Consider the following 57,671-nt stretch of genomic DNA (forward strand, 5'->3'; position numbering starts at 1 on the left):
CTTGTATTCTTTAGATTTTACCAACTTTGCCGGTCAGTAATAATCTAAATTTACTTGAGGTATTTTCTTTGGTCAACTCCCTTTACAATTTAAATTATACAGGAAGCTCCTGTAACCTCTTGAGCTGCTGTTTTCGATATTCTAAATCTCCCTTTTCCTCCGGACTGAGAACATTGTCATCTCCCGTAGCTGTCATATCCACGATTTTCATTCGTGTTTCTACTCTGGCTTTAAGATTAATATATTCATCCAATGTAATATTGGGCCAGAAGTTTACCAGCTGGATACATTCATTCTTACTTCCGATTCGGTCTATTCGTCCAAATCTCTGGATAATACGAACCGGATTCCAATGTATATCATAATTAATCAGATAATCACAGTCCTGTAAATTCTGACCTTCCGATATACAATCCGTTGCTATCAATATATCTATTTCTGCTTTTTCGTTCGGTAATAAGAGACTTTTTCCCTTAGACATTGGAGAGAAACATGTTAATACTGTATTTAAGTCTGTTTTTAATCCTTTGATCGTAGTCTTTCCATCTACTGAACCTGTAATAATAGCAGTGTCTAATCCATATTTTTTCTTCACATACACACTTACTGTGTCATACAGATAATTCGCTGTATCTGCAAAAGCAGTAAATATAATAATTTTCTTATTACCTGTATTGATAGGATGTTCCTGCTTTTCATCTATCACATCAAATAAGGTCTGCAATTTGCTATCATGAGCAGGTGTTATATCTGCAATCATCGCAAGGAGCAAATCCAGTATTTCCTTATCTCTTTCCAGCTCGCGTCTCCATGACTTATAATCCATATCTGCAATATCTATTCTTACTTTCTTTCCAATTGCAAACACATCATCATTCTGATCATCCCCATCTAAATCCATATTGGTAATGTCATTTAAATTCAATGTGGATTTATTATAGCCATGTTCAAAATCTGCAATGCTCTTTATGGTATCAGTAATAAGATCATTGATACGTTTTAATGTCAGCCTGAAGGAATATACTGAACTTTCCATTCGCTTCATAAGGTTTATTGACATCAATCTTCTGATTCCCTGCTCTCGACCAGACTGTGTAAGACCTCCCTTTACATGGTTTGAATCATACACATCTTTATACTTTGCTAATTTACTTGGCAGGATATAATCAGTTGGTGTATATATGCATAATCTAAGCAGATTCAGCTCTTCAAATATCTCATTATAATTGATTGCCTTGCTTAAATCTGTCAAGCCCGGTCTTTTTGATATAGGTGTATTTCTCTTTGGAAATGTTCCTATATCGGATGTATCATAATATTTCTGAATATGCTTTCTTGAACGTGCAATCGTTACACTATCAAGCAGTTCAAAGAAGTCGAAATCAAGCATTCTTAAAAGTTTGCTTGTAGTTCTATCCTCCGGTTCCCACTTACTCCATGTATTAAAGGCAGTCTGTGCCTGCTTGAAAATATCATCAATACTCTTATGTGTATTCAACTTTTCATCCAGTAGCTGACTTTCACCCTCATAAGCAAGAGCAATCTGATTCTTCAAATCTACAAATCGATTATTTACCGGTGTGGCAGACAACATAAGCACCTTTGTCTTAACACCCTTTCGTATAACCTTATTAAGAAGCTTCAGATATCTGTTTTCTTTCTCATTCTCACCGGATATTTTCCCACCATTACGGAAATTATGCGATTCATCAATGACCACCAGATCATAATTTCCCCAGTTTACCATATCCAGATCCATACCATTGGAATTTCCTGACTCTCTGCTTAAATCTGTATGAAACAGTACATCGTAGCGCATACGATCAGCTGCAATCGGATTGTTGATGTAATTATACTTATATGTATTCCAGTTATTTGCCAGCTTCTTAGGACACAACACAAGCACAGATTTATTCCTATTCTCGTAATACTTTATTACAGACAATGCGGTAAATGTTTTACCTAGACCTACCGAATCAGCTAAAATACAGCCATTATACTTCTCCAGCTTATTGATAATAGCTAACGCTGCATCTCTCTGAAAATTATAGAGCATCCCCCATATTTTGCTTTCTTTAAAGCCTGTTGCCTCGTTTGGCAGTACATCATCTGATACATCTTCAAGAAATTCATTGAAAATATTGTATAATGTTACAAAATACAGATAATCCGGAGAATTTTCATTATAAACAGTTGTGATATTCTCTATCACTTCATCTGTCACTTCCTGCAGTTTTGATGAATCATTCCATATCTGTTCAAATAGCTGCAAGTATGCTGTACTCATTGGTGCTTCTGATTTCTGAACCATATAATAAGCATTATTTCCACGTTCACAGCCTAAATCTACTGTTGTAAATCCGCTTAATGGCATATAATTCTTATCATCTACATTAATAAATCCCATCATATTTTCATTTGTCACATTTGATTTGAATACTGCCTTTTTACGAATCCACTCCGAACATTCTTTTGCAATTGCCTTCTGTGTCATCTCATTACGAAGCTTAACTTCAAACTCTGAACCAAACAGATTTCTCTCACGTTCCTGTCTTGGTATATAAAACTCCCTCTTTTCACGCTTTGCTTTTTCCTTAATGAATGTTGGTGATGTGAAAATAAAACGCAATTCATCCACATTTTTAAGTTCTTTCTTTAACTCGGCAAATGCATAAATAGAAAAGCAGGCTGCAGCAATAGATACTTTACTGTCCTTATGTATTTCAGTTGTCAAATCTTCTTTTAGTGTCTTATTGACATTATCTATTATTTCCAATTTCATTTGCCTCCTTCGTTTGTTCTATGCATTATGCTTATTTTTCTTGTACCTTGCATCTGCTGGCTTCTGTGCAGTATCAGGAATCAACCACATTTTTCCTTTTTTAATCGCACCGTCAATTCTTCCCTCTGTACATAAAACTCCTATTCTTCTAGTAGAAATATTCCATACCTTTGAAAGTTCTGTTGCTGTTAAATACTCCATAATCGAAACCTCCATAATAAGAATATTATATTCTACTATCGGAATAATAGCAATCTTATTTCTTGCTTCTTTCTTATGATGGCTCTAGCTTATCACATTACGAGTCCCAAAGTCTGCCCTCGCAACTCGAAACTTTGTTTTTTTACAGATTTGTAGTATAATACCTACCATGAAATTACAAAAATTATACAGCAAGGTCCGTCAGGCCCTTGACGACTACAATATGATAACTGAAAATGACAAAATCGCTATCGGTGTCTCAGGCGGAAAGGATTCTCTCACACTACTCTATGCTCTTTCCGGCATCAGAAGCTTTTATCCTGTACCCTTTGAGCTTGTAGCGATTGCGGTTGATCTGGGATATGAGGATTTTGATTTGGAGCCGGTGAAGGCGCTGTGTGATGAGCTCTCGGTGGAGTTTTATGTGGTGAAAACTGATATTGGACGAATATCTCTTGAAAAATCTAAGAATCAGGCTAGTCCCTGCTCATGGTGCGCAAAGCTTAGAAAGGGAGCTTTGAATGATTTTGCGCTGTCTGTCGGCTGCAACAAAATCGCATATGCACACCATATGGATGATATTATAGAGACTATGTTTCTTTCCCTGCTATATGAGGGACAGTTTTATTCGTTCGCGCCTGTTACACAGCTGGACGGCAGTGGGCTTACCATCATCCGTCCGCTTATGTATGTCGGCGAGTCAGATGTGAAGGGCTTTAAGAATAAATATAATCTGCCGGTGTGCAAGAATCCATGCCCTTACGATGGCCACACGCGGCGCGAATATGTAAAACAGCTTGTCAGACATCTCAATCTGGAAAATCCGGGTGTCAAAAAGAGGCTGTTCTCTGCTATTCAAAACGGTAATATTGATGATTGGGTGAAATGCACCGGAAAGTCTGAGTTGTAAATTATTAAAAACATCTGCCAACAGGCAGATGTTTCAGACTATAGACATTAAAAGGCTGTATTAGATTATTATACAAATCATTCCACCATTTGAGTCATTAACGATTTTCTGCATTGTCTCCTGCAGCTTCATCTGACATTCATCATCCATCTGGAGGATTTTATTGCGTATTCCGTCCTCCATCAGGTCTCCGATTGATTTTCCGAATATGTTTGTGCCCCATACTCCTTCGCCACTCTTTTCTCCATCCTTTATGTAGTTTATAAGGTCTTCTGCCTGCTCCCGGCTTCCGACTATCGGTGCAATTTCTGTCTCAATATTAGCCCTGATCATATGAATTGATGGGGAAATTGCCTTCATTTTCACTCCATATTTACTGCCGTGTGCTATGAGCACAGGGTCCTCCATTGTGATATCAGAAAGCTCCGGCATTACCACACCGTAGCCTTTTTGCTGGACACTGGTGAAGGCATCTTTAATTTTTTCATATGCATTCCGCTCGCGTGTCAGCTCAATAATCATGGAAATCAGCTCCTTTTCGTCCTTTATCTCTACATTGCAAAGAGCTGAAATGTTTTCATAATAGTATTTTTCATCAATCTCCAGCTTTAGCTTTACGGTTCCGTCGTCAAGCCTGAGCTTCACCAGTGTAACATTTTTGAGAATGTCATCCTCCGGCTTTGGCATTATGTTGTTCATATCTGCAACGTCTTTAATTTTGGTTATGCGAAGCAGAAAATTCTTTGCATATGTAATAACAGATTGCTTAACACTGTTGTCGGATGGCAGCATTTGAACCCATTTTGGAATCTCATAGTCCACTCTTGTCACGGCAAATTCATACAGGAGCTTTTCCATAATTGCGGATATCTGTTCATTTTGAAGCTGTTCACAGTTTATTGCGAGAACCGATGTATTATATTCCCTGCTTAGTTTTGCCTGAAGAATTTTTGTTTCTTTGCTATATGGCTTTGTTGTATTTATTATAATGACAAAAGGCTTTCCTGATGCTGTAAGGTATGAAACAGTATCTCTTTCGGCATTTTCATAGCTTTCTCTTTTTATATCACCTATACTGCCGTCCGTTGTCACAAGTACTGCCACCGTCGAATGCTCCTCGATTACTTTTTTGGTTCCTACAACGGCAGCCTCCTCAAAAGGTATATCCTCGTCAAACCATGGTGTTTTTACCATCCTGTCGTTTTCGCCCTCGTAATAGCCAACCGCGTCACCAACTGTAAAGCCTACGCAGTCCACCAGACGCACCTTTACCTTTGAACCGTCGTCAAGAGCTATCGTAACTGCATCCTGAGGTATAAACTTAGGTTCGGTTGTCATAATTGTTTTTCCCTGTCCTGATTGCGGCAGTTCATCAACCGCACGTTTTTTTGAGTATTCATTGTCCATGTTTGGAATGACACAAAGCTCCATAAAGTGCTTTATGAACGTGGATTTTCCTGTTCTGACCGGTCCGACCACACCTATGTATATTTCACCGTTTGTACGGCACTTTATATCTTTATATAAATCAAAATCCATGCTGCCCATAAATTGACCCCTTTCTGTACTATGCTATAGTATATTGTTTTGTCAGGGGATTTATGCAAAAAAAGAACGCCGGTTGGCGTTCTTTTTAATTAATTGTTATTAATTGTTTTTATTTAGCGCTTGTTTTTTTAGCGCACGTCTTTTTTGAAGCTGTCTTCTTGTCTTCTGTTTCAGCATCGATTTCCTCAGCTTTCGGCTCCTCACGCAGACGAGCATACATTTCCATACATCTGTGAAGCTTCTTTGCCAGCTTATTGTCTATCTGCTCAGGTGTTGCTCTCCACTGCCAGTTTCCACCTGTAGTAGAAGGAATATTGATACGAGCCTTTGAATCAAGTCCCAGAAGATCCTGCATAGGGACAATTGCCATATCCGCTACTGATGACCATGCTGCACGCATCATACCCCAATTGTAGCCCTCCTCCTTTGTGAGATTCAGATAATCCTTTGCAAATTTGACACTCTCCTTTGGAGCTGTCTTCATCCAACCCATAACTGTGTCATTATCATGGGTTCCGGTATATACAACACAGTGAGTCGGATAATTGTGAGGCAGATAATCGCTGTCCTCGCGTGAGTCAAAAGCAAATTGGATAACCTTCATTCCCGGGAAGCCTGAATCCTTCAGAAGCTTCTTAACTGAAGGTGTGAGGAAACCAAGATCCTCTACAATGATAGGAAGCTTTCCGAGCTTCTTCTCAAGCTCATTGAAAAGATCCATGCCAGGACCCTCTTTCCAGACACCATTCTTTGCAGTGTCATCCTTTGCAGGGATAGCATAAAATGAATCAAAGCCTCTGAAATGATCAATTCGTACAATATCATAGAGCTTTGCCATGGCACTGATACGCTTTGTCCACCAGCTATATTTATCCTTTTTCATGACATCCCATCTGAAAAGAGGATTGCCCCAGAGCTGTCCGTCAGCAGAGAAAGCATCCGGAGGACATCCAGCAACCTCGATTGGATTGAGCTCCTCGTCAAGATAGAACTGTGTTGGATTTGCCCATACATCGGCTGAATCCATTGCAACATAGATAGGAACATCTCCTATAATTCTGATTCCCTTGTCATTTGCATATGCCTTGAGTGCTGTCCACTGCTTGAAAAACAGATACTGAAGCATCTTGTAGAAATTGATATCGTCATTATATTTTTCCCTTGCAGCCTCGATAGCCTCAGGTTTTCTGAACTTGAGGTCTTCGTCCCACTCAGACCATGCTACTCCACCGTTAGCATCCTTCAATGCCATAAAAAGTGTATACTCATCAAGCCATTCAGCTTCATTTTTGCAGAAATCATCATAATCAGCTGGAACATTCTTTTTAAAACGATCGTATGCCTTTTTGAGCAAATCGTATCTGTTCACGTACATGATACCGTAATCGATATACTGTGGTTTTTTACCCCACTTGTAAGACTCACACTCTATTTTGGTAAGAAGCTTGTCTTTGCAAAGTAACTCTAAATCGATAAAATACGGGTTTCCTGCAAAGCTTGAAAATGACTGATATGGTGAATCACCATAGCTGGTTGGACAGATTGGAAGTATCTGCCAGTATGTCTGACCGCCTTTCTCAAGAAAATCGACAAATCTCCTTGCTTCTTTACCCATTGTTCCTATACCGTATGGCGATGGAAGTGATGATATAGGCATTAATATACCACTTGTTCTCATGATAATAATCCTCCCTTTGTTAGATATGTAACTATGTGGACTTTGATTAGTTACATTATTAAATTATAATTATATATTTATATATTTATTTATATTAATCATATGCAATCACATATGATATTTACAAATTCACAGGTTAATGTATAAAGAACATCAACCACATCTTTTATTATCATACCATCATAAATAACAGCTTGTAAATTTATTTACATAATGTTACTATCATTTTAACAAAAGAAAAATGTTAAAAGAGGTGTAATAATGAATCAAATAACCAAGGAATTAATAAAGCACAAGGCTGAACATAATTTCAACCGTTTAATTGTATCAATCAAATGGGTTATTTTCTCTATTGTTGTTGGCATAGTTGCCGGTTTATGCGGTACAGCCTTTTATTTTTGTTTATCTGTTGCGACAGATTTCAGAATGAAATATCCATGGCTTTTATATTTTCTGCCGTTAGGCGGTGTGGCTATCGTTTTCCTTTACCATATTTTTAAGGATGATAACGATACCGGAACAAACCTTGTAATATCAGCTATTCACTCAGATGATAAGCTTCCGTTTCAAATGGCACCACTCATATTTATATCTACACTCATCACTCATCTGTTTGGCGGCTCCGCCGGTCGAGAAGGTGCAGCTCTTCAAATGGGAGGCAGCATCGGAAACTCAATTGGCCATGTATTCCGTTTTGATGAAAAGGACAAGCACGTAATGATTATGTGTGGTATGTCTGCCGCATTCAGTGCACTTTTCGGTACGCCTATGGCTGCCGCTATATTCTCAATGGAAATGATTAGTGTAGGTGTAATGTATTATATTGCTCTTGTTCCATGTGTCATCAGCTCACTGATTGCACACGGAATAGCAGTATATTTTAATGCAACAAACAAATTTTTCATAATTGATGACATACCGGATTTTACGATTTTCAATTCGATAAAAATATCAATACTCGCTATTTTCTGTGCCTTGGTGAGTATACTTTTATGTGTTGCCCTGCATTCATCAGAGTGGGCATACAAAAAGTATTTTAAAAACAGATATATACGAGCCTTTGTCGGCGGCTGTCTTGTCATTGTGGCAACACTTTTGGTGGGCAACCAGACATATAACGGAACCGGAATCAATATTATTCAAAGTTCTATTGACGGCTCTGTCAGACCTGAGGCTTTTATACTGAAAATTATATTTACAGCACTGACACTCGGTGCCGGCTACAAGGGCGGTGAAATTGTTCCATCGTTCTTTGTAGGAGCAACCTTTGGCTGCCTGTTCGGAAACATAATAGGTTTTTCACCATCTCTTTGTGCAGCAGTGGGAATGACTTCACTCTTCTGCGGTGTCACAAACTGCCCAATCACCTCGCTGCTTATCAGCTTCGAGCTGTTTGGCTACGATGGAATGCCTTACTTTTTACTGGCAATTCCTTTCAGCTACATGCTTTCAGGATACTTTGGTCTCTATCGCAGCCAGAGAATTGTATATTCAAAATACAAGACAAATTATATCAACAAGTCAACTCACTGATTAATTTAACAACTGTTAAATATCAGTTATTTACTTACCGCAATCAGGCATGATACCTCAGGTATTGATGCCTGATTTTTTATTGTATAAAGAACTGTGCTGCCAGCATGTTTGTCATCTGCAAGCACGTTCCAGCCATTTCCCGACGCATTATCAGGTAATTTAATGCTGATTTTATTTTTACATGAATTGTATGCTACAAACATATTTTCGTCAGGAGTCTCAATGGTATATGCCACCACTCCCTCCGGCACATCATCTATAAAATGTACCGATTTATGAATCTGCTCAATTGTATCAAGCCTGAAAGCCTTGTGATGCTTTCTGAGTGATATAAGACCCTTATAATAATCTCTCAAATCACTGTATTTTTCAGCTCTGTCATAAGATATGACATTTATTGAAAGAGGACTGCAATAGCTGTTTTCAACAGGTGCTTCCCCCTCTTTAGCTGTCTTGGTTCTGGCAAACTCTTCTCCGTTTAAGAAAAACGGTATTCCCTGTGCAGTAAATAATATTCCTGCAGCCAGCCTGTTCATGCGAAGCCTCTGCTCTGTGGTTTCATTCGAATTTGATACAATAAATCTGTCCCACAGAGTGTAATTATCATGACACGACAGATAGTTGATTACCTGATTCGGTGTATTTGCCCATGCAGGACATATTATAGCTTTTTTGAGCTCTTCTTCTTTTCCCTTACCACCATTTACAAAGCCAAGCTCATCCATATAAAACACATGACCCTTGACAACGTCCCTTATATCATCGGAAAACATTCCGATTCCGGGCAGCTTTTTATCGTTTAATTTTAAAGCACGGGACGACTCCGGTATCGCTCCCGGTCCGCCTGTCCAGCCCTCACCATACATAATTATATCAGGATTTATTTTCAACAATGCTTCCCTTGCCAAATTCATTGTCTCAATATCAATGACTCCCATCAGATCAAATCTGAATCCGTCGATATGATACTCACTTGCCCAATAGCAAAGCGAATCTATGATATATTTTCTGACCATAGTTTTTTCTGTGGCTATCTCATTACCACATGCGGATGCATCAGAATACTTTGTCTCATCCTCAGGATCCATGCGATAAAAGTAATTGCCCGAGGTCTTATAGAAACAACTGTCAAACACGTTGTAGGTGTGATTGTAAACCACATCCATAATCACGCCAATTCCGGCCTCATGGATTGCCTGAACCATCTCTTTATACTCTTTTATTCTGACAGCTCCATTAAACGGATCCGTGGAATAAGAGCCCTCAGGAATATTATAGTTATAAGGGTCATATCCCCAGTTGTACTGTTCAAGGTCAGGTCTGCTTTCATCTATACTTCCAAAATCATATGACGGCAGAATCTGCAGATGTGTGACTCCAAGCTCCTTGAAATAACCAAGTATCTGTGGCTCTGTAAAGGCTTTATATTTACCGGGATATTTTGAATGTGCCGACGCATCTGACGACACATCAGCTATAGACACCTCTGTGATAACCATGTTCATCGGATCATCACATTTTGGAATCTTCTCTTCTGTAAACCCTTCGGGATTGGTGGTTGACAAATCAACAACCATAGACCTATGACCGTTTACTCCGCATGCCTTCGCGTATGGGTCATGAGATTCAAAAACTCCGTCTGCGGTTTTAACTTCATATGTATAGTATTTTCCATTCAAATCACCATCAATTACAACAGTAAAAATGTCAGGATGACAGGTGTTTGAATTATCATTGTCAGATTTAGACATTGGCACCTTTTTAATTGCGTCTCCCTCTATGCCGTTGTCATACAATATTACTGATATTTCTTCAGCAATAGGTGAAAAAACACTAAATACAGTTTTTTCTTTTGAATATATTGCTCCAAGCTCCATATTTGCACATTCCTTTTCGATTATTTTCGTGAATATTATATTTCAAATTTTCAAAACTGTAAATATGTTAATTTCACCAATTTTTAAATTTATTTTAGTCATTATGCCCGAGAAAGAAATTTTTTCTTCTGCTGATGTGAAACCAATGAAATATATAAGCTTTGAGGAATGAGCCTTCCGCAGGCTGTTACAACTTTCATCTGCAGTGTCGGAATTATTACCGTCTTTTTCTTCTTCATCATGTCTATGGCATAGTTTGCACAGTATTCAGCCGAAATTCCCTTAAGAGCAAATTTGACATTGGCAACATCATTAAACTCTGTATCCACCGGTCCCGGACACAGACACCCCACATAGACACCGCTATTATACTGTCGAAGCTCTTTTGCCACTGCACGTGAAAGACTAGCCACATATGCTTTTGTTGCATAATACGTAGCCATGTAAGGACCGGCTGGAATCAGTCCTGCAGAGCTTGCAACATTAAGGATATAGCCACTGTCCTTTTGTCTCATCTGAATAAGCGTCTTTTTGGTCAGGAAATGCATGGCACGGACATTTAAATCAATCATATCCAGCTCTTTTGCAATATCTGTATCCTCAAATTTTCCGCAATCACCAAAACCGGCATTATTGATAAACACTTCTACATCCATTTTTTCAATGTAATCCGTAAGTCTCTGACATTCATCGAGATTCAACAGGTCGGCTGTAAAAATCACACAATTAATATTTTTATACCTGGCTGTTATTTTTTTCTCAAGCTGCTTTAACCTGTCTTCTCTTCTGGCAACAAGAATCAGATCATATCCATCTCTTGCCAGCCGTTTTGCAAACTGCGCACCGATTCCGGAGCTTGCACCTGTTATTACTGCATACATACTCATTCCTCCTTGATTTTTATGGTTCAATGTAATTCTCATTCATTTTAACCTCAGTTATCCGGTACATCATTCTAAAATAACTGTACCTTTACTTATTTATTTGCGATACCGTTAATCATAATATCCACTACAGAATCAAGCGCTTCATTGTAAGAAATATTGTTTTTTACGAGAACGTCCCTTTTGAAAAATTGCTCAAGCGTAACCTCAAACATAGTTTTAAATATCTGAAGGTTAACAGGTCTCACAACACCCTCGTTTATCCCCTGCTTCAAAAGAGCTATAGTGTTTTCCCAACCGCTTTCAAGTCTATTTTCAACCCTTTCATATATCAAAGGGTAATCTTTTTTCAAAACATACAGTTTATCAAAATCTATTGATCTGTAACTGTCATGCAGAGAACTGAGTACTGCAGTGATTTTATCAAGCGTTGACAACTTATCATCAATAAGCACCTTGTTTTTTTCGTTATCGATTTTATCAAAGCAGTAATCGACCATGCACAGGAACATTGTCTCTTTTTTATCAAAAACCTTGTATATTGTTTTTTTGCTGATAGAAAGCTCCTTTGCAATATCATCCATCGTAAATCTGAGTCCTTTAAGTTTAAATACATTGATGGTTGCCTCAAGAATTTCTTCTTTTTTTTCTGATATCATATAATTTGTCCTTTCAAAAAAGCGGAAACTAATTTCGTGCATATAGTTTCTATAGGTATATATTACCATAAATATAAAATATTTCAAGAAACTATATACACAAATTGAGTTTCCGCTTTTTGTACAAATTACCACTCACACCTCTGTGTGACCGGCAGCCTGTCAATTCTTATATAGATTATATGTTTGTTATTCCTCGATAGTCAGTTTTCTTGGGCTTATATCAAGTAATACACTTGTCTTATCCTTCTTATACATATCAAGCAGTAATACCCAGAGTGTATGAATCTCATATGTCAATACATTGGAAGCCTTGACTGAATACGGTAACAATATATCAATGTCAAAATACCGGATTCCGAGAGGTGGTAAAAACACAAGGTTTGTGGTCTGTCTTTTGGTTCCTGTGCTGTGAATCATCTCGTAGGTAATCATCACAAAATCCTTATCCTTGTATTGGCATTCATATGATACAAAGCACTCATCTACCGTCCATTCCACACCTTCCTCTGTGACCTTAGGTTTTTGTGATTCATCATTGTATTCGGTAGTCTGCGCTGTTACCTTCCATTTCAAAGCTCCCTTTTGTGTATCCTTAATCATTTCAGTGAGATCTCTCAGCAATTCATCTTCTTTTTTCATTTTGTATGCTCCATTTGTTAATTATACTTTTAATTTTGCGTTTTGTATAAGACTTGCGCTCTTTAATGTTCATCTACACGTACTCCATGAACAACAAACCGGTATGTTTCTCCACTTGTAGAACATGTAGACAGCGTAACTATCTTATCATCCTTAGTCGGTTTGATACCTGTATCTTTTTGTGATGAATTGGTCATCCTGTCCACAAATTTGCCAAATGTCTCGTCCGGCTCAAAACCAACCGTATATTCTTCACTTGAGTCATCTACGGTCTCATATGAAAAAATCTGATAACGGTATTTCTTTCCGTCTACAAGAATCTGAAAATACTGATGCTCATCATAGTAGCTTTCATCTCTGTTGTAGTATTTGAGTTTTCCAAACATTGACAGATTTTTCATATTGTGACCATAAATTATGGTGTGACAATCATTAAAATCTGTATTATTATTGCCCTCCAAAAAGATGGAGCCGGCAGTGGCATGCTGCCTGTCAAAGGTTTTTCTCAGGTAATAATCATCATCTCCCGAGTACATCACCGGATAGCTGATATCTTCATTTTCAAAATATATCCAGCCTACCACATCCGGATTTTGCTGCTTTAAGCTTGCAAAATCAACTGAAATATCATCATACCACTGTTTTTCCTGTGTATTGTTTTCTGTGTTCTTCCTTTCTGCAATATACTCATGCTCAAGCTTATCATATAAATCATCGGAGCTTTTATAATCTGAAAATATTTTATACAAATTGATTCCTGAGTAGACAACAAGTACCAGACCAACTATCAGTAAAATCCATCTTACAACTTTTTTAACCATATGTTTACCTCTCGTTTATATATAAAGGTTGTCCACAAAAATTAATTTATGATTTACTTTTTATATCACAGATTAGCATAAGAGCTGTAACTATGATAATAATCATAATATAAATCACCTTGCCCCCGGTCGAGTTAAGAAGTCCTGCCAGATAGCCAACCATAGGAATATCAAATACCGGTTTTCCAAGAATATCAGATTTCTTCACGCTTTGAGGGTCTGTAACCTGCACTGCATCTCCCTTTGTGGTATATGTGTGATCTGTTTTGTTGATTTCTGCCACACGGTGGGTAACCAGCTCACCATTTCTGTAGAAGGTAATCGCATCACCAACCTCAATATCAGCTGTGTCCTCTTTTACGTATAAGAGACTGCCTATCTTGTATGTCGGCTCCATGCTGCCGCTGACAACAACCATTGGCTGTATTCCAAATAGCTTAGGTACAAACAATATTCCGATTATTAAAATTAGAATTAACAAAATTATCGATGTAATTATACTAAATACTTTTCTCACAATTATACACCTCTGTTATTGTCAACTATGCTCTTGTCGTTAACCATGCTGTTCTCAGCCGAAACCGGTTCGATGTCGTATTTGATATTAATTTCCTCTGATACACTAAATATCTTTTTGAACTTTCTGACTATTCTGTCAGCCACCAGAGGCGCAACGTCATAATCACACTTGGACAACAGCACAATATACTGCGTATCACTGTATTTCGCCGCCACGTCACCAACTCTGAGACACATTTTCAGCACGTGCTCGAGAGATTTCATTGCATTTGGTATACGAAGTTTAAATACGTTATGATTTTGCTGCTTTTCAGAGAAAAATGTAAAGAGGACAAGGTTCTGAGGAACAGGTGTTCTCTCGCTTTTGCGAACCTCCAGATGATATATCTCCTTAAATACAGGATATCCGCAGAAAAACACACCATTCATGTTTTCCTCGTTCATATCCTCCTTAACCTGGTCTATATCATAGCTGTCCTTTCCCTTTGTGACAGCAAGCAACTCATCATATACTTTATTCAGCATCGTGGTTTTTCTGACGCCAAGCTCTTTATCCATTATGGTTTTTGCTTTCTCGTATGATTCGAACGCAAGCTGGACCTTCTTCATGCGCATGCGTGCCTCTATCAGATAGCAGTAAATCTGCTCATCTCCATACTCAAAGGTTAGTGCCTTGTTACATAATTTTTCCAGCTCATTATAGCGTTCCTCCTCAGCATAGATATTTGCCAGTGACTTGACTATTGTGATGAACTGTGAATGATAATATGTATTAAGTGTTGCAATCCAGTGTATATCTGTCCATTGCAACAAGAAATCTCCGTTATATAAATCGACAGCCTGTTCATATTGCTTTATAGTCTGCTCTGTATGTGTACATTTATCGACACTTGCTGATTTCAGATATTTTTCAAAATCCTCCACATCCATTTTAACTGCCACATCAGTATTCCATTTATATGACCCTCTGCCGCTTAAAATGTATTCCCTGTCACCAAAAGCGTCCTTCAGGCCTTTTCTAAGTCTGTATACAAGATTTTTTAATGCTCCACCGGGATTATCTGTCGGATCATCATTCTGCCACAAATGTTCTGTAAGCTCATCCACCCCAATAGAACGCTCCCTGTTCATGACAAGATATACAAAAAGCTGGCCAACCTTCGCAGATCTCCACAGTTTTTCATCCATCACGGTATTTTTTTCAGAGGCCTGAAAACGTCCAAACGTAGTCAGTATTATCATAATAAATTCCCCTCCATTTTTTAATTAAAACTTTCTAAGATCATCACTGCCATCATCGACAGTATTTTCTATTTTCATAATTTTCACAAAATAAGAATAGCTATCATTCACCTTTACTTCACAGCGGTCTCCTACCTTGTGCCCAAAAATTGCGGCTCCAAGAGGAGACTCCTTACTTATAAGATTTTTTAATGAATTTCCCCTCACTGTAGTGACAATCTTATATGTCTCTGTCTCATCATCATCCTCGAAATAAACATCTACAGTATTAAACATGCCAACTTCGTCATCATTAGATTCATCTGAGATTACAACAGCAGTCTTTATCATTTTCTCAAGATACCTTATACGGCTTTCATTTTGATTTTTGAACTGTTTTGCAGCCTTATATTCAAAATTCTCACTCAAATCGCCCTGAGCTCTTGCAACCTTTACATCATCCAGAGCTTTTTTTCTGACAACAAGCTTGCGATACTCTATCTCTTCTTCCATTTTTTTAATATCATTTGCTGTCAATTCATCATGCATATCTTTATCACCCTTTCAAATTTGCACGAGATATCTTAATTTATACGTTATTTGCGGCTATTCAAAACCTTTATTTACTATAAAAGTCCGGCAACTCCGCATAGAAGAACTACCACTCCCAGAACTATTCGATACCAGCCAAATACTATAAAATTGTGTTTTTTTATGTATCCCATCAAAAATTTAATAACAAACATTGAAACAACAAATGCTACAATCATTCCGATTATGAGTATTGCTGCCTCCTCTCCTGTAAAATGGAAACCAAATTTGACCAGCTTAAGAAGACTTGCACCAAACATAACAGGTATTGCAAGGAAAAACGTATACTCTGCAGCAATAGTTCTTGAAACTCCTATAAGCAGTGCGCCGACAATTGTTGCGCCTGAACGTGAGGTTCCGGGGAACACTGCAGCTATAAGCTGAAACAATCCAATCAAAAGTGCTGTTGTATAGCTTATGTCAACGAGAGAATTGATTCTTGCAGACCTTCCGCTGTGTTTTGTTTCAACAACAATAAATGCAATACCAAAAATAATAAGCATGATAGCTACTGTCTGAAAATTATAAAATAACTCTTCAAATAAATCATCAAATAATATTCCGACAATTGCAGCAGGCACTGTGGATACTAATATATGAAACCATAATACAAAAATGTCTGTCTTAATCCATGAGCCGACACCTGTTTTAGCCAAAGGTGCTTTGTTGTTTTTCTTTCCGAATGGCCATATCTGGCTCCAGAACAATACTACAACAGCCATGATAGCTCCAAGCTGGATTACTACCTCAAACATGCTGTAAAAATCATCCGGATTCTTACCGATTCTAAGAGGTAATACTTCATTCAGCAGTATCATATGTCCTGTACTGCTGATAGGAAGCCACTCTGTGATTCCTTCCACAATTCCAAATATAATAGACTTAATAATGTCAAAAATTTCCATAATAATTCCTTCCTTTATTTTATTTAACCTATATATTATATTATTTTTTGCCAAACAAGTCTACGCAATTTACGAAAATTTTGAATTAAATATTTTCATAACACCAAAAAACGTGTAAAATATTTCAAATCAAAAAAAGAATCAGGCTCACATGATTACAAACTGACATATGACAACGTGGCAATTCCGGAAGTGCATATCAGAAAGAGGGAGAAATAACAGGCCTATATTCTATAAAACTTCCACAAGTTCGATTCTGAAATTCAGTTCTTTACCTGCCATTTCGTGATTAGCGTCAAATGTAATATCTGTATCAGTTAATGCAGCAACCCTTGCCGGGAATGACTGTCCATACATATTCTGAAGATATATCTTATCATCAACCTTAAGCTCCTCTGCCCCAGGGAGCTCACTTATAGGCAGTGTTATGAAAGCGTTTGGATCAGATTCGCCATATGCCTCCTGAGGCATAAGATGGACATCAATAACATCTCCTACATTCATTGTGGCAACAGCCTTGTCAAAGCCCTGAATCATCATTCCGGCTCCACATGTGAATTCAAGCGGTTCCCCTCTGTCGTAGGAAGAATCAAACTGTGTTCCATCATCAAATGTTCCTTTATAATGAACCTTTACTTTCTTTCCTACATTTGGTCCTTCAAATGATGGTGTAAATGTGCCACAGCCTCCACCACAACCGCCACAGCCACTTCCACAGTTTAATTCGTCTTCATGCTCATGACTTCCACAATGTCCACAGCCATGACCTTCTTCGTGCTCGTGATGGTGGTCACAGTTTACTCCGGCTGACTTTAAATCTCCGTTAAGATATGCTTCAACAGCCGCATCTGCCTCTCCATCGGCTCCTGAATATACTTCAATTCCGGCTTCTGAAAGTGCCGCAACCGCACCATTACCGATTCCACCACATATAAGTACATTGATGCCGTTATCATTAAGAAGAGCTGCCAATGCGCTGTGACCGGCTCCATCAGTTCCGATTACCTTAGCACTGACAATATTCTTTCCTTCTGTCTCATATATTTTAAAATTCTCAGAATGACCGAAATGCTGAAAAATCTGACCATTCTCATATGTTACTGCTATTTTCATTAATAATCCTCCTGTTTTTCAAAAATAAAATACAAGGGAAAGTATTATATACTTTCCCTTGCAAAATTTATATATAGACTTTTAAATTAAAATCTTTGTCTATTTTGCCTGCTCAGCGATAGCAGCCTGTGCTGCAGCAAGACGAGCGATTGGTACACGGAATGGTGAACATGAAACATAGTCAAGTCCAATCTTGTGGCAGAACTCAACTGATGAAGGATCTCCACCGTGCTCTCCACAGATACCAACGTGAAGGTTAGGATTAACAGGTTTTCCAAGCTTAATAGCTGTCTCCATTAATTTACCAACACCTGTCTGGTCAAGCTTAGCAAATGGATCGTTCTCGAAAATCTTGTTGTCATAGTAAGCGTTAAGGAACTTACCTGCATCATCACGAGAGAATCCGAATGTCATCTGTGTAAGGTCGTTTGTACCGAAGCAGAAGAAATCAGCCTCTGTAGCGATCTCATCAGCTGTAAGAGCAGCTCTTGGGATCTCAATCATTGTACCTACATGGTACTTGATGTCAGCGTTTGCAGCAGCGATCTCAGCATCAGCTGTCTCAACTACAATCTTCTTAACGAACTTAAGCTCTTTGATCTCACATACTAATGGGATCATGATCTCAGGCTCGATATCCCAGTCTGGATGAGCTTTCTTTACATTGATAGCTGCACGGATAACAGCCTTTGTCTGCATCTTAGCAATCTCAGGATATGTAACTGCAAGACGGCATCCTCTGTGACCCATCATTGGGTTGAACTCATGGAGTGACTCACAGATAGCCTTGATTTCCTCTACTGACTTATTCTTAGCCTTTGCAAGCTTCTCGATGTCAGCCTCCTCTGTAGGAACGAACTCATGAAGAGGTGGATCAAGGAAACGAATTGTTACTGGGCATCCCTCAAGAGCCTCGTATAATTTCTCGAAATCTCCCTGCTGATATGGAAGAATCTTGTTAAGAGCTGTCTCTCTCTCCTCTACTGTATCAGAGCAGATCATCTCACGGAATGCAGCAATTCTCTCTGGATCGAAGAACATATGCTCTGTACGGCAAAGTCCGATTCCCTCTGCACCAAGCTCACGAGCTTTCTTAGCATCTGCAGGAGTATCTGCATTTGTACGAACCTTAAGTCTTCTGAACTCATCAGCCCATGCCATAACACGTCCGAACTCACCAGCGATTGAAGCATCAACTGTTGGGATGATTCCAGCGTAGATGTTTCCTGTTGTACCATCGATAGAAATCTCAGAACCCTCTGTGAATGTCTGTCCTGCAAGTGTGAACTTCTTGTTCTCCTCGTCCATATTGATATCACCACAACCAGATACACAGCATGTTCCCATACCACGTGCAACTACGGCTGCGTGAGATGTCATACCACCACGAACTGTAAGGATACCCTGAGCAGCCTTCATTCCTGTGATGTCCTCTGGAGATGTCTCAAGACGTACAAGTACGACTTTCTCTCCTCTTTCAGCCCATGCCTCAGCATCATCAGCTGTGAATACAACCTTACCACAAGCAGCTCCTGGAGATGCTCCAAGACCCTTTCCAATTGGAGTTGCAGCCTTAAGTGCAGCAGCATCGAACTGTGGATGTAATAATGTATCAAGGTTACGAGGGTCAATCATTGCAACAGCCTCAGCTGGTGTCTTATGTCCCTCATCTACTAAATCGCAAGCGATCTTAAGAGCAGCAGGAGCTGTTCTCTTACCATTACGGCACTGAAGCATATAGAGCTTCTTGTTCTCAACTGTGAACTCCATATCCTGCATATCATGGTAGTGATTCTCAAGAGTCTCACAAACCTTAAGGAACTCAGCGTATGCCTCCGGGAACTCCTGCTCCATCTGAGCGATTGGCATTGGAGTACGAACACCGGCAACAACGTCCTCACCCTGTGCATTGATAAGGAACTCACCCATAAGCTTGTTCTCACCAGTTGCAGGATCACGTGTGAATGCAACACCTGTACCTGACTCGTTATTTAAGTTACCGAATACCATAGGCATTACGTTAACAGCTGTTCCCCATGAATAAGGGATATCGTTATCTCTTCTATAAACATTTGCACGTGGGTTGTCCCATGAACGGAATACAGCCTCGATAGCAAGCTTTAACTGCTCTACAGGATCTGAAGGGAAATCTGTTCCTAACTGATTCTTGTACTCAGCCTTGAACTGCTCTGCTAACTCTTTGAGGTCAGCTGCTGTAAGGTCTACGTCAAATTTAACACCTCTGTCCTCTTTCATCTTGTCGATGAGCTGCTCAAAGTACTTCTTTCCTACTTCCATAACAACGTCTGAGAACATTTGAATGAAACGTCTGTATGAATCATATACGAAACGCTCGAATGCTGGATCTGGGTTACCAGCGATCATAGCTGCAACAACATCATCATTAAGACCAAGGTTAAGGATTGTATCCATCATACCTGGCATTGAAGCTCTGGCACCTGAACGAACAGATACGAGAAGAGGATTCTTAAGGTCACCGAATTTCTTTCCGTTAACCTCTTCCATCCATTTTACACCTTCCATAGTCTGAGCCATAATCTCATCATTGATCTTACGTCCATCCTCGTAGTACTGTGTACAAGCCTCTGTAGTGATTGTGAAACCCTGTGGTACAGGAAGTCCAATCTCTGTCATCTCAGCGAGGTTAGCACCCTTACCACCGAGAAGATTACGCATGGTCATGTTACCCTCTTTGAAGGTATATACCCACTTGTTTGCCATTTTGCAATTCCTCCTAAACTTTATTTCTGGTATGGTAAAAAAACCATCCATATACTTGATTAATGTGTGCCCTTATACAAGCGCACACATTAATAATACCATAATTTCAGCAAATATCAACTAATTTTTGTTATCTGTTTTCTTTATCTGAAGATTTATTTTGTACATTATTATTTTTTACTTTATTTGCCCTTAAATTCTTACCAATTATAAAGAACATAAGTGCAAGAATTGCAACTACACCAAGAGCTCCAACCGTGATCGGAACTACCATTCCACTCTCACTTATGAGCTTACCAAGCGGTACCTTATCAGGCTCAATCTGATGTGTATTATCACTGTTAGCTGCCTGAGGAGTCTGCTGATCTTCAATAGTTGTATTTGGCTGTGCCTCTGGGGCTGCCTCGCCATCCTGAGGATTATTCTGACCATCAGGAACTACAACATTGGCAGCACCGTTTGCTCCACCTGCGGCACCATTTGCTCCTGCTCCATTAGCTCCGCCTGCAGCTCCATTTGCTCCTGCTCCATCGGCTCCGCCTGCAGCCCCGTTTACACCTGCAGCATTGGCTCCACCTGTTCCACCTGCAGCTCCGTTTGCTCCTGCTCCATTGTCACCACCATTTCCATTATTGGCCATATTAGTGGCGGCACGATTATAAACAAAATTAAATATATTTTTTGACGCATCTGAAACCAGCTTACCTGATTGGTTGTAGCTGCTTGGGATATATCCATCAATATAAAGATATGCAATTACAGGTTCATCACCTACATTACCATAATATGTTTTACTCTCTGCAAGTTTATTTCCGTTTGCATCAACATAATTAACGGTATATTCTGCTAACTCTCCCGGTATACCGTAAGCAACCACATAATCCTGATCGCCCGATACAAGGAAAGCAGACTGTGCAACTGTATTATTATCACGACCGCTTAGTCTTATGCCCTTAACATAGTATTTACTGTTTTCATTTAAAGAAACATTTCCCTGGGCATCACAACTGATAACATCACCATATTCCAGTCCATTGACAACTACCTTATCACCTTTTGATTCGATTGAAACCGATGAACTGTTACCGGATGCTTTTCTAACCTGTATACCGCCATTTATGCTGCCCTGTCCACCTGCTGAAAACGAAACAGTGTAGGTATACGAAAATGCTTTGGCATTAGTCGACTGTGAAAAAATACTGACTACCATAATCAAAGCAACAGCGAAATATTTAAGCGACTTTTTCATTTTTCCCAGCCCCCTTCCTGTTACTCACAAATGAAGCTATAAATAGGGCAATACCTATAACAAAAACAACTATAGAAGCGGTAGACCATACGTCTCCTGTCTTTACTCTGGATGTCTTAGTTGTAAATGTTGGGTGAGTAGGAGCATTTGGTGTTGAATTATCTTCAACAGCAAAGTTCATCATGAGCTTCGCAAGTGTATCCTGATACACATTCCCCTGACTCTCACCATCCAGACCAACTAAAAGCTTAACACTTCCGCCCTCACCCGGCTCTAAGGTTTTAAGATAAAAAAAGTTGTCAAGTGAGTTTGTTGCCTCTTTAAGACCCTCACCGGCCGTTGTCGGTTTTTCACCACCAACACTGGTACTGCTATATATTGTGTCCTCTTTTCCATCAGGACCAACAAATGTAAGAATATATGAATATCCTCCATTAGCAGCTACAGACTGTGCATCCTCAAGACTGCTAAGCACATCATTTGACATGTACCATTTTGTTGAAATGTCGCTATCATTTTTGATATTTACAGAAAATGTAACCTCATCTCCGGGCTGCATTTCTGAAACAGAGACTGCCAGTTTATTTGAATCAAAAGAGCTGACCATCTCTTTGCCGGTAAAACTACATGAACCGGCGGCTGTTGAATTTTCATCTGCATATACAGTGCTTATCGAACCAAGGATAAACAATATGCATGCAAATAATGCAATTTTCTTTTTCATATTATCCTCCCTTTATTGTAAAGATAAAGCACCATTATCAGAAATACCAACATCTACACCCCATGCACTCTTTATTGCTGACTGTGCATTATGAGTCTGGACAGCATCAACCGAAGCTTCAAGCACGAACTGCGCACCATCGTATTCATATGTTGTGGTAATTGTAGTATAGCCATCATCATCAGTTGTTGAGGTACTTCCAACAATCGTTGCAATGTCACTGTTAATGCTGATTTTATCAGCAAAATCAGGTGAAGTCTGTCCTTTCTTCAAAATGTTTGAATAATAAAAGACATTTCTTTCTGTAGTTTTAGCACTTGTGTCCTCAATCCAGCCATCGTTTGTAAAATTAATCTCAATCTTTGACGGATCCAAATCACCACGTTTTTCTCCGGTTTCTTTGTCAACCCAATAATGTCTCACTGTTACTCTGACATATTCATCAATTGAACCACTGTTTTTTACAGCAAGCTCTTCATTATATTTTTTGTCAAGAATAAGTTTCTCATCACCGGCATCCTTTAGCATGCTTCCAAGTAAAGTACCTGTTGCCTCACTCCAGGCATCATCCTTATGTTTATAATCACGCCAGCTGACATCTTTTCCGTTCTCGGTAAGTGTTACACCGATAGACTTTATATCAATCTGTGCAAGATAATTGTCACTCATATACGTCAGAGTTGCTTTAGTAGATCCAATAGTTGATGCTGCAAGCATAATAACTGAGGAAGCTACAAGTATAAGTGGATATTTCTTCTTCATTACTTACCGCCCTCCTCATCATCATATTGAGCCTCGGCATCCCATTTCGCATCCGGAGCTACACAAGGATTTCCATTTTCATCATATGTAACAGGGGTACATTCCTGAACCACCACAACATTAAAATTGGTCTTTACTTTTTCACTAACCTTAATATAAGCGGTAATAGGCTCTGTCATTTCACCAACCGGTACAACTTTACTATAATACCAATATCCATCATCGGAAAGACTCCAATTATTACCGGATGCCGTGATTGTAAACTGACTTGCAGCTATTACTTTACATCTGACAAAACAATCAACTTTACCGGTATTCTCAATCTGAATAGTCTTTTTCCAATCCTTAAATTTTTCCTTAACACGTGTCGTTGGTCCAATATCAATTGATACTCCACCCTTAGCAGAAGCATAAGTTGTAAAATATGCAAGTGTCGGTTTAACAGAAATACATCCAACAATTATTACCGACGCAAGGACTACACTCGCCAGAACACGATGCTTTTTATTAATTTTTTTACAAGACTCAAATATTTTTTTCATTAATTCTGCACCCATTCCCATCCGGTTCCGTCGTATTCAAAATGATTTACGACACCCGTACTATAAATAAGTTTGTTGTTATAATCGTTTGTAAAATCTGCATTTACTGTATCGCCGGCAACAATTGTTGTCTCAATATTATCTGATGATGTAACCTTGTAGCTTCCGGCGGCATAAACCTCCTTAACTACAACTCTAGAGCCAGCCGGGATGTTGTCAATCACTACACTCTTAAATCCAACACCATCGAATCTAATGGAAGCAATATCCGAAAATACCACATTTCCATCCTTATCATATGCTTCTATATCAAAAGCAAAAATTGGTTCACCCAGCTCTGTATTATAGGTTTTTAAAACCTTGTTTATCTGCAGACTTCCTGTCAGTTCCTTCTGCTCCGGCTTGAGCTCTATAGTAATATTATCGTATATCCATGAATCAGAACCTGATCCGGTCATTGCAAACTCATTATTTGGCGCCGAAACAAGATATGGTACAAATGAATATCCATATTGTGCTGAATTGACAGGCTTGGTATATACCAGATACAATCCTGTCTTTACTCCGGACACAGACCCCTTTCCGTTTTTCACTTCAATAGTTTTGTCGGCAGATAAACCTTCCTTATCGACAATCTCCGATGCACTCTTAGCCATTTTTTCATAATCATCAGCCGTTGTCTTACTATCTATAGACTCAACCATGCCTGACAGTTCTTTATAATCATCTGTCACAGCATAGGTACCGTTTTTGTCTACCTCTGCCACCCTGTAAAGATCAACGGGAAAATCCACAGTATCCAAATCATTCCAGGTATCAGGAATATCAACTGTTATAGAACAATCTTTATCTGTTTCAATATGTGTCCTTGCAAATATACTGCCACAAGGCAATGAAACAAATACCATTGCTGCTATCATTATGCTGGCAATCCTCTTAATGTTATTGTGCATTTTTCCTCCTTCCTGATTCTATCTGAATCTATACAATATTGTCTTGTTAAGAATTTTACATATTATTATATACAAAACCAAAAACACAACACCAAGTATAATTGCCTCGTGTAATGGCTGTATTTGCTTTGCATCCTCTACAACAAGCCCCTGCGCATCATTAGCAATCCTGTGACCTCTGATAAGCAGCCTGTGTGAATTGACACCATACGGTGTACATGTGATAAGTGTACAATAATCCTGACCTTCTTCAATCTTTAAATCATTAAGCTCATCAGGAAGAACTATTCTAATCTGATCAACTTCATAGGTCATTGTTTCACCAAGTATATATAATTTGAATATATCTCCCTCTGCCATCTGATCAATATCAGTAAACAGCTTTGAGGAGGTGAGTCCACGATGACCTGAAATGGCACAATGTGTACTTGGTCCTCCCACCGGGAGAGATGATCCCTCAATGTGTCCTACTCCAATCTGGAGTATCGTATTGTCTGTACCATGATAAATAGGCAATGAAACCTTTATAGATGGAATCTCTACATATCCCATCACTCCGGTACCAGATACATCAAGAAGACTTTCATACTCTGCTTTATCCTGATCTGACATTTCATAACGATCCTGCTTACTTAAAAGCTTCTCATTATATGCCTGTGCCGCTTTTCGCATCTCATCAAGCTTTTGCTCATCCGTGTTGTCTACAGCATCAACGTAGCTGGCAATGGCTCTGGACTGATGAAATGAATTCCAATAATCACTTACTGTCGGATATAGCAGTAAGGACAACCCTGCGATAAACACTACGCCAAAAAGAATAGTAGATAAACGTCTTTTCATAGTGCTCTCCTTACTGTTACATAAACTCTAAATAAAATCTATTATAGCTGCCACAGATTTATAACCTGTGGCAGCATAATATTTAAAACTAAATAGTGCCGGTCAGATATTAATTATCTAACACGCTTCTTTGTTACAAGAACAATTCCACCACCGAGAACTAAGATAGCACCAATTACGTAGATTGCTACACGTCCGGCACCACCAGTTGAAGGAAGGACTGAGCCCTTTAAGTTCTGTACAGGTGTGCTTAAGCTGCCCTCAGTTTTATTAGGTGTAAGTATAATATTACCGGTCACCTTATCTCCGCTTAATGAATTAAGCTCAGGAGCATCAGACTCAATTGAGTGGTCTGCCTTGATTGTGAATTTAATATCGTTTGCAGTGTTGTAGCCATCAGGAGTCTTTGTCTCCTTAAGTACATAATCACCGTCATCAAGTCCGCTGAATGTGAAGATGTCATTCTTATCACCGGAAATTACCGCTTTGATTTCTTTGTCCTCTAAATTGCCGTTTTTGTCTTTAATCTTTTTATAAAGAGTGAACTCTGCACCATCGAGTGCTTCGTTTTTCTCATCTACCTTGTTGATTACAACCTTGTATGTAAATACGATTACTGTATCTTCCGGAGTCTCACCTTTGTCTCCCTCTCCACCCTTGTTAGGGTTGTTAGAGAACTCAAGCTTAACCTTATTTGGGTTTCCTTCTGAACCGATAACAGCATGCTCATTGAGAGTTGCTTTGTACTCAACTACAATCTTTTCACCGTTTTTAGCTTCAAATCCCTCTTTTAAAATATTGTCACATGTAAAAGTAAGCTTTTTGCTAGCAGCATCATAATTTATTTTAAAGAATTCTTTAACATCCTTGTCACCTAATTTGACAGTAACAGTTTTCTCTTTGAAATCAAGTCCCTGTGAAAGAGTATCATCAAATTTGAGGTAATATGACTTATATGACTCAACATTTGCAGGTAATGTAGCTGTAAGCTGGAATGGAACATCATCTCCGATATCATAATCGGCTGAATCCTGCCATTCTGTTGTATCACCTGTTGTGTCGTTTGTGTCTTTTACTTTCTTCTCAACAGAAGGTACATCTGTCTTTGGTGTGATTGTTGTATCAGCAACGATATTAAGGATATACTCTGTGTAAGCCTCGTCACCTGTTAAAGAGCCATCCTTATCCTTGATAAGATAGTAACCAGGCTCAAGTCCTGTAATCTCAGCTTCTGCATTGTCCTGTGTTACTGAAACAGAACCTGCTACTGTAGCGCTTAAAGCTGATGCAATTTTCTGTGCCTCTGCCTTAAGATCTGAAGAATTTGACTGCATTCCTGAAAGCTTCTCTGCATAAGCTTTTGCATCCTTATTAGGCTCAAGATCTGTCTGTTTGTCTTTCTGGATACCGGTACCCCAGTCAACGTTTGAAAGTGTTGTCTGTGACTTTGAAAGGTCACCCTTTAAAATTTGGTAAGCCTCATAAGTGTGGCCTGCCTTTGCCTCATTAACCTTGATGGTAAATGTGTTTTTTGCGCCTTCGCCCTCAGCAAATACTGTAACGCTCATTGCAAGTGTAAGTATCATTGCAAGAACAAAAGCAATGCTTCTTTTGATTGTTTTCATTTTGCATTCTCCTTTTTTATAATGTTTTTTGTTTTTTATAGAAAAGTGTTATTGTAGCTATTGCTATAAGTACAACTCCACTTAACATATACAACCATCTGTTACCGCTTCCACCTGTTTCAGGAAGCTCATACTCATTGAGCTTATTTGTAATCTCAATAGTACCTGAATCAACAGCCATATCCTTTCCCGGTGCCACATTGACATCAGTCCTCTTAATCTCAGTTCCGTTTGTATCCTTAAATACATAAGAAACATCATAACCCGATACGCTGTTATTTTGGTCTATTCCAACCTCTGTAACATAATACTTATAGGTTTCGTTGGTTATATGACCTATATCATCTGTCTTTGTCTTAGGAAGATCTTTAAATTTATAAGACCAGTTTCCATCTTTGTCTGGTGTCACTTCAACAGCGTCACCATACTTAACATCGTTTCCTGACGAATCCACCTGATGTAACTGTATATAAATACTTCCATCCGTCTTATTTATAGGTCTGTTCTTGGAATCAACCCACTTTTTATCAACAGAAATTTCTGTTGTTGGAATAGTCTCATCACCGATATATACTATATCATAATTGTTTGCCAGACAGGTTCCCGTTAAGCTGTTATTTGGAGCTGTCACAGGATATTTAGCTGTATCCGGCGAACTAAAGTAGAAATAAGTCTTTGCCGGTTCTTCCGGAAGGACATAGCCACCAGGTGCCTTTGTCTCAACAACATAATACTGTGTGTTATATGTCATTGATTTATCAAAATTAATCTCTATCTTGCCGGTTTTATCGGTAACATATTTATTAACATGGACATATCCATCTGATGTTTTCGTAGAATCTGTACTGTTTGGATCATATTTGTAAACATCAAACTCTGCGTTTGGCAATAACTTTCCGTTATTTCCCTCTTCTGTCTTATAAAGAATAAACGAATCATTCTTATATACATAAAACGAAGAATAAGATTTATTGTACTTTAATTCAGTGTGAATCTCTGTTTTACTATTATCAACGCCTTCCAGTGAAGCGGCATTAGATACATCAAATTTAGGTTTTGAATCACCCCACTCCTGTATCAAATCAGCCTTTACACTATAAGTGTATGTCAACATTATAGCTTTTCCATCAGGAACAATAGCATTTATTGTTTTGCTTGAATACTGATAATCATATAATGCTTCTTGTGAATCATATGTCCATTTGCAATCAGATATCACCTCCCCAGGTTTGTATGTTCCATCATCCTGTTTGATAGCCTCTCTGAACTTAACTGTACCAGGCATCAAATCTACCTGCCACCTTGCCGAAGAACCATCATAGGTTACTTTTTGGTACGACAAGACATCTTTTAAATTTAATGTCTTATCAGCACCCAGATATGTCTTGCCCTGCGGGTTTATAAGAACAGTATAATTCAACTTATGTTGATCATTATCCCAGCTTCCGTTTTTGCTTATAACTTTATCTCCTGAATCCGGAATATTTTCACCATCCTGCTTTGGTTTGGATATTATCTGTGTCTGGCTTGATTCACCAATCTTATCATTACTGTCCGATTTAGCTGATGCTGTGTTCCTGTACGCAAGCTCCTTTCCTGCCTCCAGGGTTTCAGCGCTATCAGCCTTACATTTGTAAACAAGGAAAATTGTAGAACCCTCATTCCAGCCATGCACATTTACATCTTTTGGCTTTTCTACAGTTGTAGTTATTATCTCACGACCATTGCTTGTTTCTTTTTTACATGAAGTATTTATTCCTGCAGTAAAGTAAGTTTTGTTGTTTGAATTATCTACCGTGTAGCTCTTGCCATCCAATGTAGGGTATGTAAAACCCTGGTCTGGATTATTATATTGTAACTGTACAGTAACATTTTGTACGCTGATGCCCTCAGGCATATTATCAGTGATTGTATATTTGGTTGCTTTTTTATCCATTGTAACCTTTACAATCCATGTAAGTGTTCCATCATATCCGACATCAGTGGTCTTTACATATGTATCTGCTGTATTATTGTTTCCATCAGTCTTAACAATTGATGATTTAATATCTTTTTTTGTTTTGAAAGATGCATATGCACTAACATCCCAGAAGTTTGCGTTGTTCTTAAATTCAATCTCTCCACCTGCCGAGTAGTCTGCATACGACTTATAATTCAAAGCTACCTTAAATCCATCTTTACTATCATTTGAAGGAACATACTTGTCTTTAAACTCAAACGAAAATCCGGTAAACTTAGTATCCGTTTTGCTATCAAGAGAATTAAAATCATACTCCTGATCGCCGGATTTTACTTTAAATTTATATATCTTATCACCAAAAATGTTTTTTGCCTGATCAAATACATCTTTAACCTGCTGATAGGTCATATAATGAGCCATATTGTCTGAAGTAGTGTTTGTCAGTTCATCAACAAACTTTGCACCTGCATCCGCTCCGGTTGAAGGAATGGTAAATGTTGATTCCCAACTAAGCTCATACCTGTTTTTCTCAGGTTCTTCTTTATTAGCAGTCACTTCCTTTGTAACTTTTATCTCTCCATGAGTTCCCGGAACATGTACTCCAGCCCATTTGTTAAACGATATCTCTTTGTTCTTAAAAACAACCTGATTGCTAACATTCTGGTCATAGCTTTGTGGTGTGACAGGTGTTTCATATGTAATAACATATGTACTGTCATTTTTATTATTATTTATAGCCACAAAACTAATACTGCTAATCCTTTTTTCTTCGTCACGTTGGATTTTAGCGCCTTTCCATTCGGTGTCCTGTTCAGAGGTCATTCTAAAATTCATTGCATCCTTAAGGCAATTATCTGTCAGTACAGCTCCAACAATATCATTTCTTTCTTTATTAACAGTAATTGTCCACTTGACAGTCTGACTGTTTGGGTCGTATGTACCTGTTTTATCAAGATCATCTCTCTTGTATTTAATAATACTGCTTGATGTATCAATAACCTTTTCATTAGATTTCTTATTTATTGATTCACCAGTAACCTTGTTAGATGCTTGTGATTCGTTTCCGCTATCACAAAGAGATGTATCATAATAATACTTGTATTTTATCTGGCAACTTTCACCGGCATTAAGCTTAGGCAATGTTGCTGTAAGATTATAATTATGATTATTATTGTCATTATTCTGGGAAGCCGTAACATTAGCAGTATATTCACCGCCAACCTGCTGTCCGTTCTTAGTTATTGTGTAAGTAAACTTTGATGTATCGACAGACATTTTGCCGGCCTGCAACACATCATTTAAAGTAATAACATCCGGTGTACCTTTTTCAGATGAAACATCAACAACATACTCAGCATATTTGCCATTGTCATCTTTCTTAAGCGTATTATCTGTTGTATTTGACTTTTTAACGGTAATATCATAATTAGCGCTGTGGTTCTTATCCCAATGGATATATTCCTTGCTTATATCTAATGTAGCATCTCCGCCTATCTTAACAACAACATCACCATTGTCCTTAACTTCACTATAGCCGCTTGCGCCAAATGTCGCACCACCTTTAATTTCAGTAGTGTTGCTCTGTATATAATCATCAGCAAATTTAATCAATGCAGAAAATGTGCCATCATTATTTTTTACAAAGCGATAATTACAAAGCTTATTTCCACTTTCGTCTGTATATGTATGCCAGCCATCACAAACCGCATCAGGAATAGATATATCCTGTCCATAAGTCATATAATAATTCTTAATTATATTTCCGCTTTCATCCTTGAACTCACCCTCGCCTATGGCGAAAGACATATCAACCTGATAATTAAATGTCTTTCCATCCCATTCCACTTCAGGCTGATTACCTTCAAGCTTCACCACCGGAGGATTTTTAAGTTTCCCCAGGTTGGTATATGTTTCCTTCTGTCCATCCACCTCGAACTCGTACTTGTTCTGATCTTCTGCAGATGCAGGTTGTATAAGTCTGTACATAGTAATGCTCAGCACGATGACCGCCATAGAAACAACGAATGTAGCAAGCTGTCTACGTCTTTTTACTCTTTTCAGTCGCTCTTTGCCGAGACGTTCCATATCCTTATCCATTCTGCATCCTCCTTTCCTCAAATAATTATATTTGTTTTATTATGTGCTTTTCTCTTTCTTTTGATGACAGTATATCATTTTTCGGTCACACAACGGTCACACGGAAGCACTTTCTCTTTTTTTACCAATAGACACATTCTGTATTCGCGTATATTTTAGTAAATTTTACCAATTTTTGTCAGTGGCCAAAGCCCCAAAGTCACTTTTCCAACCACCTGTTCCTCTGAAATACAGCCTATTGCCGTATTTCTCGAGTCAAGAGACACACTTCTGTTATCTCCCATTACGAAAATTTTCGACTCCGGAACCTGATAAGGCAAATCAATGTTGCAGTCACCCAGTGACTTTTCTTTCAAATACGGTTCGTCTAGAGCAATATCATTTACATACACGGTTCCGTCATCGGAGATATTTACCCAGTCACCCGGCATTGCAATCACTCTCTTAACCAGAATTTTATTATTCAGGTAAAACGCTATGACATCGCCTGTTTTAAAAGCGTTTCCCTTTGATGCCATAAGTATCTGTCCCTCTTCAAGAGTGGGTGACATCGAGGTTCCCGTTACCTGAAGAATCGGAAGCCACAAATTTGCAACAAGAACCGCTATTGCAGCGACAACTAAAAGAGTTCCTACTGTATTAAACAGAGTTCCCGCAAATTTGCTGTTATACTTCACCCTGCGAAGCTCCTGCCTTAATGCTTTGATTCCGAGTTCTTCGCTATATCTGTCATAGTCATCTGTCATTATGCTTCGATAACTGTATTTTTCATTTTCATCATTGTGTTTTTTATCATTATATATTTTATCATCAGATTCTGAATCCGTTTTATCGTCCACATTATCATTTTTCAGTATTTCAAAATCTGCTTTTGCATTCTTTTCACTCTCAAAAGATTCTGCTTTTTCAACAATTTTTGTTTCTAAATCAGTATATTCATCATTGTTAATATTATGTAGTTTATCAGAAACTTCTGTTGACTCATCAAATTTTAAAACATCTTCCTGTTCATATGTATCTGCATATTCATTCGCAGGTTTCTGTCCGGCTGCTTCTATCGAATCAACTGTTTCCGTTGGATCAACTACATCAACAGAATCAATCTCTTCCGCTGGATTAGCCATATCAACAGAATCAGCCATTTCCGTTGTATTATCTGCATTAGTCGAATTAACCTTAATCGCCGAATCAGATGGGGGCATCATCTGGCTCAACAGCATATCAAGTCGGTCTTCGTTGGTCATCGGCTTTGGCTCTGCTTCGTCCTGCTCTGTATCTTTTCCTAAATCTATAATATCAATATCGTTTTTCTGTCCCAAAAATATATAATCATCTATATCGTTTATGTTTGTAACACTGCTTATATCCTCTACCGGAATATTATCAGCAATTGCTTTCTTATTGTATTCAATATCCGACTCGGATTTTGTCGAATTAATGTAGTTAACCGATTTATTCTGTTGTCTTTTTTTCTTATATTCAATATATTTTACTGCTACGCGTGCAAGCGCATATATAACTTTTTTATATATTTTCTCAACCATTTTTATATCCATTTCATAACATTGTTCTATTTGTACCTTACAAAATTACTTTTTAGTAAGATTTTTAGAAACCATCGATATTACGGCTGCAAATTTTTGAATCTCGCTCGTTGCTGATGTCAGCTTTTCTATTGCATCATTTATATCACCGGATTCTGCAACTTCACGCTCCAACGTCGCAATATGCTTTTTTGACTCATCCAGCTCTTTTCTTAAATGTTCAACCTCTTTACTTCTATCTAAAAGCATTTCCAGTAATTCACTTCTGCTTAGTTTCTTTAATTCTTTTGCTTCCATACTTTCACCGCCAACTCTCCCTAAATGCAGACAACCAAAGTGTATAAAATATACCTTCGGTTGTCTTAAATTAACTATATTATAGCAAATTGTCTATACAATTTCAATAGACAATCACACTTTTTATGTGACTTTATTACTATTTTTAATTTTTAACTCTAAAATTCAAATTTCTTTGCAAAATATGCATCAAGCTCATCAATTGCGATACGCTCCTGCTCCATTGTGTCACGGTCACGTACTGTCACGCAATGGTCTTCCTCTGAGTCGAAATCATATGTCACGCAGAATGGTGTTCCGATTTCGTCCTGACGACGATATCTCTTTCCGATTGTTCCTCTGTCGTCATACTCACAGTTGTATGTCTTTGAAAGCTGTGCAAATACCTTCTCAGCACTCTCATTGAGCTTCTTTGACAGTGGAAGAACTCCAATCTTTACAGGTGCAAGTGCTGGATGGAAATGGAATACTGTTCTGACATCCGGTTTCTCCGGTGTACCGATATCCTCTTCGTCATAAGCTGCACAAAGGAAAGCGAGTACTACACGGTCTGCACCGAGTGATGGCTCGATAACGTATGGCAGATATTTCTCATTCTTCTGGTCATCAAAGTATGTAAGATCCTGTCCTGAAACTTCCTGATGACGTCCGAGGTCATAATCTGTACGATCAGCAATGCCCCAAAGCTCGCCCCATCCGAACGGGAATAAGAACTCGATATCTGTAGTTCCCTTTGAATAGAAGGCTAACTCAGCAGGATCATGATCACGCAGTCTTATCTCATCCTCCTTGATTCCAAGGGAAATGAGCCAGTCACGGCAGAAGCCTCTCCAATACTTAAACCACTCAAGATCTGTTCCCGGCTCACAGAAGAACTCAAGCTCCATCTGCTCGAACTCACGTGTTCTGAAGGTGAAGTTACCAGGTGTAATCTCGTTACGGAATGACTTACCAATCTGTCCAATACCGAACGGAATCTTTTTACGGGATGTACGCTGTACATTTTTAAAGTTTACAAAGATACCCTGTGCGGTCTCCGGACGAAGATATACTGTATTCTTAGCATCCTCTGTAACACCCTGGAATGTTTTGAACATGAGGTTGAACTGTCTGATATCTGTGAAATTGTGCTTGCCGCATGATGGACATGGAACATTGTGCTCCTTGATGAAATCTACCATCTGCTCGTTTGTCCAGCCATCAACTGATGTCTCAAGCTCAATACCATTGTCCTGCGCAAAATCCTCGATGATTTTGTCGGCTCTGAATCGCTCGTGGCACTCCTTACAATCCATAAGCGGATCTGAGAAGCCGCCGAGATGTCCTGATGCAACCCATGTCTGAGGATTCATGAGGATGGCACAGTCTACACCTACGTTATAAGGATTCTCCTGGATAAATTTCTTCCACCATGCTCTTTTTACATTGTTTTTAAGCTCTACTCCCAGGTTTCCATAATCCCATGTATTTGCAAGACCTCCGTAAATTTCTGAGCCCGGATATACAAATCCTCTTGCTTTTGCTACCTGTACGATTTTGTCCATGGTCTTTTCCATAATTCTTGTTTCCTCTCTATCTTACTTATGATTTATTTGTATTCGTAACTGAATAGTTACTTGTATTCTTAAATTATAATTAAATAACAATTCACACCTTAATCTACTTATATATAACATATGTGATATATGACACCGGCGCCGAATTGTCCTCCTCACTGTCAAAGTCAAATGTGACCTCGTTGTCTTGCTTGACCGAGTTTAATATATCATCATCACTGACACTACCATCCGCTCCGTTTTCCGTTTCTTCAGTCGCATCGGCTTTTACTGCTTCTGTGCTCTCTGTGACACTCTCTGTCCCTGTGGTTTGCGATGCAAGCAGGCTGTACTTGTCACCAATCGCAACTGTTTTGTCATCTACAAGCTTTACTTTGTCGACAGATGCATATAATATTTTCCCTTTCACATGCAAATTTGAGCTGCCTTCGTAAACAACGACCTTGTAGCCGGTTTCATCCAGAAACTCAGATGATTTACATTTCTTTGCCTTGCCATCATCTATCGCTGCGAAATCGGTCTTGAAATCATATCCGGCTGCCAGAGCCTCCGCAATAGTTCCTGAAAAAAGCTTTGTCCCATTGAAATCAGTGTATTCATCGGTTGACGCATAACTCATGGTAAGAGATGCCTTCTTTTTCTCGACAGTCAGCTTTTTGAGCCTGACCGAACCGTCATTCTTCTTATTGTAGTCGTCTATTGACTTGTCCACATAGCTTTGTAAGTCATCCTGCTTGTATGCAGCTGTATCAAAGTCCTCGACATCTGTAGATACTACACTGCCGTTTTTTGCAACAAACACCGTGCTGTCCTTGGTATAATAATCTGTACCGCACCCGGCAAGCAAACCGCATGTCGCAATAACAGGCAACAGCATTGATAGCTTTTTATTCATAGCTGCCTCCTAAAATATAATCTATGATATTATACCCTTTTGTATATCTGATTTCAAGTATCATATTTTAAAGGGCAACGACATGCATATTATCTATTAATTATTTCATGATTTAATTTATCACAGAAAAGCTGCTGATTTAAAATCATGATGCACATAGATTGAAAGATATTCCTTCATTATGCTTCTCAGCTCCTCAAGCACATCGTCTGACACTGCAAATGTGTACAGCTTCGTGATATCAGCTGAAACAATATACTGCATGGTATAGAGTGTATCGCTTAGTATATGCCTGCCCTGTATCTGCATGCCACAGTTGTCGCAAAACACCCCTCCGCGTCTTGCCGAAAAGACATTAAGTCCTTCCCTCGAATGACAGTGTATACACGAAAACAGCGATGGACCCTCGCCATTTATCGTAATAGCCTTAAGCTCAAAAACAGCCCTGACAAGCTCATTTTTATATGCCGGTGATTCAAGAGCCCTGAGTGATTGATAAAGGAGCTTTAACATATCCTTCTCGTCATTGTTCTCCTGACAAAAATATCCGCAGAACTCCAGAAAGTAAAACCCGGTGTATACTGCTTCCAAATCCTGTGTCAGCTCCCTGAAATAGTTGCTGATTGTGACCTTTGAAAGAGAATATGCGCTTTTACCCTCAAACAGCTCAAACTCACCGAACGAAAATGGATTGCTTCCTGCCATAAGCTGGCTGTTTGGACGTCTTGCGCCCCTTGCAAAGGCTGTGATTTTCCCTCGTTCCTTTGTGAGAATCGTTATTCTTTTGTCAAAATCCCCTACCGGCATGGCTGAAAGCACCATACCGGTCAACACTACACTCTGTGACATCTTAATCTTACTTTCAAAATACTATTCTTCCTCTTTGTATCCAAAGTTCTTGATGAGGAAGTCGCTGTCTCTCCAATCCTTCTTTACCTTGACCCATAGCTTCAGATTCACCTTACAGTCAAGCAGTCTTTCCATCTCATAGCGCGCATTGGTGCCGATTTTTTTGAGCATGCTGCCCTGCTTTCCTATAATGATTCCCTTATGGGAGTCTCTCTCGCATACAATTGTGGCATCCATATCTATAATAGAACCACTCTTTGTCTTTCTTGTCTTCATGCGGTCAATTCCTACTGCAATGCCATGCGGCACCTCGTCATTTAGAGCATGGAGCGCTTTTTCCCTGATAATCTCAGCACAGATTGCACGCTCCGGCTGATCTGTGATGGTGTCCTCATCATAGAACTGTGGGCCATAAGGCAAATACTTAAATATAGAATTAATAACATCATCCATATTCTGCCCTCTTAAGGCTGACGTAGGAATAATCTCTGCAAAGTCGTATACCTTGCGGTAGGTGTCTATATACTCAAGCACCTTTTCCTTTTCCACTGTATCTACCTTGTTGATAATCAATATAACAGGTGTATTAACCTTTTTAAGCTGCTCTATGATATGCTGCTCTCCCGCTCCGATAAAGTTGGTCGGTTCCACAAGCCACAGCACAACATCCACTTCATTTAATGTCTTTTCCGCCACATTGACCATATACTCGCCCAGCTTGTTTTTGGCCTTGTGTATGCCCGGAGTATCAAGGAACACTATCTGTCCCTTTTCCATATCCGTGTATACTGTCTGGATGCGGTTTCTTGTGGTCTGAGGCTTGTTTGAGGTGATGGCAATTTTCTGACCGATAAGCCTGTTCATCAGTGTTGACTTGCCCACGTTTGGTCTACCGATTATTGTAACAAAACCCGATTTGAAATTCTGTATCATTTTTCCTCCTATGTGAATCTGTATTTATAAGGATATGAGGGTCAAAAGGTATTTTGCCCCTCATTTATGATTAATCAGATTACTACATGCTACGCATTCCCGTAATCTGACTCCACCTCGAAATCCGCTAATTTGCTGCATTTGGGCAGCAAATTGCTACTTTCTCGGTGTAGTGCGGGTCACTAAGGTATACATCGAATTGCATGCAAGCATGCATCGATGATACCTTGTGACCCTTTAATCATATAAGCTTTTCAACATTCTCAAAGAGCCCTGCCGACTCTTTAATCATATTTTCATTGCCGATGACACATATACTGTCCTTCTTAAGCACTGCCTCTACAAGGTCTGCAAGCCTTCTGATATCCTCTGGCTGTGCATTTAGTATCTCATTTCTCTCCTTTTGAATCTGCTCGTAGGTAATACCCTCGAGATATGCAGACAGTGATCTGCTTCCCTTTGCTTCCGGATTCATAGGCGTATCAAGTGCACTGAAGGTACCGATAATATACTTGGTCATATCCCTCTCATCAGGTGAAAAGCTCTTTATATACTCAGGTATCCTGTCATAGACATCAAGTGTGTCTGAAAGGTTAGGGTCTCTATATGAGACAAAGTAGCTCTCTCCGCTTCTAAGGAATGTATTCATGCAGCCGTAAGCACCACCCTTTACCCTGACATTTATCCAGAGATAATCATAGCTTAAGATGATACGCAGCAGTCTCAGTGCCCCGGTGTATTCATAGCCCTCACAGATGAAATCACCGGTCTTTGCCACATACTGTATCTGTGATGCATCGATAAATGCTTCCTTTGCTGTGTTAAAATGAACCTCAGCCTGATTGCCTACAGCGCTCATTTTATTAAATCCAGCTATAACTTTTTCCAACGAAGGCTTTGCATTGCCGTAAGCCTCGTTATTTCCGGTAAAGCTGATAAGCATTCTGTTTCTTGCAAACAGCTTTTTGGCAATTGCAGCAAGCTTATCTGACACACTCTTTGGTGACTCTAAAAGTTCCTTTTCTATGCGGCATATAGAGCGGTAAAAAGCAACTCCCTTTAGCTCGTCCTGATAAAGTGCGTAGCGCGAGAAGCTCGACATGCTTCGCATAGCTGCAACCAAATGACCGGAACTGCTAAGGTTAGCCTGAAGCCTTGCCTTAATCTGCGCTACAAGCTCACCCAATCTCTTTGTATCTGTAAAATCCGATCTAAGAAGCATCTGCTCCATAAGCTCAAGTGCCTTGTCGAGATTTTTCTCCAACACTTTAAGCTTCACCTCAAATTTAAACACGAAATTATTTCTATCCTTAATATCCGGGTGACTTGCAGTACCTGTGCTGATTCCGCCGGTATATATGTTGGTAGCATTGGCTAAATCGGTATAGCTGTACTTTTCGGTGCTCACCAGCCCGAGTGCGTTTGTGAAGAAGCCAAGATAGCCAAGCTCACTCTGGGCAAAATCACCTGCATCAAATAAAAATGATATATAATCAATGCCGTTTGACTCTATGTCATGACGCACAACCTTTACATCCAAAAGCTCATCCTCAATGTTTGAAAAAGGCATAGCATTTTTTTTCATATCCGCTCTTGTAAGCATCGGAAGCTTGCGCAAATCCTCATCTGACGAAGGCTCCTCCTGGTATTTCTTTAAATGCTCTGTATCCTCAATCAGCTTTTTAATCTCTTCATCTGAAAGAGATGCCTTGTAATCGGAAAGCTCCTTTGCCAAAGCCTCCTCCCTCTCATTGCCAAGTCCACGCTTCGGCTTTACAGTAACAGATGAACCATGGGTATTGTCAAGCAGATACTCCTGTATAAGCTTTTCAAAATAATCCGTATCTACAGCCTTTCGAAGCTTAGCAAAGGTACCAAGACACTCCAGATGTATAAAAGGCTTCATATCATCAAACAGCCAGCTGTCTAAGCAGTTTAATCCAAAAAGAAGTCCCTTAGGGAACTGTCCAAAGTCAGCCTCCCTGAATTTGAACTCGCTGCTGTTGATTCCCGCAAGCAATGCTTCTTTATTAATTCCTGTTTTAACAATCTCTTTAAGAGTGTTCTCTATAATGCTTTCAAACTCATCTGCCTGTGATGCATTGGCATTTTTTGCCACAAACGAGAACACCGGCTGCAAAATCCCCGCATCGTATGAGCCATACACATCATCACCGATTCCCGCATCTATCAATGCCTGCTTCACAGGTGCTCCCGGTGAGCTGACAAGTGCATAGTCAAGCACATCAAATGCCTGATAGAGCATATCATCAAGCGTATCTCCTACTACACGGTTATAAGATAGATAAGTCTTATTTTCCTGTGTATCATCCATGGTAATTGAATACTGTGCCTCAACATTCTTTATTTCATCAAATGCAGGCTGTTTATTAATTTCTGAATTAACTTTTTTATAATCATACAGACTCAGATATTCCTTATCCAGCCACTCAAGTCTCTCGACAACATCCATATCACCATACAGATAAATGTATGAATTGGATGGATGATAATACTTGTGATAGAAGTCCAGATATGCTTCATACGTAAGCTTAGGAATATACTCCGGATTACCACCAGAATCCTTGCTGTAGGTATTGTCAGGGAAAAGCGAGCGGTAAATCTGGCTTGAAAGCACCTCATCCGGCGATGAGTATGCTCCCTTCATCTCATTGTACACAACTCCGTTTATCTTAAGCTCATCATCCTTGCCTGTAAGCTCGTAGTGCCAGCCCTCCTGCTTGAAAATCTCCTCGTACTTTGTGATATTCGGATTAAACACTGCATCCAGATACACATCCATGAGATTCTTAAAATCCTGATCATTGCAGCTGGCAACAGGATAAACTGTCTTGTCTGGGTATGTCATGGCATTTAAAAATGTATTGAGCGAGCCCTTTGCCAGCTCAATGAAGGGATCCTTTACCGGGAACTTCTTTGAACCGCAGAGTGTGGTATGCTCAATAATATGCGGTACACCCGTCTCATCCTCCGGCGGAGTCCTGAAGCCTATATAAAAGACCTTGTTATCATCATTATTTGATAAAATGGCAATCCTTGCACCACTTTTTTTGTGTCTCAGAATGAATCCGTCCGACTGGACATCCTCCACTCTGTGCTCATCTAAAATCTCGTATTCAGCCAAATCGTGAATTGTCATCAATTATTCCTCCTAAAATGCGATGATGATAGTATACCACATTTTTACATATTATAGTTAAATTATAAGTATATTTACCACAAAAAATCTGTTAAAGTAATATTCTGCATCATCCGGCTTTAAAAGTCAGAGTCTATGCTCCTCTTCTGAATATTAACATCCATCTGTGGAAACGGAATTTCGATGTTATTTTTATCAAATGCTGTTTTAATTTCTTCTGTAAGCTGCCATTTTGTGTTCCAGTAGTCCTCGTTCTTCACCCAGATTCTCGCACCGAGCTCTATTGCCGAATCCTGCAGCTCACTCACAAACACATTGCTCGGCTCATCGTGAAGCATCGTATCTGCTGATGTAACAACAGATTCCAGCACACTCTTTGCAAATGCTAAATCTGTGCTGTAGGATACTGTTACTCTCAAATCAAGCATCCTCTTATCCATCATAGATACATTTGTGATACACGAATCAGCAAGCTTTCCGTTTGGTATCATAACCATCTTGTTATCTATTGTCAAAAGCCTTGTATAAAACAGATTTATATCCTTTACAGTGCCCTCTGTACCACTTGAACCGTCAACTATGTAATCGCCCACGCCAAACGGCTTCATCAAAAGGATAAGCACGCCTCCTGCAAAATTCGACAGGCTGCCCTGCAATGCCATACCTACAGTAAGTCCGGCAGAGCCAAGAACCGCTATAACAGAGCCGGTCGCCACTCCAAAGCCCGAAAGCAGCGCCATGACAAGAATAAAATACAAAAAGTATTTAATCAGATTGGCAAGAAATGATGCCACTGCAGCGTCCATTCTGCTTTTATCAAATCCTTTTTTAATTATTTTCACAACTGATTTAATAACCTTAATACCAATAAGCAGTATCACAATCGCAACAACAAGCTGCACGAGAAAGCTTATAAGCGATGGCATATATTTCTCCAGATACGTCTTTACAATGCCAGGGTTTTCAATAACCTGCTGTACCTCGGTGTTTACAACCGGCACTGATACTTCACCAAGAATTTGTCTAATCATACAATCTCCTATATATCTCTTATATCTCTCTTATATCTCTTATATCTCTTATATCTCTTATATTTCTTATATATTTTCTATATTTGTTATTTCCTTATAACCCACTAAATCCCCCATATAAAATATGGGGGATCAGTATTTAAATCAAATATTAATTCACTATTTAATAACTCTCACTCTGAGCACTCCGTCAATGGCAGAAAGCTTCTCAACGGTAGAAGCATCAATAGCTGAATCAAGATCAAGAAGTGAATATGCATAATCACCCTTGCCCTTGTTTGTCAGATCAGATACATTGATATCAGCCTCTGCAAGAGCTGTTGTAATCTGTCCAATCATACCCTTAACATTCTTGTGAAGGATTCCGACTCTGCCTGAAGCTGTGCATGCACCCATGCTGCAGTCAGGGAAGTTGACTGAGTGAACGATATTACCATTCTCTAAGTAATCTCTCAGCTCCTTGACAGCCATAACTGCACAATTGTCCTCTGACTCTGCTGTAGATGCTCCAAGATGAGGTGTTACGATGCAGCCCTTTGCTCCAACAGTTGTGTTGTTAGGGAAATCTGAAACATACTTCTTAACCTTTCCCTTGGCAAGTGCATCTACCATAGCCTCTTCGTCAACGAGAAGATCTCTGGCAAAGTTTAATACGATAGCGGTTGGCTTCATCATTGCAATAGCATCAGCGTTTACCATCTTCTTTGTTGAATCAAGAAGAGGTACATGGATTGTGATGAAATCACAGTTCTTGTAGATGTCCTCAACATTGCTGATATGCTTAACGCTTCTTGAAAGGTTCCATGCAGCATTTACTGAGATGTATGGATCATATCCGTAAACATCCATGCCCATATGTACTGCAGCATTTGCAACAAGTACACCGATGGCTCCCAGTCCGATAACACCGAGCTTCTTGCCTGAAATCTCTGTTCCTGCAAAGTTCTTTTTCTGCTTCTCGGCTGTCTTTGCAATATTCTCATCGTTCTGGTTTGCAAGACACCAGTCGATACCTCCAACGATATCTCTTGATGCATAAAGCATTCCGGCAAACACAAGCTCCTTAACACCGTTTGCATTGGCTCCCGGTGTGTTGAATACAACGATTCCCTGCTCGGCACACTTGTCAAGCGGAATATTGTTTACTCCTGCTCCTGCTCTTGCCACAGCAAGCACCTTGTCACCAAGCTCCATGTCATGCATAGCGGCACTTCTTACAAGTGCTGCATCTGCATCCTTAATATCATCAACCTTTTTATAATCGTCAGAGAACAGATCAAGGCCTACTCCTGCGATTGGGTTTAAGCATGTGTAATTAAACATTATGCATTCTCCTCCTCAAACTTCTTCATAAACTCTACAAGCTTCTCAACACCCTCTTTTGGCATAGCATTGTAGATAGATGCTCTCATTCCGCCAACTGTACGGTGTCCCTTAAGGTTTACAAATCCGGCTGCAGTTGCCTCCTTTACAAACTTGGCATCAAGCTCTGCATCTCCTGTTACAAACGGAACATTCATGAGTGATCTGTCTTCTTTTCTTACTGTTCCCTTAAAGAGCTTGCTCTGATCAAGGAAATCGTAGAGAATCTTGGCCTTCTCCTCATTTCTCTCTTTCATAACTGAAAGACCGCCCATCTTCTTGAGCCATTTGAATACCTTGCCACAGATATAGATGCCGTAGCATGGTGGTGTATTGTAAAGAGAATCATTATCGGCCTGAGTCTTCCACTTGAGCATGGTTGGTGTGCCCGGTAGACAATCATCTGTGATAAGGTCCTCTCTGATAATTGCTATAACTACTCCGGCAGGTCCTACATTCTTCTGTACTCCGCCATAGATAACAGCATATTTTGATACATCTACAGGCTCTGATAAGAAGCATGAAGATACATCAGCTACAAGGTTCTTTCCCTTTGTGTTTGGAAGCTTCTTGTACTTTGTTCCGTAGATAGTATTGTTCTCGCAGATGTATACATAATCCATATCATCTGTGATTGGTAAATCTGAGCAGTCAGGTATGTATGAGAAGGTCTCATCTGCAGACGAAGCAAGCTCTACGGCATCTCCGTAAATCTTAGCCTCGGCAAACGCCTTTTTAGCCCACTGACCTGTGATAATGTATCCTGCTTTTTTATTTTTCATAAGGTTCATCGGTACCTCAGCGAAGAACTGTGAAGCACCACCCTGAAGGAAAAGCACCTTGTAATTGTCAGGTATATTCATAAGCTCGCGGAGATCCTTCTCGGCATCCTTGATGATGTCATCAAACCATTTAGATCTATGGCTCATCTCCATAACCGACATTCCGCTTCCCTTATAATCCATCATCTCTGCTGCTGCTTCCTGCAATACCTCCTCAGGTAAAACTGCAGGTCCTGCTGAAAAATTGTAAACTCTACTCACTCTAATTTCCTCCTTGTGTCGCATTGTAGTCCTCTTCATCGAAAGACTCGTCGATAGGCTTGCCCGGTGCAACCATAGGCCATACCTTGTCATCTGAATCAATGATACAATCGATGACAAACGGTGTCTTGCTCTTTAAGGCATCTGCAAATGCTTTTTCAAATTCTTCCTGGGTCTTAACACGTCGTGCGGTGGCTCCCATTGCTTCTGAAAGCTTTACATAATCCACCCCATCATCGAGTACGGTTGCCGAGTAATGCTTCTCGTAAAAAAGAGTCTGCCACTGGCGTACCATTCCAAGTACATGGTTGTTTATTATAACCTCGATAAGAGGAAGCTTTTCTCTTGAAGCTGTTGCAAGCTCGTTCATGTTCATTCTGAAGCATCCGTCACCTGCAATATTGACTACAGTCCTGTCAGGATTAGCTGTCTGGGCACCGATTGCAGCACCGAGACCGTATCCCATGGTACCAAGACCTCCTGATGTAAGAAGAGTTCTCGGCTTACTGTATTTGTAATACTGGGCTGCCCACATCTGATGCTGACCGACCTCAGTAACCATTATAGCATTTCCTTTTGTCATTTCATAGATTTTTTCAATAACAAATGGTCCGCTAAGTCCCTCTTTGTGATATGTAAGAGGAAAAGTCTTTGCATATGCAAGCACATGCTCAACCCATGAATTGTGGTCAAGCTGTGTGAGCTTTTTGTTGATGCGTGTAAGTATTTCCTTCACATCGCCTATAACACTCGATGTAACACGGATATTTTTATTAATCTCTGCTGCGTCTACATCAAACTGTAATATCTTGGCCTGGTCTGCAAACTTTTTAGGATTGCCAAGCACTCTGTCCGAAAAACGTGTACCAATCGCAATCAAAAGGTCGCACTCTGAAACTCCAAGGTTTGAGGTCTTTGTGCCATGCATACCAAGCATGCCTGTGTAGTTATCACTTGTACCATCATATGCACCCTTGCCCATGAGCGTATCGCAAACAGGTGCATTCACCTTGTCTACAAATTCCTTAAGCTCTTTGCTTGCTCCGGAGAGAACCACTCCGCCTCCTACAAATATATATGGCTTTTTGGATGCTTTTATGAGTTCAATTGCATTATCAATGTCACTGTCTGTAATTGTTTCTGTCTCACGCTCAGGAAGCTTGATTTCCTGTTTGGTGTACTCTACCAGATCTGCCGTAACATTCTTTGGAATATCCACAAGTACAGGACCCGGTCTGCCTTTTCTTGCTATATTGAAGGCTCTGCGTATTGTATCTGCAAGCTTCTCTACATCCTTTACAATAAAGCTGTATTTGGTTACAGGCGTTGTAATTCCGGCAATATCTATCTCCTGAAAGCTGTCCTTTCCAAGTAACGAGACTCCGACATTACATGTGATTGCGACGATTGGAATCGAATCCATGTATGCTGTCGAAATTCCTGTGACCAGATTTGTCGCACCCGGTCCGCTTGTAGCCAGACAGACGCCAACCTTTCCGGTGCTTCTCGCATAGCCGTCGGCCGCATGGCTCGCTCCCTGCTCATGGGAGGTCAGCACATGCTTAATCTCCGGATGCTTGTAGAGCTCGTCATAGACATTAAGGATGGCTCCTCCCGGATAACCGAATACTGTGTCAACACCCTGTTCTTTTAAGCATTCTATAATAACCTGTGATCCTGTTAACTGCATCTTGTATTCCTCTTTTTCTTATACGAATCCTTTACGATAATAGGTAAAAGCCTTATTCGTACTGAATTTTCTATCAAAATTTATACTACGCGTTCTGCTCGCCCGGAAGTGCAAGGATGGCACCTCTGTTTCCTGATGTAACAAGCGCTGCGTATCTCTTCAAATAGCCTGTTGTAACCTTCGGCTCCCTTGGCTGCCACTTTGCCTTACGCTCAGCAAGCACCTCGTCTGACACATCGAGCTCAAGCTTCATGTTTGGAATATCAATCTTTATGATATCTCCCTCTTCAACCAGGGCAATCGGTCCGCCTACTGCGGCCTCAGGTGAAACATGACCTATTGAAGCTCCTCTTGAAGCTCCTGAAAAACGTCCGTCTGTGATGAGTGCTACAGAGCTTCCAAGTCCCATTCCGGCAATAGCGGATGTAGGGTTAAGCATCTCTCTCATTCCAGGGCCGCCCTTTGGTCCCTCGTATCTGATGACAACCACATCACCCTCTACGATCTTGCCGCCCTTTATTGCTGCAATTGCATCCTCCTCGCAGTCAAATACTCTTGCAGGGCCTTCATGAACCATCATCTCATCGACAACTGCTGAACGCTTTACTACAGAGCCGTCCGGAGCCAGATTTCCTTTAAGCACTGCAAGTCCTCCTGTCTTTGAATATGGATTGTCTACCGGTCTGATGACCTCAGGGTCTCTATTGACTGCATTCTTTATATTCTCTCCAACTGTCTTTCCTGTAACAGTCATACAATCTGTATTTAAAAGTCCGATATCAGCAAGCTCTTTCATGACAGCCCACACACCACCAGCCTCGTTTAAGTCCTCCATATATGTAGGGCCTGCCGGGGCAAGGTGGCAGAGATTTGGTGTCCTCTCACTGATTGGATTTGCAAAGCTGATATCAAAATCAAAGCCTATCTCATGAGCGATAGCCGGAAGATGAAGCATAGAGTTTGTAGAGCAGCCGAGGGCCATATCGACTGTGAGTGCGTTCATTATTGCATCCTTTGTGATGATATCTCTCGCCTTGATGCCCTTGTTGTACATATCCATAACAGCCATTCCGGCATGCTTTGCAAGACGTATACGCTCTGAATATACAGCAGGTATTGTTCCGTTTCCGCGAAGTCCCATACCAAGTGCCTCTGTAAGACAGTTCATAGAGTTGGCTGTGTACATTCCCGAGCATGAACCGCAGGTAGGACATACCTTGTTCTCATACTCACATACATCATCCTCAGTCATAGTACCAGCAGCGTATGAGCCGACAGCCTCAAACATAGATGAAAGGCTTCTCTTTCTGCCCTTTACGTGGCCTGCGAGCATTGGTCCGCCTGATACAAATACTGTAGGCAGATTAAGACGTGCAGCCGCCATCAGAAGTCCCGGCACGTTCTTGTCACAGTTTGGAACCATTACAAGTGCATCAAACTGATGAGCGATTGCCATACACTCTGTAGAATCAGCAATCAGATCTCTTGTGACAAGGGAATATTTCATACCCACATGTCCCATTGCAATACCATCGCAGACTGCGATTGCAGGAAATACTACAGGCACTCCTCCTGCCTCTGCAACTCCAAGCTTTACAGCCTCAACGATTTTGTCTATATTCATATGGCCCGGAACAATCTCATTGAATGAGCTTACGATTCCGACCATAGGCTTTTTCATTTCCTCCGGTGTAAAACCAAGAGCATTAAATAAACTTCTTGCCGGTGCCTGCTGCATTCCGGCTCTTGCGTTATCACTTATCATATTTTATCTCCTTATTTATCTCCGACTATTTCTTTGAGTACTTCATCATTACTACTGTATACACAACAATCTGCATATCTATAACCTGTTAGCTGTCCATTATAAGTCATGCAGCTACACACGTTCTGCGATGAGATCCCCCATCTGTGCTGTACCTACCTGTGTGATACCCTCTGTAGTCTCACCCGGCTGTGGCATGATGTCGATTGTCCTGTAGCCCTCCTTAAGCACCTGCTTTACAGCATCCTCGATTGCCTGTGCTTCCTTGTCCAGATCAAATGAATAGCGAAGCATCATGGCTGCTGAAAGGATTGTTGCGATAGGATTTGCAATACCCTTTCCTGCGATATCAGGAGCAGATCCGCCACTTGGCTCGTAAAGTCCGAACTTTGTATCGTTAAGACTTGCTGATGAAAGCATACCGATTGAGCCTGTCACCATACTTGCTTCATCTGATAAAATATCGCCAAACATATTCTCTGTGAGAATAACATCAAACTGCTTAGGATCCTTTACAAGCTGCATTGCACAGTTATCAACAAGCATATGCTCGTATGTAACCTCCGGATAATCCTTAGCGACCTCCTCGACGATCTTTCTCCATAATCTGGAAGAATCAAGCACATTTGCCTTGTCTACGGATGTGACCTTTTTTCTTCTCTTCATGGCTATATCAAAGCCTCGCTTTGCGATTCTTCTGATTTCATTCTCATTGTATGTCAGTGTATCTGTGGCCGTAACAACTCCGTCCACCTCTTTTGTCTCTCTGGCTCCGAAGTACAGACCTCCTGTAAGCTCACGCATAATCATCATATCAAAGCCGTCTCCGATGATATCAGCTCTGAGTGGGCATGCTGCAGCAAGCTCCTTGTACAGGTACGCCGGTCTAAGATTTGCAAACAGATTGAGCGACTTTCTAAGCTTTAAAAGTCCTGCCTCCGGACGAAGCTCAGGGGCCAGCTTGTACCATGGTGATGTGGCTGTGTTGCCACCGATTGAACCCATAAGCACCGCATCTGAATCAAGCGCAGTCGCAATAGCCTCATCTGTAAGAGGAACACCTGTAGCATCAATTGAGCAGCCACCCATAAGGATGTCTGTGTAGTTGAAGCTGTGTCCATACTTGTCTGCTATTTTGTCCAATACCTTTTTTGCCTCAGTGACTATCTCCGGTCCGATTCCGTCTCCGGAAATTACACCAACTTTATATTCCATAATTTCTTACCTCTTTTACATAAAATACATATTCTTATATTAAAGCATTAAAGTACTTATTTCAATATGCCGGGATATTTTACTTTTTCATGCAATTTATAACTGCAGCTTATAATAACTGCATACTATAATAACAGTTTTTTATTATTATTGCAAGAGATGGGGATAATAAGAAAACCGCCACTTATGTGACGGCTTTACAAATCTGTATTATTTAGCTGAATCCTCTGCTTTCTCAAGGTCAGCGATAGCTGCCTTCTGCATTGGAATACGGCAGTTCTTGTTGTTACCAAACTCAACGATTACAGTATCGTCCTCGATATCGATAACTGTACCGTAAAATCCACTTGTTGTAAGAACTGTGTCTCCTGTTGCAACTTCATTAAGCATAAGCTCCTTTTTCTTCTGCTCCTTCTTCTGTGGACGGATCATAAGAAAATACATAACTGCGAAAAGTACTACTAACCAGACAATCATTCCAATTGTTCCTCCTGCCTGACCGTTTGCTAAAATTGATGTCATCAATTGTTCCTCCTAAATATTCTATAATTGATGTGTTCTAAGCACTATTACCATAATACACGTTAAACGTGCTAACGGCAAGGATTTTTTATCATTTTCGAGATTTTTTATATTTATCTGCTAGCTCTGCTCTCCCTGTGTCATTCCATAGAGCTTTTCAGCCTTGTATGAGGCAAAACGGCCTGCATCAAGTGAATCCCTTATCTCCTCCATCATGGTGTTGTAGAAATACAAATTATGAAGCACGCACAGTCTCATTCCGAGCATCTCCTTTGCCTTTAAAAGATGCCTGATATATGCACGCGAATATGTGCGGCAGGCAGGACAGTTACAGCCCTCCTCAATAGGGCGCATATCCTTCTGATACTTCTGGTTGAACAGATTAAGCTTGCCGTGATTCGTGTATACATGTCCGTGACGGCCATTTCTGCTTGGGTATACACAGTCAAAGAAGTCGATTCCTCTCTCTACACCCTCAAGTATATTGGCAGGAGTTCCTACTCCCATCAGGTATGTAGGTTTATTAACAGGCAGATGAGGCACTGTTTCATCAAGAATATGGTACATCTCCTCATGGCTCTCTCCTACCGCCAGTCCGCCGACAGCATAGCCGTCCAGCTCAAGCTCAGAAATGCGCTTTGCATGGTCAATTCTTATATCATCATAAATAGCTCCCTGATTGATGCCGAATAAAAGCTGCTCCTTGTTGATAGTATCCGGTAAGCTGTTTAAGCGTGCCATCTCCTTTTTGCACCTCTCAAGCCAGCGCGTGGTCCTGTTTACAGAGTTTGTCACATACTGTCTGTCTGCAACGCTAGATGGGCACTCGTCAAATGCCATAGCTATCGTGGAGCCGAGGTTTGACTGTATCTGCATGCTCTCCTCAGGTCCCATAAATATCTTGGCACCGTCAATATGCGAGTTGAAGTACACGCCCTCCTCCTTTATTTTGCGAAGACCTGCCAGTGAAAACACCTGGAATCCGCCGGAATCTGTAAGAATTGGTCTGTCCCACACCATGAATTTGTGCAGTCCGCCAAGCTCTTTAATGATTTTGTCTCCGGTTCTTACATGCAGGTGATATGTATTTGACAGCTCAACCTGACACTTTATCTCCTTTAAATCGTCCGTAGAGACAGCGCCCTTTATCGCACCTACTGTTCCTACATTCATAAATACAGGTGTCTGTATATCTCCATGCACAGTATGGAATGTACCTCTCTTGGCACGTCCCTCTTGTTTTAGTAACTCATATTTAGCCATATTTTCGTTTAATTCTCCTGTTTCTTTTACTTATCGCCATTGCCTACGATTTTTCTGATTAATATTCCGTTGGTCAGCAGTGTGGTATCTATGCAATGCCTCTCAAAAAGTACCTCGCCGTCCTTTGGCACCTCAATATCCTCATCAGAGCAGTTGACTATAACCTCCACATATGTATCCACCCAGCCCATCTTTCTGAACTGGATTACCCTCGGATTGTCAGCAAAATCGTCAGGGAAATGGAAGTTTCTGCCCTTTAAAAGCGGCTCATTCGCCCTTAAATGAATGAGCTTTGATACCATCTCAATGCGCTCCTTAAACCTGCCTGCCTCAATATCATCCCACGGCATACATCGTCTGCAGTCAGGGTCATAGCTGCCCGGCATGGCAATCTCAGTGCCGTAATATATACATGGGCTGCCCGGCATGGCAAAAAGCACTGCAAGCTGTGCAAAGTACTGGTCGAGATTCTTTGTATCAGAGCGAAGGCGCTTTGTATCATGTGAATCAAGCAGATTGAAAAGCACATCATTGGTCTGCTGCATGTAGTTGGTATAACATCTGTTTATAGTATACTCAAAATCCTGATTCGTCTGGCTCTTATCTATCCAGAAATCCTTGATGCTCTCTCCAAGCGGATAGTTCATAACCGCATCGAACTCATCTCCACGCAGCCACGGAAGAGCATTATGCCATATTTCTCCCAAAATGTAAATATCCGGATTGATTTCCTTAAGCCTTGCCCTAAGCTCCTTGCAGAAGCGGTGTGACACCTCATTTGCCACATCAAGACGAAGTCCGTCTATATGATAATTTTCTACCCAGTTGGCACAGATATCGATAAAATATTTTCGCACCGCCGGATTATTTGTATTGAGCTTTGGCATATTGTCAAAAAATCCAAACGTATAAAACTGACCCTTTTTAGCCGCTCCATGCTTAAAGTCAAGAGGCCATTCATTGATCATAAACCAGTCATAATACTCTGAATCAGTCCCCTTTGCTAAAACATCCTGCCACGGTGCAAAATAATAGCCACAGTGGTTAAACACTCCGTCAAGCATTATTCTCATATCACGCTTATGGGCTTCTAGCACAAGCCTCTTAAAGGTATCTTCATCTCCAAAGCGCGGGTCAATCTTTGCATAATCCGTTGTATCATACTTATGATTGCTCGGTGACTCGTTTATCGGTGTCAGGTAGATTCCGTTTATTCCAAGCTCCTTTAAGTAATCAAGCTTTTGAATGATTCCTGCGAGGTCTCCGCCGAAGCACTCCTCATTTTTGACCTTTCCCCTGTTTCTCCACGGAACAACATAATCAGGATCTATCGAGTGGTCTCCATTGCAGAATCTATCCGGAAATATCTGATACCATATAGTGTCATTTACCCACTTCGGTGTGACCGGAATATCACACGGATTCATCCACGGGAATACAAAGCACTGGCGGCTTCTGCCTTCAAGTGCCATCTGCTCTGCACTCACGAAGCCATCCTCAAAGTAAAACCATCTCTCATCCTCTGTGATGAGCTCAAAATAATATTTAAGTCTCTTGAATGGTGGCTTTACCGTGGTGGTCCACCATATCTGGTGCTTTAATTTCTTTTTAAATATTATCGGCTGCTTATCGCCATTCCAGGTCTCACCACCGCCTAAGATACCGGCTGCGAATGGGTCACCGAGTATGATATTTACTTCCTTCACATCATAACCGGTCTTTATATTTATGATTAATTCATCCTCATTTAAAGGATAGCAGTAGTTGTCGTATGCCTGGTGAAATACCCCGTTAAATTCCATGTTTTCTCCCTCTTTTGCTGTCTTATTGTAGTCGTTGTTGCATTGCTTCATTGTGGTTCTGAGGACGGCACGTAAGTCGCGGCCACCGTAAGTGTCCACGCGCTGCCCTGTTCGCTACGCTGCGCTGTTAAGATTCTGTACGAATTATGCTTATAGATTTTCTCTGGCTGACGAAACCGTCGCTACTCGCCCTCCATGGCTCGATAGCTCCTTGCCCCGGCGTCCCTGCCGGTGCATTTCTGTGTATCGAAGCATAATTCTACAGACTCTAAACAGCTTCGCTATTCGCTCTCAGGGCAGCACGTGTACGCTCGCGGTGGCCGCGGCTTACGTGCCTTACGTTGTGGCAAAATTGCTACAAATGATGCTGTTTAATTATACTTGCTTAAATTATGCTTCGCTTAATTTGCGCTTTGCATATACAGGCATGCAAATATAGTTACATATATACATAATTATATACAAACATAGTTCGAAAGTTATCTAAATAAAATAATATCATAGTTTTCTTGACTATTCAACTTGGTATTACTTATAATATATCTATTATTGTAACTATAGGAGCTTCCGTGAGAACAAGAAAGACCGTTGCTATTACCGTTCATCCTACCTAAGTGTGTCCAGCAACGATTACAGCCCATTTAAAATGTCTTTTCGAGGCATGGGATGCAATCCCTCAATAATTAACACTATGGCGCATCAGCTTTTTATTCTCTATTGTTCTAAATAGTTATATACTATATAAAAAGGAGACCATCATGGCAGGTTCATCATACGGAAATATTTTTAAGGTAACAACATGGGGAGAATCACACGGAAAGGGCTTAGGTGTCGTTGTGGACGGCGTTCCTGCAGGGCTTGAGCTGTGTGAGGAGGATATTCAGATATTCTTAAACAGAAGAAAGCCGGGACAGTCCAAGTTCACTACTCCACGCAAGGAGGATGATGCGGTTGAGATTCTCTCCGGTGTGTTTGAGGGAAAGACTACAGGCACACCTGTTTCTATGGTTGTGTGGAATAAAAATCAGAAATCAAAGGATTACAGTGAGATTGCTTCGTACTATCGTCCGGGGCATGCTGACTTTTGCTTTGATGAGAAATACGGCTTCAGAGACTACAGAGGCGGAGGTCGTTCTTCGGGACGAGAGACAATAGGCCGTGTTGCAGCAGGTGCTATCGCTGTAAAGATGCTCTCGGGCCTTGGCATAAAATTTCTTACATACACCAGATCAATAGGTCCTGTTACAATTAATGAGGTTAATTTTGATGCCCATGAGATTTACAACAATTCACTTTATATGCCTGATGCCGATGCAGCGCTAAAAGCTTCTGAATATCTGGAGGAATGCCTTAAATCACTCAATTCCTCAGGCGGTGTGTGTGAATGTGTCATCACAGGTCTTCCTGTCGGGCTCGGCGATCCTGTATTCGAGAAAATTGATGCCAATCTGGCAAAAGCTATTATGTCTATCGGAGCTGTAAAGGGCTTCGAAATTGGCGATGGCTTTGATGCAGCAAAGGCAACCGGACTTACAAACAATGATGCCTTTATTATGAGGGATGGCGCTATTTCAAAAGAGACAAATCACTCCGGTGGTACTCTCGGCGGCATGACAGACGGCTCACCGCTTATTTTCAGAGCTGCCATAAAGCCTACTCCTTCAATCGCAGCTACACAACACACCGTAAATAAATCCGGTGAAGATATAGAGATTTCCATCAAGGGACGTCATGACCCGATTATCGTGCCACGTGCTGTTGTTGTTGTTGAAGCTATGGCTGCAATTACTATTGCGGATGCACTGCTTATGAATATGGGGGCACGCATGGACCGCATCACAGATTTTTATAAAAAATTATAACTTTGTCTTATAGTAAAAAGCATCTATCCGGTTTTTCCGGACAGATGCTTTTTATCTATTTCATTGGAACAATCTGTAATATTTTTCCTAGTGAATTCAAAATATATTTCCAAGAAGTAGCGGATTAAACAACATATACTGCGCATTCGTCACCCCAAAAGCCACAAGCGCCAGTGGCAGCACAATAAAAAGGACGCATGATATAATCACAGACATGCCGCTTCTTAAGTATTTAAACATTGCAAAAACAAACAGGCTAACCAGTAATCCCCCTATAAAGCGCATCAGCATTATGATAAGTATATACTGCCCTACTGATATATTCTGCGAAACACGCCACAGATGCTCCATACTTGCCGCCGGAGCATTAAGCCCCTGCGTGCCATATGCCAAAAGCACATTGCACAGCCGCAAAATATATACAAGTGCAAATGCTGTGACAGTGCCCAAAAAGCCAAGTATGCATTTGATTCCCATATGCTGTTTCCTGCCACGGCGGGTAGTCCTTAAAAGCCGGATTTCATGGTTTGCATAATCCGCTCCACATATACCGCAGGCTATTGCTATTAGGAGAATAACATACACAAATGCCTGTGCTGTATCACGGTTTTTGAAGTCTGTTCTGTCGGTGAGGATATCATAGCCCTTTTCAAAAAACAGCCAGCCCTCATTTAACGTCTTAAGGTAATCCACATGTGCTGTAACCTTATTGAAGGCCTCCTGTCTGCTCAGTTCATCCTTGTACTTTATATTGATATAGCTTTCACTCTGCCCTTGTGCCATATCATAAGCAATGTTATCTGACAGCCGGTCGTATTTTGCTCTTTCTTCATCCAGAAGCTCATTGGTTTTGGCAGTTAAAGGTCCATAATATTTGTCCATATATTCCTTGTAATACACCTCATCAACCGAGTCATAGGAAAGCTTCTCTGCCGGATTCCACCATACCACAAAAAGAGCTGCCGCGATCAAAATAAGTAACACTTTTCCCGGAACAAGTGCCTTATAGCATTCGTGCAAAAATAAAGATGTATGACAGCCTGTATTTTTGCTGCTGGCAAAGCCCTGCAATATAAGTTGCTTCTTTTCATGCACCGAATTGAGATAATTTGTAACTGCAAAAATACATACAGCTATACACAAAAGCCAGAATAAGCCGTACAATACCCCGGTATTAAGCGGATATCCAAACAAATTGATATTGACATAATCAGAAAAAAGTCTGCCTGTCCTGACTCCATACATGATATTTATGTACTTAAGGAAAGCTAGGAAGCTGGTTCCTGATATCGTTGTGCAGCAGATAGCCTCAATAACAACGGTCACTGCAGAAGCAACGAACACAAATATAATATTGTCAAGCGCTGCGCATATCAGCATAAAAAACATGCCAAGCAATATAAAGCTTATTATTTTCGCAGGAAAATAGCATGCCAGAAATTGTCCTATACTAAGCTTAAACGGACTGCCATAGTACAGATAAACACTTTGAAGCGGACTTTTCAGATTTATCGGATTGTAAAAGCACATGCTTATGACTGCATTGATTCCATACAATAGCAAGGTGATAAGAATGACCGCCATAATCATCACAAATGACTTTGATGCCATAAGCTGCCTTCTGCCCCTTGCAGTTGTTCTAAGCAATGCAAGCTGGTTCTCGCTTTTTTCATAAAAAACAAGATTGAGCGCAATGATAAAAAGCATAATCACAGCCACATAGTCGGTAAGCTCATTATCTGTAATATTCAAAAGTCCCGATGCATCAATAACCTCAGGCACTGTACCATTAAGCTTACTGTAAACTCTGCTCGTTTTAGCAGCATTTTTCTCTGCAAAGCCTCCATTGCCGGAAAACTTATTCATAATCGAAATCTCGTCAGCCTTTTCATTGACAGAGTCCAGATACTCATCATAAGACAGACATGCTCCTACTTCCTTGTATACCCTGCTGCACAGACTAATCCTGCCATAAGCTTCTGCCGTCATCTGCCTCTTGAATAATATTTTTTATGCCAATGCCATGCATTTCCGGTTCATCTTTTTTACTTGTTTTTATTTCATTACCACTGTAAATAATTAGATTACTGCATGTATTTTTCACCGAAAGAACTATAAGATTTTCCTCTATCACAAACTTTAGTTTTATAGTTTTCTTTTCCTCACATTTTTCACATGCTTCAATGGCATTATTTAGCAGATTTGCTAAAATCACTACCAGTTCCTCATCCTCTATTACAATTTTTGATAAATCATTTACCTTAAACACAAAAACAATATTCTTACTGATAGCCTCCTGGTACTTTGTATTAAGAATCGCATTTATTATCACATGATTTGTATTGATTACATTTTTTTCTCCAATAAAAGTATTGCTGATATTTCCTACATATTTACTTGCCTTGTCATATTCATGAGCTTTCAATAAAGATTCTATACACAATATATGATTTTTAAATTCATGTGACTTTTTCTTCTGAATTTCATAATTTTCCGAAATAGAACGGTACATATCAATTTGGTTTTTAAACTGTAGTCCCAATATTTCCTTTTCATGCAATTTAGCTTCACTGGTTACAATATCGTTAATCAGGAAATATACAAATATATTCATCACAGCCAATCCCAAAGAGATAGAATATAAAACGTTCGCCTGCACTTCATTTTTTGTATATTGAAACGTCATAATCATTGCTATAATTGTAATTATTGTAAATACAGGAAAAAAAAAATCTTCCCCATATTTTGTCAGGTAAAGTCTCTGTTGATTTTTTTCCAAAGTGTTTTTTTAGCAGTAAGATACATAAAAATACGGTAATCTTGCTAAAAATAACAACCAAGCTTCCCTCTAACGCATATCCTTTTTGTACCTCACCCGCTTTTGAAATAATTGTGTTATTACTAATATAAGCTATATAATCAACTATGATTGATAATCCTTGATATAATAATGCAAAAATGACTGATTTTTTTATACTAATTTCAAAATAAAAACTCATGATTATAACTGCAGCCAGTACAACCAATGTCATTTTCAATATAAGCATATCAGACAAAAATAATCCGCATAAATAATAGCAGCAAATCAATGATAGCATCAGCAAAACTTTTTGACTTTTTCTTAATCTCGAATTTTCTTTGCAAAAAACATCGTAAAATAAATTACAACATATCGCTTCAAATATAATAATTACTAAACTGAAAAAATATGTAAACATATATCACAATTCTCACTTATATGAAATGAATGCATCCTTCACATTCTTATATCTTGCCTTAGGTATGAGCAATTCCTGATTATTACATAACAGTACTTTATAGCATTTAACACTCTTAATATATTTCAAATTAGTCAAATAGCTTTGATGGATTCTAATAAAGTGGAAATCTTTTAGTTCATTTTCCAGCTCATTTAATGTGCCATATAAATTATAGATTTTGATTTTATCCTCCATGATATAGAATTGCAGTTTATGTAATTTGCTTTCAATATATAGTATA

General features: G+C 39.9%; 46 protein-coding genes (1 of these 46 running past the window's edge). 3 read left to right on the forward strand and 43 right to left on the reverse strand.

The window, feature by feature from the left end; all coding sequences use genetic code 11:
• Positions 1–94: 94 nt before the first annotated feature.
• Both ACTQ1L_RS07835 and ACTQ1L_RS07840 read right to left on the reverse strand, forming a co-directional pair.
• A complete protein-coding gene (locus tag ACTQ1L_RS07835) occupies positions 95–2,776 on the reverse strand; it encodes a helicase-related protein (protein WP_441366408.1) in 2,682 nt (893 codons plus the stop codon).
• A gap of 24 nt (positions 2,777–2,800) precedes the next feature.
• Positions 2,801–2,983, reverse strand: a complete 183-nt coding sequence (locus ACTQ1L_RS07840; protein ID WP_178681642.1) for a DNA-binding protein — start codon at positions 2,981–2,983, stop codon at positions 2,801–2,803.
• 169 nt (positions 2,984–3,152) lie between these two features.
• Here ACTQ1L_RS07840 and ACTQ1L_RS07845 point away from each other — a divergent pair, with 169 nt between their 5' ends.
• Positions 3,153–3,893, forward strand: coding sequence for a tRNA lysidine(34) synthetase (locus tag ACTQ1L_RS07845; protein WP_441366410.1), 741 nt, complete (start codon positions 3,153–3,155; stop codon positions 3,891–3,893).
• A gap of 60 nt (positions 3,894–3,953) precedes the next feature.
• Here ACTQ1L_RS07845 and spoIVA read toward each other — a convergent pair whose 3' ends face one another.
• Together spoIVA and malQ are read right to left on the reverse strand one after the other, a co-directional pair.
• A complete protein-coding gene (spoIVA, locus tag ACTQ1L_RS07850; RefSeq protein ID WP_331675595.1) occupies positions 3,954–5,441 on the reverse strand; it encodes a stage IV sporulation protein A in 1,488 nt (495 codons plus the stop codon).
• Between the two features lie 109 nt (positions 5,442–5,550).
• Positions 5,551–7,119 carry a 4-alpha-glucanotransferase gene (gene malQ / locus ACTQ1L_RS07855; protein WP_441366412.1) on the reverse strand — a complete coding sequence of 523 codons (1,569 nt, stop codon included), beginning with the start codon at positions 7,117–7,119 and terminating at the stop codon, positions 5,551–5,553.
• A gap of 261 nt (positions 7,120–7,380) precedes the next feature.
• On the opposite strand from malQ, the gene ACTQ1L_RS07860 reads away from it, so the two are divergent.
• Positions 7,381–8,652 (forward strand): chloride channel protein, encoded by a 1,272-nt coding sequence (locus ACTQ1L_RS07860; RefSeq protein ID WP_441366414.1) that lies wholly within the window; start codon positions 7,381–7,383, stop codon positions 8,650–8,652.
• Positions 8,653–8,678: 26 nt separating this feature from the next.
• On the opposite strand, the gene pulA is transcribed toward ACTQ1L_RS07860, so the two are convergent.
• The 35 genes from pulA to ACTQ1L_RS08035 all read right to left on the reverse strand — a co-directional run bounded on the left by pulA (position 8,679) and on the right by ACTQ1L_RS08035 (position 52,308).
• The gene (gene pulA / locus ACTQ1L_RS07865; protein WP_441366416.1) at positions 8,679–10,532 is read right to left on the reverse strand and encodes a type I pullulanase; all 1,854 of its coding nucleotides are present in this window, start codon (positions 10,530–10,532) and stop codon (positions 8,679–8,681) included.
• A 101-nt stretch (positions 10,533–10,633) separates the two neighbouring features.
• Positions 10,634–11,413: an SDR family NAD(P)-dependent oxidoreductase gene (locus tag ACTQ1L_RS07870; RefSeq protein WP_441366418.1), complete on the reverse strand. Its 780-nt coding sequence runs from the start codon at positions 11,411–11,413 to the stop codon at positions 10,634–10,636.
• A 95-nt stretch (positions 11,414–11,508) separates the two neighbouring features.
• Positions 11,509–12,075, reverse strand: a complete 567-nt coding sequence (locus ACTQ1L_RS07875; protein WP_441366419.1) for a TetR/AcrR family transcriptional regulator — start codon at positions 12,073–12,075, stop codon at positions 11,509–11,511.
• A 189-nt stretch (positions 12,076–12,264) separates the two neighbouring features.
• Positions 12,265–12,717, reverse strand: a complete 453-nt coding sequence (locus ACTQ1L_RS07880) for a hypothetical protein (protein ID WP_441366420.1) — start codon at positions 12,715–12,717, stop codon at positions 12,265–12,267.
• Positions 12,718–12,779: 62 nt separating this feature from the next.
• On the reverse strand, positions 12,780–13,538 hold the full coding sequence (gene srtB / locus ACTQ1L_RS07885) for a class B sortase (RefSeq protein WP_441366422.1): 759 nt from the start codon (positions 13,536–13,538) through the stop codon (positions 12,780–12,782).
• 46 nt (positions 13,539–13,584) lie between these two features.
• Positions 13,585–14,055 carry a signal peptidase I gene (locus ACTQ1L_RS07890; RefSeq protein ID WP_321110202.1) on the reverse strand — a complete coding sequence of 157 codons (471 nt, stop codon included), beginning with the start codon at positions 14,053–14,055 and terminating at the stop codon, positions 13,585–13,587.
• 2 nt (positions 14,056–14,057) lie between these two features.
• The gene (locus ACTQ1L_RS07895) at positions 14,058–15,299 is read right to left on the reverse strand and encodes a BTAD domain-containing putative transcriptional regulator (RefSeq protein WP_441366424.1); all 1,242 of its coding nucleotides are present in this window, start codon (positions 15,297–15,299) and stop codon (positions 14,058–14,060) included.
• A 24-nt stretch (positions 15,300–15,323) separates the two neighbouring features.
• Positions 15,324–15,827 (reverse strand): transcription elongation factor GreA, encoded by a 504-nt coding sequence (gene greA / locus ACTQ1L_RS07900; RefSeq protein ID WP_441366425.1) that lies wholly within the window; start codon positions 15,825–15,827, stop codon positions 15,324–15,326.
• 77 nt (positions 15,828–15,904) lie between these two features.
• Entirely contained in the window at positions 15,905–16,774 is an 870-nt protein-coding gene (locus tag ACTQ1L_RS07905; RefSeq protein ID WP_441366426.1) for an undecaprenyl-diphosphate phosphatase, read from the reverse strand.
• Between the two features lie 231 nt (positions 16,775–17,005).
• Positions 17,006–17,887: an FKBP-type peptidyl-prolyl cis-trans isomerase gene (locus ACTQ1L_RS07910; protein WP_321110198.1), complete on the reverse strand. Its 882-nt coding sequence runs from the start codon at positions 17,885–17,887 to the stop codon at positions 17,006–17,008.
• A gap of 99 nt (positions 17,888–17,986) precedes the next feature.
• Positions 17,987–20,629 carry a pyruvate, phosphate dikinase gene (gene ppdK, locus ACTQ1L_RS07915; protein WP_321110197.1) on the reverse strand — a complete coding sequence of 881 codons (2,643 nt, stop codon included), beginning with the start codon at positions 20,627–20,629 and terminating at the stop codon, positions 17,987–17,989.
• Positions 20,630–20,759: 130 nt separating this feature from the next.
• Positions 20,760–21,878 carry a MucBP domain-containing protein gene (locus ACTQ1L_RS07920; RefSeq protein WP_441366428.1) on the reverse strand — a complete coding sequence of 373 codons (1,119 nt, stop codon included), beginning with the start codon at positions 21,876–21,878 and terminating at the stop codon, positions 20,760–20,762.
• The gene (locus ACTQ1L_RS07925; protein ID WP_441366430.1) at positions 21,862–22,602 is read right to left on the reverse strand and encodes a hypothetical protein; all 741 of its coding nucleotides are present in this window, start codon (positions 22,600–22,602) and stop codon (positions 21,862–21,864) included. Before ACTQ1L_RS07925 ends, ACTQ1L_RS07920 begins: the two co-directional genes overlap by 17 nt.
• Before the next feature lie 12 nt (positions 22,603–22,614).
• Positions 22,615–23,364, reverse strand: coding sequence for a hypothetical protein (locus ACTQ1L_RS07930; RefSeq protein ID WP_321110194.1), 750 nt, complete (start codon positions 23,362–23,364; stop codon positions 22,615–22,617).
• A complete protein-coding gene (locus ACTQ1L_RS07935) occupies positions 23,364–23,906 on the reverse strand; it encodes a hypothetical protein (protein ID WP_441366432.1) in 543 nt (180 codons plus the stop codon). The genes ACTQ1L_RS07930 and ACTQ1L_RS07935 overlap by 1 nt, the downstream gene beginning before the upstream one ends.
• Entirely contained in the window at positions 23,906–24,859 is a 954-nt protein-coding gene (locus ACTQ1L_RS07940; RefSeq protein ID WP_441366434.1) for a DUF5979 domain-containing protein, read from the reverse strand. The genes ACTQ1L_RS07935 and ACTQ1L_RS07940 overlap by 1 nt, the downstream gene beginning before the upstream one ends.
• 18 nt (positions 24,860–24,877) lie before the next feature.
• Positions 24,878–25,699, reverse strand: coding sequence for a class C sortase (locus tag ACTQ1L_RS07945; RefSeq protein ID WP_321110191.1), 822 nt, complete (start codon positions 25,697–25,699; stop codon positions 24,878–24,880).
• 113 nt (positions 25,700–25,812) lie between these two features.
• Entirely contained in the window at positions 25,813–27,324 is a 1,512-nt protein-coding gene (locus tag ACTQ1L_RS07950) for a SpaH/EbpB family LPXTG-anchored major pilin (RefSeq protein WP_441366436.1), read from the reverse strand.
• Between the two features lie 16 nt (positions 27,325–27,340).
• The gene (locus ACTQ1L_RS07955; RefSeq protein WP_441366438.1) at positions 27,341–31,381 is read right to left on the reverse strand and encodes a SpaA isopeptide-forming pilin-related protein; all 4,041 of its coding nucleotides are present in this window, start codon (positions 31,379–31,381) and stop codon (positions 27,341–27,343) included.
• A gap of 155 nt (positions 31,382–31,536) precedes the next feature.
• Complete coding sequence (lepB, locus tag ACTQ1L_RS07960; protein ID WP_441366440.1) at positions 31,537–32,925, reverse strand: signal peptidase I; 1,389 nt, start codon at positions 32,923–32,925, stop codon at positions 31,537–31,539.
• A 45-nt stretch (positions 32,926–32,970) separates the two neighbouring features.
• Entirely contained in the window at positions 32,971–33,222 is a 252-nt protein-coding gene (locus ACTQ1L_RS07965) for a hypothetical protein (protein WP_441366442.1), read from the reverse strand.
• A 158-nt stretch (positions 33,223–33,380) separates the two neighbouring features.
• Positions 33,381–34,778, reverse strand: a complete 1,398-nt coding sequence (locus tag ACTQ1L_RS07970) for a glycine--tRNA ligase (protein ID WP_441366443.1) — start codon at positions 34,776–34,778, stop codon at positions 33,381–33,383.
• Between the two features lie 103 nt (positions 34,779–34,881).
• Positions 34,882–35,673, reverse strand: a complete 792-nt coding sequence (locus tag ACTQ1L_RS07975; RefSeq protein ID WP_441366444.1) for a hypothetical protein — start codon at positions 35,671–35,673, stop codon at positions 34,882–34,884.
• 120 nt (positions 35,674–35,793) lie between these two features.
• Complete coding sequence (gene recO, locus ACTQ1L_RS07980; protein ID WP_441366445.1) at positions 35,794–36,522, reverse strand: DNA repair protein RecO; 729 nt, start codon at positions 36,520–36,522, stop codon at positions 35,794–35,796.
• Positions 36,523–36,543: 21 nt separating this feature from the next.
• Positions 36,544–37,455, reverse strand: coding sequence for a GTPase Era (gene era, locus ACTQ1L_RS07985; protein ID WP_441366447.1), 912 nt, complete (start codon positions 37,453–37,455; stop codon positions 36,544–36,546).
• A 241-nt stretch (positions 37,456–37,696) separates the two neighbouring features.
• Complete coding sequence (locus tag ACTQ1L_RS07990) at positions 37,697–40,615, reverse strand: insulinase family protein (RefSeq protein WP_441366448.1); 2,919 nt, start codon at positions 40,613–40,615, stop codon at positions 37,697–37,699.
• Between the two features lie 119 nt (positions 40,616–40,734).
• Complete coding sequence (locus ACTQ1L_RS07995) at positions 40,735–41,646, reverse strand: mechanosensitive ion channel family protein (protein WP_321110181.1); 912 nt, start codon at positions 41,644–41,646, stop codon at positions 40,735–40,737.
• 159 nt (positions 41,647–41,805) lie between these two features.
• Positions 41,806–42,969, reverse strand: coding sequence for a phosphoglycerate dehydrogenase (locus ACTQ1L_RS08000; RefSeq protein ID WP_012742715.1), 1,164 nt, complete (start codon positions 42,967–42,969; stop codon positions 41,806–41,808).
• Positions 42,969–44,051, reverse strand: a complete 1,083-nt coding sequence (serC, locus tag ACTQ1L_RS08005) for a 3-phosphoserine/phosphohydroxythreonine transaminase (RefSeq protein ID WP_041254065.1) — start codon at positions 44,049–44,051, stop codon at positions 42,969–42,971. The genes ACTQ1L_RS08000 and serC overlap by 1 nt, the downstream gene beginning before the upstream one ends.
• 1 nt (position 44,052) lies before the next feature.
• Entirely contained in the window at positions 44,053–45,741 is a 1,689-nt protein-coding gene (ilvB, locus tag ACTQ1L_RS08010; protein ID WP_321110180.1) for a biosynthetic-type acetolactate synthase large subunit, read from the reverse strand.
• Positions 45,742–45,826: 85 nt separating this feature from the next.
• On the reverse strand, positions 45,827–47,506 hold the full coding sequence (gene ilvD / locus ACTQ1L_RS08015; RefSeq protein WP_012742718.1) for a dihydroxy-acid dehydratase: 1,680 nt from the start codon (positions 47,504–47,506) through the stop codon (positions 45,827–45,829).
• A gap of 114 nt (positions 47,507–47,620) precedes the next feature.
• The gene (gene leuB, locus ACTQ1L_RS08020) at positions 47,621–48,721 is read right to left on the reverse strand and encodes a 3-isopropylmalate dehydrogenase (RefSeq protein ID WP_012742719.1); all 1,101 of its coding nucleotides are present in this window, start codon (positions 48,719–48,721) and stop codon (positions 47,621–47,623) included.
• A gap of 210 nt (positions 48,722–48,931) precedes the next feature.
• Positions 48,932–49,243 carry a preprotein translocase subunit YajC gene (gene yajC / locus ACTQ1L_RS08025; protein ID WP_441366451.1) on the reverse strand — a complete coding sequence of 104 codons (312 nt, stop codon included), beginning with the start codon at positions 49,241–49,243 and terminating at the stop codon, positions 48,932–48,934.
• 120 nt (positions 49,244–49,363) lie between these two features.
• Positions 49,364–50,506, reverse strand: coding sequence for a tRNA guanosine(34) transglycosylase Tgt (tgt, locus tag ACTQ1L_RS08030; protein ID WP_441366452.1), 1,143 nt, complete (start codon positions 50,504–50,506; stop codon positions 49,364–49,366).
• Between the two features lie 26 nt (positions 50,507–50,532).
• Positions 50,533–52,308 (reverse strand): glycoside hydrolase family 13 protein, encoded by a 1,776-nt coding sequence (locus ACTQ1L_RS08035; RefSeq protein ID WP_441366454.1) that lies wholly within the window; start codon positions 52,306–52,308, stop codon positions 50,533–50,535.
• 758 nt (positions 52,309–53,066) lie between these two features.
• Between ACTQ1L_RS08035 and aroC the strand changes: the two genes are divergently transcribed.
• Positions 53,067–54,170: a chorismate synthase gene (aroC, locus tag ACTQ1L_RS08040; RefSeq protein ID WP_441366455.1), complete on the forward strand. Its 1,104-nt coding sequence runs from the start codon at positions 53,067–53,069 to the stop codon at positions 54,168–54,170.
• A 96-nt stretch (positions 54,171–54,266) separates the two neighbouring features.
• On the opposite strand, the gene ACTQ1L_RS08045 is transcribed toward aroC, so the two are convergent.
• The 4 genes in view from ACTQ1L_RS08045 to ACTQ1L_RS08060 are tightly spaced (at most 46 nt apart) and all read right to left on the reverse strand, a layout consistent with a single transcriptional unit that may run on beyond the window.
• Complete coding sequence (locus ACTQ1L_RS08045; protein WP_441366456.1) at positions 54,267–56,159, reverse strand: ABC transporter permease; 1,893 nt, start codon at positions 56,157–56,159, stop codon at positions 54,267–54,269.
• Positions 56,131–56,784: a sensor histidine kinase gene (locus tag ACTQ1L_RS08050; RefSeq protein WP_441366458.1), complete on the reverse strand. Its 654-nt coding sequence runs from the start codon at positions 56,782–56,784 to the stop codon at positions 56,131–56,133. Before ACTQ1L_RS08050 ends, ACTQ1L_RS08045 begins: the two co-directional genes overlap by 29 nt.
• A 46-nt stretch (positions 56,785–56,830) precedes the next feature.
• Positions 56,831–57,388 (reverse strand): hypothetical protein, encoded by a 558-nt coding sequence (locus tag ACTQ1L_RS08055; RefSeq protein ID WP_441366459.1) that lies wholly within the window; start codon positions 57,386–57,388, stop codon positions 56,831–56,833.
• A gap of 12 nt (positions 57,389–57,400) precedes the next feature.
• Positions 57,401–57,671: the 3' end of a LytR/AlgR family response regulator transcription factor gene (locus ACTQ1L_RS08060; protein WP_441366460.1), read on the reverse strand. Its footprint extends 446 nt past the window's final position; 271 of the gene's 717 nt are visible here — the last part of the coding sequence; its start codon lies off the right edge, out of view; its stop codon occupies positions 57,401–57,403.

Origin of the sequence: Agathobacter sp. LCP21S3_B2 (genome assembly GCF_052118705.1) — a bacterium.
GTDB lineage: Bacteria > Bacillota > Clostridia > Lachnospirales > Lachnospiraceae > Roseburia.

Coding starts and splice junctions, on each gene's coding strand:
- ACTQ1L_RS07840 (WP_178681642.1), bottom strand. CDS start 2,983: ATGGAGTATTTAACAGCAACAGAACTTTCAAAGGTATGGAATATTTCT.
- ACTQ1L_RS07845 (WP_441366410.1), top strand. CDS start 3,153: ATGAAATTACAAAAATTATACAGCAAGGTCCGTCAGGCCCTTGACGAC.
- spoIVA (WP_331675595.1), bottom strand. CDS start 5,441: ATGGGCAGCATGGATTTTGATTTATATAAAGATATAAAGTGCCGTACA.
- malQ (WP_441366412.1), bottom strand. CDS start 7,119: ATGAGAACAAGTGGTATATTAATGCCTATATCATCACTTCCATCGCCA.
- ACTQ1L_RS07860 (WP_441366414.1), top strand. CDS start 7,381: ATGAATCAAATAACCAAGGAATTAATAAAGCACAAGGCTGAACATAAT.
- pulA (WP_441366416.1), bottom strand. CDS start 10,532: ATGGAGCTTGGAGCAATATATTCAAAAGAAAAAACTGTATTTAGTGTT.
- ACTQ1L_RS07870 (WP_441366418.1), bottom strand. CDS start 11,413: ATGTATGCAGTAATAACAGGTGCAAGCTCCGGAATCGGTGCGCAGTTT.
- ACTQ1L_RS07875 (WP_441366419.1), bottom strand. CDS start 12,075: ATGATATCAGAAAAAAAAGAAGAAATTCTTGAGGCAACCATCAATGTA.
- ACTQ1L_RS07880 (WP_441366420.1), bottom strand. CDS start 12,717: ATGAAAAAAGAAGATGAATTGCTGAGAGATCTCACTGAAATGATTAAG.
- srtB (WP_441366422.1), bottom strand. CDS start 13,538: ATGGTTAAAAAAGTTGTAAGATGGATTTTACTGATAGTTGGTCTGGTA.
- ACTQ1L_RS07895 (WP_441366424.1), bottom strand. CDS start 15,299: ATGATAATACTGACTACGTTTGGACGTTTTCAGGCCTCTGAAAAAAAT.
- greA (WP_441366425.1), bottom strand. CDS start 15,827: ATGCATGATGAATTGACAGCAAATGATATTAAAAAAATGGAAGAAGAG.
- ACTQ1L_RS07905 (WP_441366426.1), bottom strand. CDS start 16,774: ATGGAAATTTTTGACATTATTAAGTCTATTATATTTGGAATTGTGGAA.
- ACTQ1L_RS07910 (WP_321110198.1), bottom strand. CDS start 17,887: ATGAAAATAGCAGTAACATATGAGAATGGTCAGATTTTTCAGCATTTC.
- ppdK (WP_321110197.1), bottom strand. CDS start 20,629: ATGGCAAACAAGTGGGTATATACCTTCAAAGAGGGTAACATGACCATG.
- ACTQ1L_RS07920 (WP_441366428.1), bottom strand. CDS start 21,878: ATGAAAAAGTCGCTTAAATATTTCGCTGTTGCTTTGATTATGGTAGTC.
- ACTQ1L_RS07925 (WP_441366430.1), bottom strand. CDS start 22,602: ATGAAAAAGAAAATTGCATTATTTGCATGCATATTGTTTATCCTTGGT.
- ACTQ1L_RS07930 (WP_321110194.1), bottom strand. CDS start 23,364: ATGAAGAAGAAATATCCACTTATACTTGTAGCTTCCTCAGTTATTATG.
- ACTQ1L_RS07935 (WP_441366432.1), bottom strand. CDS start 23,906: ATGAAAAAAATATTTGAGTCTTGTAAAAAAATTAATAAAAAGCATCGT.
- ACTQ1L_RS07940 (WP_441366434.1), bottom strand. CDS start 24,859: ATGCACAATAACATTAAGAGGATTGCCAGCATAATGATAGCAGCAATG.
- ACTQ1L_RS07945 (WP_321110191.1), bottom strand. CDS start 25,699: ATGAAAAGACGTTTATCTACTATTCTTTTTGGCGTAGTGTTTATCGCA.
- ACTQ1L_RS07950 (WP_441366436.1), bottom strand. CDS start 27,324: ATGAAAACAATCAAAAGAAGCATTGCTTTTGTTCTTGCAATGATACTT.
- ACTQ1L_RS07955 (WP_441366438.1), bottom strand. CDS start 31,381: ATGGATAAGGATATGGAACGTCTCGGCAAAGAGCGACTGAAAAGAGTA.
- lepB (WP_441366440.1), bottom strand. CDS start 32,925: ATGGTTGAGAAAATATATAAAAAAGTTATATATGCGCTTGCACGCGTA.
- ACTQ1L_RS07965 (WP_441366442.1), bottom strand. CDS start 33,222: ATGGAAGCAAAAGAATTAAAGAAACTAAGCAGAAGTGAATTACTGGAA.
- ACTQ1L_RS07970 (WP_441366443.1), bottom strand. CDS start 34,778: ATGGAAAAGACCATGGACAAAATCGTACAGGTAGCAAAAGCAAGAGGA.
- ACTQ1L_RS07975 (WP_441366444.1), bottom strand. CDS start 35,673: ATGAATAAAAAGCTATCAATGCTGTTGCCTGTTATTGCGACATGCGGT.
- recO (WP_441366445.1), bottom strand. CDS start 36,522: ATGTCACAGAGTGTAGTGTTGACCGGTATGGTGCTTTCAGCCATGCCG.
- era (WP_441366447.1), bottom strand. CDS start 37,455: ATGATACAGAATTTCAAATCGGGTTTTGTTACAATAATCGGTAGACCA.
- ACTQ1L_RS07990 (WP_441366448.1), bottom strand. CDS start 40,615: ATGACAATTCACGATTTGGCTGAATACGAGATTTTAGATGAGCACAGA.
- ACTQ1L_RS07995 (WP_321110181.1), bottom strand. CDS start 41,646: ATGATTAGACAAATTCTTGGTGAAGTATCAGTGCCGGTTGTAAACACC.
- ACTQ1L_RS08000 (WP_012742715.1), bottom strand. CDS start 42,969: ATGTTTAATTACACATGCTTAAACCCAATCGCAGGAGTAGGCCTTGAT.
- ilvB (WP_321110180.1), bottom strand. CDS start 45,741: ATGCAGTTAACAGGATCACAGGTTATTATAGAATGCTTAAAAGAACAG.
- ilvD (WP_012742718.1), bottom strand. CDS start 47,506: ATGATAAGTGATAACGCAAGAGCCGGAATGCAGCAGGCACCGGCAAGA.
- leuB (WP_012742719.1), bottom strand. CDS start 48,721: ATGGAATATAAAGTTGGTGTAATTTCCGGAGACGGAATCGGACCGGAG.
- yajC (WP_441366451.1), bottom strand. CDS start 49,243: ATGACATCAATTTTAGCAAACGGTCAGGCAGGAGGAACAATTGGAATG.
- tgt (WP_441366452.1), bottom strand. CDS start 50,506: ATGGCTAAATATGAGTTACTAAAACAAGAGGGACGTGCCAAGAGAGGT.
- ACTQ1L_RS08035 (WP_441366454.1), bottom strand. CDS start 52,308: ATGGAATTTAACGGGGTATTTCACCAGGCATACGACAACTACTGCTAT.
- aroC (WP_441366455.1), top strand. CDS start 53,067: ATGGCAGGTTCATCATACGGAAATATTTTTAAGGTAACAACATGGGGA.
- ACTQ1L_RS08045 (WP_441366456.1), bottom strand. CDS start 56,159: ATGACGGCAGAAGCTTATGGCAGGATTAGTCTGTGCAGCAGGGTATAC.
- ACTQ1L_RS08050 (WP_441366458.1), bottom strand. CDS start 56,784: ATGAATATATTTGTATATTTCCTGATTAACGATATTGTAACCAGTGAA.
- ACTQ1L_RS08055 (WP_441366459.1), bottom strand. CDS start 57,388: ATGTTTACATATTTTTTCAGTTTAGTAATTATTATATTTGAAGCGATA.